Genomic DNA, 57,671 nt, shown 5'->3' on the forward strand with positions numbered 1-57,671 from the left:
GACAGCTGATAGAAACAGAAGCCACTGGAGCACCTCAAAAACACCATCATACACTAAATCAGTAAGTTGGCAGCATCACCGACATCACTGTAGGTATGGGAAAGATCCAACGTTAAAAAGTTTTCACGATATGGCGTCAGACTGTCATATATGGCATACCCATTCTTGTCCGTGGTCAGATAACGGTGACCTTGCACTGCTGCCCCTTCTAACCCAGGCGCTTTAATAATGGCAAGTGTATCTGAGAGGCGGTTGGTTAAATGTATGCCATCAGACCAGGCGACAATTCCCCCCTGGATATTCCCACCAGCCTGCCGGTATTTATTAGACTGGCTATAGCTGGCACCTACCGTCGCAACCGGTGCTCGCCACGTCAGGTTTCCACCTGCGCTTGTTTCATTATTTTGCCGCTGATGCGCAAGATTCGCGCCATAGCTAAATTGATCTCGACCACCCGCAATGCCGCTTAGGCTGGTATTATTCGACTGATAGCCTTCGTTATCAAACGTCGTTGAGTTTGAAACAAAGATATCGCGTTTCGTTGCCGTGACGCCATCGCCCCAGGAGAATGGGATGGAAATATAAATATTAAGACGCTTATCCTCCCGATTATCCTCATCATAACTCTGACTCGCAGACAAGGTATAACTAATACGCCGCCAGTCATTAGAATAACTCAACTGATAATCCTTTCCGCTGCCATTGCGTCCCCAATAATCACGCCATAATCCGCTCAGTGCCAGGTTCCCCCATCCCTCTGGTAACCCCTGGTTTATATTGACAGAAAAACTATTCTTACGACCAAAATCATTTTGGTAATAATCAGTGATGTCATACACATCATTGTTATCCCGATGATAGCTGTTTTTATTATTCGCCCAGACATGATCATTAAATGAACGGTAATCACGTGAAGAATAACGATAGGCTGCTAACGCGAACTGCGTACCTGTTTGTGAAACATATTTATTCCACGCTATCTGATAACTTTGACCATTAAAAACATCACCATTATCCTGTTTACTATGAGACTGAGTGGCATCCACAGAAACAGCACCAATATGTGTATTCCACCCTGTGCCTAATGTAAAGGCCTGGTAATGGTCAGACAGCATAGTGCCACCATATAATGTCAGTAGATTATTTAATCCATACTGATAATTGGCTTGCAAAAAATCCGTCTGCTTTGTCGCGCCTTCTATATGGCTACGCCCTGCCGCAATATCGTATTTTGATACGCCAGACTGTAGCATATTAGGTACAGATGAATAAGGCACAAGATAATGGGAAACTGAACCATCAGCTTCTTTTACACTGACATCCAAATCGGCACCACCTCCAGCAAGCTGTAGATCGGCAATCGCAAATGGGCCAGGCGGAACCTCTTTTTGATAGACAATAAAGCCATTCTGTTCAATGGTTACTAAAGCATGACTTTGTGCAATACCACGAACAATGGGTGTAAAGTTTTGTTTCGAATTGGGCAGCATTTGCATATCGCGCCAGATACGTATCCCGGTGAAACGTACAGAGTCAAACAGATCGGTTCCGGTATACATATCCCCGGCACGTAGCGTTCCTAATATTTCAGGGATGCCACGTTCCATATACAATGTATTATTTTTCCATTCTCCGCTGTCATCATTACTTTTCGTGAAGTTTGCATTCGAATGTAACTGCCAGCCAAACAGATTTAGCCCACTGTTCAGACTTACGTAGCTGTTTTCATCATTACCACCACTTTTATAATTACTGTAATACTGACTGGCATAATAAGACATGTATAGAGCATTAATGCCCCGATCCCAGGTTTCAGGTAACATATAACCCGGCTCGTATTCATTCACGTAGGCATGAGGCACCGTCAAATTTAGAGCAAACTGACTGATATCATAGCTAATATCCCCCCCCTGAACTGCGGCTCGTAGCGATACACAATCAACTTTCTTATCCACTTGAAGACCATCGGACTTAATACCAATCTGATGCAACTGAGCTATAGACAAGCAAGTATCATCAGGGTCATCCTGGATATTTAATTCGTAACGGCCACGCCACTGATTGTTAAGATAAACATCCATATCATAAAGGCCCGGCATCGGTTTATCTCCGTCGATCTGATAACGGGAAACCTTTTCACCTTTTAATCCGCCAAACATAAAGTGTGTGTCAAATGTTTCGGTTTCTCCCCATACCGGGGATATCACCAGCACAGAAAGGATCGCTAACGTAATGGAGTTTATCTTTAACATAACCAATCCTTGGGCTATCTATCCGTTTTTACTTTCTCACTCAAATAATTACCATGATCATCAATAAGTGTGACAGTATAATGATTAACGCCAACAGAAGTGCTTACTAATTTATCTGACCAGGGTGCAAGCACATAAGTTTCTTTATTAATTTTAGTTTTTCCAACAATTTCAGGGATGGTAATCCAGTTTGCTGAATTATTTTTGATGTTTATGCCGTTGTATGATTTACTAATCCGCAGACGAGAAAAGCTATTTTTATCTACAGAAGAAATTCCTTGTGGACGGTAGATAAACTTCACACGGTTTTGCATCGCAAATTTGATTACATTTTTCCCTTCCGTTTCTGCTGAATTTGGCGGGATATCCAACACATTGAGAAAGAACAGACTTTCACGATCACCCGGCAATCTATTTTCAAGTAATTTAATCTTCAGTTGTTGGCCAGAACCCGCAATCACTCGGGCGACTGGCGGTGACAGAACAAATGGCACCTGAATTTTTTCAGGTGGCAAACTGGTATCGCCATCATCAATCCATGACTGCACCAACGCGCTACGCGTACCTTCATTCATTAACTGTACAGTAATTTCTTTTTTCTGGGCTGGATAAATAATCCGTGTGCCGTAAATATAAATACCTGCCCACGCAGGCATTACAGCACCAGCCAATAATAATACCATTATCTTTCTCATGGTTAACTCACCTTATTATCAGAGAAATCGGCGGCGACAAAACGCCGCCGACTAAAAGGGTGTGTTAATCAGTTACTACCGTCAGCGTCAAAGAGGAGCTCACCTCACCCGCAGTTACATTATTTTGTCCAGCCAGATTAGCATAACGCGCTGAGAAGCTAAGCTCATATTTCCCATCATCACTTTTATCCAGGGAAATACCATTATCTGCATTAACCTTATTCCCGTCATAATAGACAGAGAAACCAGCGCCATTGTTTGATGCAGTATTCCGTGTAACAGAGGTATGTGAACTATCAAACTGTGAACGGGAGAAGGTAATACGAGGTGCATTATCACCCGTACACTCAACTTTCAACGGCGTGATAGTGGAGTTAGAATATCCATCATAAACGCCGCCAGCATTCAGTATATTTAAACGGTCCACCCCCACCTGGTTCATATCAATCTTTGCAGTTGCATCACCAACAAATTTACATGTTGTGCCAACAACTTTACCCGTAATAATCAGTTCGCCATAATCTGCATCCGCCGCAAAAACCCCGGCACTCATAAAAATAGCAGACAATACGGAGGCAGCAATAATTGAACGTTTCATAGTATCTTCCTTAATAAATGAATTTCTATTTGTTAAGAGGGATTAACTCTTGAAACTAAATTCTCACACACAAAACGTTATCGCAATGTAAACGTGTTGTTTTGTTGATTTAAAACAATTTACAGAATGCAATATAATTACAACAAATAAGTTGTACTAATTATCATTTTTAGAATTTATTAATAATCGTGATTTATCATTAAATACATTCAAAATATAAATAAAAAAGCCCACATCATTCATGAAAATAATGTGGGCTTTCTCGTATTCACGTTATTTTAGTCGTAGCGGTTTAAGACTATCTGGCGAGCAGAGCCTCCAGGCAGAGTGATAACTTCCGTTACAACGCCTCTGACCGGCATTGAGGCCGTTTCTCCTGCGTTTGTCAGATAGGTGTTATTACCGCAACGCTGTTGCAACTGAGTATCCACAACGTCAGCGTGACAGGTGGGGGTCGTGACGCTTCCGCTAATCGTGAGCGTCGCGGTATCAGAGGCAAAAACAGGAGAACTCATTCCATAAGCCAGAACTATAATTCCCATCAGCAAAGGATTCTTCATGTTTAGCGTTAATCCTGTCGTAAAAGAGAGCGCAGCACAGTTTATCTTCATAGGAAATTATGCTCGCTGGTTCAGCGTAAGACCAATCGAGATAATAAATTAATAAGATAGCTATGATCAATTCAAATGATGTATTTGGCGATTTTTTAAGAAAAGCGCCCAATTAATGAAGGGAAAATAAATAATAGCGTGATGATTATTTCATTAATATATTCACCGCATCAATATATTTCTGATGCGGTGAATAGCCGTCATCCTGACGGTTCAGGCGAAATTAAACCGCGCGGAAAGCTATTTCTCCGGGAATAACCTCACCCTGCCAGTACAGTTGCGCCGCAACGCGCCCTGCCAGTTCGCGGTATATCGCGGTAAACTCACTGTCGGGACGGCTGATTACCGTCGGCGTTCCGCGATCGAGATCTTCACGCAGGCTGATATGCAACGGCATCTGCCCCAGCAGTTGAGTACGGTACTGCTCGGCCAGTTTCTGTGCGCCGCCGGTGCCAAAAATTGGCTCATGGTGACCGCAGTTGCTACAGATATGCATACTCATGTTTTCAACAATCCCGAGCACCGGTACTTCGACCTTCTCGAACATCACAATGCCTTTTTTGGCATCAATAAGCGCGATGTCCTGCGGCGTGGTAACGACAACCGCGCCTGTCACCGGAATGTTCTGCGCCAGCGTCAATTGAATGTCACCGGTTCCCGGCGGCATATCCAGTACCAGATAATCCAGATCCGGCCACAACGTTTCCTGCAACATCTGCATCAGCGCTTTGCTGGCCATCGGGCCGCGCCATACCATCGCATTGTCATCCGTCACCAGATAGCCGATGGAGTTGGTCGCCAGACCGTGAGACATAATCGGCGCCATATGGGTGCCGTCCGGCGAAGTTGGGCGCTGATTCTCAGCCCCCAGCATGGTCGGGATAGACGGGCCGTAGATATCAGCATCCAGAATACCGACTTTCGCCCCTTCCGCCGCCAGCGCTAACGCCAGGTTAACAGCGGTAGACGATTTTCCCACGCCGCCTTTACCGGAACTGACGGCGATAATGTTCTTCACGCCGTTAATGCCAGGCTGATTTTTAACGCGCTTCAGCGTCGCGATGTTATGCGACAGCTTCCAGTCAATGGCTTTCGCGCCCGTAATCCGCAGTAAATCGGCGCTGCATTGCTCTTTTAACACCTCAAACGCGCTGTGCCAGACAAACGGCATGACCAGCTCAACGTGCAGCGTGTCATCCAGCCAGGCGACATGGTGCAACGCTTTCAACGTCGTCAGGTTATGCTTCAGGGTTGGGTGCTGAAAATTCGCCAGCGTCCCGGCGACCATCGCGCGCAGGGTCTCTGGTGATTTAGCCTGGGATTGTGCGTTCATCCCGACTCCTTTTTATCGTTATGAAAAGTACAATTGTAACTTTCTAGTTTACTCCTGCGGTAATAATTATTCATTTATGGATTAATGCCCTTATCACTTGGCGTAGTTATTCCCTTTCAGGTAACATCAGAACCCCCTTTTACTAGAGAAGAAGTAATACCTACTATGACTCAAGTCGCGAAGAAAATTCTGGTAACGTGCGCGCTGCCGTACGCCAACGGCTCCATCCACCTCGGCCATATGCTGGAGCACATCCAGGCTGATGTCTGGGTCCGTTACCAGCGAATGCGCGGCCACCAGGTCAACTTCATCTGCGCGGACGACGCACACGGCACCCCTATCATGCTGAAAGCACAGCAGTTGGGTATTACGCCAGAGCAGATGATTGGTGAAATGAGTCAGGAGCATCAGACTGATTTCGCAGGCTTTAACATCAGCTATGACAACTACCACTCAACGCACAGCGAAGAGAACCGCGAGCTGTCCGAGCTGATTTACACCCGCCTGAAAGAGAACGGTTTCATTAAGAACCGCACCATCTCTCAGCTCTACGATCCAGAAAAAGGCATGTTCCTGCCGGATCGTTTTGTAAAAGGCACCTGCCCGAAATGTAAGTCTCCAGATCAGTACGGCGATAACTGCGAAGTGTGCGGCGCGACCTATAGCCCGACCGAGCTTATCGAGCCGAAATCCGTGGTTTCCGGCGCTACGCCGGTGATGCGCGACTCTGAGCACTTCTTCTTTGACCTGCCCTCTTTCAGCGAAATGTTGCAGGCGTGGACCCGCAGCGGCGCGTTGCAGGAGCAGGTGGCGAACAAAATGCAGGAGTGGTTTGAATCCGGCCTGCAACAGTGGGATATCTCCCGTGACGCGCCATACTTCGGTTTTGAAATCCCGAATGCGCCGGGCAAATTTTTCTACGTCTGGCTAGATGCGCCGATCGGCTACATGGGTTCATTCAAGAATCTGTGCAACAAGCGCGGCGATCTGACCAGCTTTGACGACTACTGGAAGAAAGATTCTGACGCCGAGCTGTACCATTTCATCGGTAAGGATATCGTTTACTTCCACAGCCTGTTCTGGCCGGCCATGCTGGAAGGCAGCGGTTTCCGCAAACCGACCAACCTGTTCGTTCACGGCTATGTAACGGTGAACGGCGCGAAGATGTCTAAATCGCGCGGCACCTTTATTAAGGCCAGCACCTGGCTGAACCATTTTGACGCCGACAGCCTGCGCTATTACTACACGGCGAAGCTCTCTTCCCGCATCGATGACATCGACCTGAATCTGGAAGACTTCGTGCAGCGCGTCAACGCGGATATCGTCAACAAAGTCGTCAACCTGGCTTCCCGTAACGCGGGCTTTATCAACAAGCGTTTCGATGGCGTACTGGCTGCTGAACTGGCCGATCCCGCGCTGTACAAAACCTTCACCGACGCAGCAGCGGTCATCGGCGAAGCGTGGGAAAGCCGCGAATTCGGTAAAGCGATCCGTGAAATTATGGCGCTGGCGGACATGGCTAACCGCTATGTTGATGAACAGGCGCCGTGGGTTGTCGCGAAACAGGAAGGCCGCGATGCCGACCTGCAAGCGATCTGCTCGATGGGCATCAACCTGTTCCGCGTGCTGATGACGTACCTGAAGCCGGTTCTGCCAACGCTGAGCGAACGTGTGGAAGCGTTCCTGAACACCGAGTTGAACTGGGATGCAATCGCGCAACCGCTGCTAGGCCACAAGGTTAACGCCTTCAAAGCGCTGTATAACCGCATCGACATGAAACAGGTTGATGCGCTGGTTGAAGCCTCGAAAGAAGAGGTGAAAGCGGCGGCGGCGCCAGTTACCGGCCCGCTGGCAGACGACCCGATTCAGGAAACCATTACCTTTGACGATTTCGCTAAGGTCGATCTGCGCGTGGCGCTGATTGAAAACGCTGAGTTCGTTGAGGGTTCTGACAAACTGCTGCGTCTGACGCTGGATCTGGGCGGCGAAAAGCGCAACGTCTTCTCCGGCATCCGTTCCGCGTACCCTGACCCGCAGGCGCTGATTGGTCGCCATACGGTGATGGTCGCCAACCTGGCCCCGCGTAAAATGCGCTTCGGCATCTCTGAAGGGATGGTGATGGCCGCCGGTCCTGGCGGGAAAGATATCTTCCTGTTAAGCCCGGATGACGGTGCGAAGCCAGGCCAGCAGGTGAAATAAACAAAAAAGCCGGAGACATTCTCCGGCTTTTTTATTCCAGAACGCCAGCGAACCACGCCGTAGGTCTGGTAAGCGAAGCACCATCAGGCGCAAACGCCGGATGACGGTGCAAACACCTTATCCGGCCTACCGCTTATCTTATTACGCTTTCTTCTCGTGCTGACGCGCCGCCAGCCCGCGCAGGAAATAGCGCAAGAACTGATCGCCGCACTCGCGGAAGTTTTTATGCTCCGGGGCGCGCATCATCGCCGTGATTTCCGGCATCGAGACGCGGAATTTTTGCTCCGTCAGAATCGCAAGGATATCGTCGGTTTTCAGCGAGAACGCGATACGCAGCTTTTTCAGCACAATATTATTGTTAACGCGGCGCTCCGGCTCCAGCGCTGGCGCGGACTCATCTTTACCACGCTTTTCGTAAATCAGCCCATTCAGGAAAGCAGAGAGGATGATATCCGGGCAACGTTGAAAGCCCTCTTCCTCTTCTTTACGCAACCAGACAGCAATCTGTTCCGCAGTGGCTTCGGCATTACCCAGCGCCAGAATGCGCACCAGATCGTTATTGTTTGCTTTCAGGATGTAGCGCACGCTACGCAGAATATCGTTACTCAGCATGGGGCCTTCGGGTGTTAATGAGGCAAAAAATCATTTTAGCAGTCTTTTACAGCCCAATCGCCTCTTTTAAACTTTTCAGGTAGCGACGGCTGACAGGAACCGTTAAACCGTTGCGCAAAATCAGCTCGGCCTGACCATTATCCTCCAGACGAATTTCCTGCAACTGCGCCATATTCACCAGATACTGACGATGGCAGCGCAATAACGGTGTGCGGCTCTCCAGCGTTCGCAGCGTCAATTCGGTAAACCCTTCCTTCCCCTCGCTGCTGGTTACGTACACGCCGCTCATCCGGCTGCTGACAAACGCCACGTCATCCATTTGCAACAGATAAATACGGCTGTGTCCGGTGCAGGGAATGAATTTCAACGCTTGTTGATTTTCCGGCAGCACCGAAACGTCCTGCATGTTTCGTTCCTGTCGCAGACGCGCCAACGTTTTCTCCAGCCGCTTCTCTTCAATGGGCTTAAGCAGATAGTCAAAAGCGTGCTCTTCAAACGCTTTAATGGCGTATTCGTCAAAAGCGGTCAGAAAAACAATGTACGGTCGATGTTCTGGATCGAGCATCCCGACCATTTCCAGCCCGCTGATGCGCGGCATCTGGATGTCGAGAAACAGCACGTCCGGGTGCAGCTTATGCACCGCGCCAATCGCCTCTACCGCATTCGAGCACTCACCCACAATCTCAATATCACTTTGTTCCTGTAACAGAATCCGCAGATTTTCCCGCGCTAACGGCTCATCATCCACAATCAGCACTTTAATCATGCGTTTTCCTCCAGGGGAAGTCGTAAGGTTATCCGGGTAAAGAGATCGGGTTCGCAGGCCACGTTGATGCCGTAATCATCGCCAAAGCGTTCGCGCAGCCGTTTATCCACCAGGTTCATCCCCAGGCCGCTGGCATTGGTCGTGGGCTGGTACAATCCGGCGTTATCCTCAATGTCCAGCATCAGGTGCTGCCCATCCTGTCTGGCCGTAATGGAGACTTCGCCAGTGCCAAGCAGTTGCGACGTGCCGTGCTTAATGGCGTTTTCCACAATCGGTTGCAGAGTGAACGCAGGCAGTTGCTGGTGCGAAAGTTCCTCCGGCACGTTTAAATTCACCTGCAACCGCGCCTGGAAGCGCGCCTTCTCAATTTGCAAATAGGCATTCACATGCTCAATTTCATCGGCAAGGGTCACAATCTCCGAGGGGCGCTTTAAGTTCTTGCGAAAGAAGGTCGAGAGATACTGCACCAGTTGGCTGGCCTGTTCGCTGTCGCGGCGCACCACCGCTTTAATGGTGTTAAGCGCGTTAAACAGGAAATGAGGATTCACCTGCGCATGCAAAAGTTTAATTTCCGACTGTGTGAGCAGCGCTTTCTGGCGTTCATACTGCCCGGCCAGAATCTGCGCCGACAGCAGTTGCGCAATCCCCTCGCCCAGCGTTCGGTTGATGGAGCTAAAGAGCCGGTTTTTGGCTTCATACAGTTTGATGGTGCCCATCACGCGTTGGTTTTCGCCGCGCAGCGGAATCACCAGCGTTGAGCCTAATTTGCACTGCGGATGCAACGAGCAGCGGTAAGGCACTTCGTTACCATCGGCATACACCACCTCACCGGTCTCAATCGCTTTCAGCGTGTAGCTTGATGAAATAGGTTTCCCCGGCAGGTGGTGATCGTCGCCAATGCCGGTAAACGCCAGCAGTTTATCGCGATCGGTGATCGCTACTGCGCCGATGTCCAGTTCCTGATACAACACCTGGGCCACCTTCATGCTGTTCACTTCGTTAAAGCCCTGACGAAGGATACCCTCCGTGGAGGCCGCTACTTTCAGCGCGGTGGCGGAAAACGCCGAAGTGTATTTTTCAAACATCGCACGTTTGTCGAGCAAAATGCGCATAAACAGCGCCGCTCCGACGGTGTTAGTCACCATCATGGGCGCGGCAATACTGCTTACCAGATGCAACGCATCTTCAAAAGGTCGGGCGATCAACAAAATGATCAGCATTTGCACCAGTTCAGCGACGAAGGTAATCGCCCCGGCCGTTAACGGGCTGAAGACTTTATCGGTGCGCCCGCGACGGATCAGCACGCTATGCACCAGACCGCCTAACAACCCTTCGACAATGGTGGAGATCATGCAGCTCAGCGCCGTCATCCCGCCCATCGAATAACGGTGTAAACCGCCGGTGAGTCCGACCAGGCCGCCGACCACAGGCCCGCCCAGCAAGCCGCCCATCACGGCACCAATCGCACGGGTATTGGCAATGGAATCTTCGATGTGCAACCCAAACCAGGTGCCCATAATGCAGAAAATAGAGAAGACGATATAACAGAGAAATTTATGCGGCAGGCGAACGGTAACCTGCATTAACGGGATGAATAAACGTGTTTTACTCATTAACCACGCAATGACCAGAAACACGCACATCTGCTGAAGCAGCAGCAACACCAGATTAAACTCGTACATACCCGCAAACCACACATCTCTTAAAAACGCGTAACATACATTGGCTGCGCTTATCTTTCTTTGAACTGTTGCAAAAAAACATGAATTCGTGAGAACGATCACTCAAAAGCGCACGTCAGGCCACAATCTCACCCGCGACCTGATTAAAAAACAGACAAAACTACCTGGTTCGTAAAAGAGCGTCTAAAGTAAAACTGGGACCTCGCGAGCAAGGGTGAAACGATGGCGCTTTACACAATAGGTGAAGTGGCTTTGCTTTGTGATATCAACCCTGTCACGTTACGCGCGTGGCAGAGGCGTTACGGATTATTAAAGCCCCAGCGAACAGACGGGGGGCACCGCCTGTTTAATGACGCCGATATCGACAGGATTCGGGAGATTAAACGCTGGATTGATAACGGCGTGCAGGTCAGTAAGGTCAAGGTGCTGCTCAGCAACGATAACATCGATGTGCAAAACGGCTGGCGCGAACAGCAGGAGACGCTGCTGCACTATTTGCAAAGCAACAATCTGCATAGCCTCAGGCTATGGATTAAAGAACGTGGGCAGGATTACCCCGCCCAGACGCTCACCACGCACCTGTTTACTCCTCTGCGACGACGCTTACAGTGCCAGCAACCCACTCTCCAGGCGCTGCTCGGCATCCTTGACGGCATCTTGATCAATTACATTGCGATTTGTCTTGCCTCCGCGCGCAAAAAACAGGGGAAAGACGCGCTGGTGGTCGGCTGGAATATTCACGATACCACCCGGCTGTGGCTGGAAGGCTGGGTCGCCAGCCAGCAAGGATGGCGCGTCGATGTGCTGGCTCACTCGCTGAACCAGCTTCGCCCGGAGCTGTTTGACGGCAGGACGCTGCTTATCTGGTGCGGCGAGACGCAGACGCCCGCGCAGCAGCAGCAACTCAATGCCTGGCGCGCGCAGGGGCACGATATTTACCCGCTGGGCCTGTAGCCTTACCGGATGGCAGCACCAATGCGTGATCAGACATTCTGCGCATTTAATGATTCATTAACAAACGTGCTTTACGGTACAATCCTTTTGTTAACATAAGGAGTGCACAATGCGCGCAGCTAAAATCGGTGTGATTACCCTCTTCCTGCTGATGGCTATCGGCGGTATCGGCGGCGTGATGCTCGCTGGCTATACGTTTATTTTACGTGCCGGTTAAGGCGCAGCACCAGACGCTCGAACAGGCGATCGACAATGATCGCCGCCAGCGCGACCAGTAAAGCCCCCTGAATCACATAGGCGGTGTTAAAGCCGCTCAGCCCGATGATAATCGGCGTGCCGAGCGTGCTGGCGCCCACCGTCGAGGCGATCGTCGCAGTCCCAATATTGATGATCACCGAGGTGCGAATCCCCGCCAGAATCACCGGCGCGGCCAGCGGCAGTTCGACTTTCCACAGTTGCTGTCCCCGGCTCATCCCCATCCCGCGCGCCACGCTCATGACGCTGGCGGGAATCGCCCCCAGCCCGGCGAGCGTAGCCTGCAATATCGGCAAAACCCCGTAGAGGATCAGCGCGATAATGGCTGGCTCCTGACCAAACCCCATCACCGGAACGGCTATCGCCAGCACCGCGACCGGCGGAAAGGTCTGCCCGACGGCGGCGATGGTTTCCACCAGCGGGCGAAACTCTGCCCCCCATGAGCGGGTGACCGCAATCCCCGCCCCGACGCCAACCGCCACAGCAATCAGGCTTGATACGCCCACCAGCCAGAAATGGGCCAGCGCCAGCGCCATAAAGCTTTCTTGCTGGTAAACCGGTCGTGGCAACTGCGGAAACAGCGCGCCAAACACCGCCTGGCTGTACGGCAGCCCCGCAAGCAGCGCCAGAAAAGCGACAATAAGCCAGAGCAGCGGATCAGACAGTCGTTTCACCGGGCAACGCCTCCGAAAGCAGATCGCGAAAATGGAGCGTCCCGCAGGGAGCGCCCTGCTGATCCACCACCGGCAATACGTCGCACCCTCGCGCCACAAAGACAGACAGCGCATCGCGCAGCGTCATCTCTTCCGCCAGCGCGTCACCGCCCACTTGCTCATGACGACGCACATAATCCCCCACGCTGCGCAGCGACAGCAGCCGCACGCCTAGTTCGCTGCGCCCAAAAAACGCCTGTACAAAATCATTCGCCGGCGCGGTCAGCATTTCCAGCGGCGTGCCCTGCTGTACCACTTCGCCGCCATCCATCAGCACCAGATGCTCCGCCAGACGCAGCGCCTCGTCGATATCGTGCGTCACCAGCACGATGGTGCGGCCAAGCAGCCGGTGAATACGGGTCATCTCCTGCTGAAGCGCCCCGCGCGTTACCGGGTCCAGCGCGCCAAACGGCTCATCCATCAGCAATACCTGCGGATCGGCAGCCAGCGCACGGGCCACCCCAACGCGCTGCTGTTGCCCGCCAGAGAGCTGGTGCGGATAACGGTGACGCAAATTCACGTCCAGCCCCAGCAGCGCCATCAGTTCTTCCGTGCGGTCATCAATACGCGAGCGCGACCACTTTTGCAGTTGCGGTACGGTGGCAATGTTTTGCGCCACCGTCCAGTGCGGGAAAAGGCCGATCGACTGGATGGCGTACCCCATGCGACGACGCAGTTCCAGCACCGGCAAGCTGCGGATCTCTTCCCCGGCAAAACGGATCACCCCGCTGTCATGCTCCACCAGGCGGTTAATCATCTTCAGCGTGGTGGATTTTCCCGACCCCGATGTGCCAATCAACACTGAAAAGCTGCCTTCGCGAAAATGCAGATTGAGGTCGTTGACGGCCTTCTGCGCACCGAAGGTTTTGCTGACATGGCTAAATTCAATCATCATTCGTTACCTTCAGGAGTGCGATCCATAAATCAAACAGCGCGTCGATCAGCACGGCCAGCGCAATGACCGGGATCACCCCCAGCAGAACCAGATCAACGGCGCTGCTGAGCAGTCCCTGAAAGACCAGGGCGCCAAACCCTCCCGCCCCAATCAGGGCGGCGATGACCGCCATCCCCACCGTTTGCACCATGACCACGCGCAGGCTGCGTAAAAAAACCGGCAACGCCAGCGGCAGTTGTACATGGATAAAGCGTTGAGAAGCGCTCATCCCCATCGCCCGCGCGCTTTCCAGCACGTCTCGCGGCACCTGGTTAAGCCCGGCAACCACGCCGCGCACCAGCGGCAGTAACGCATAGAGCACCAGCGCAATCAGGGCGGGCGTTAACCCGGTTCCCGCCACGCCAAGCGTTCCCAGCCAGGGCCACGCCTTCACCAGCCCGGCAAGCGGGGCAATCAGCAGGCCAAACAGCGCAACGGAAGGGATGGTCTGGATAACATTCAGAACGGCAAAGACCGGCCCCTGCCGCGCCGTTGCAAACGAGCACCAGATGCCCAGCGGTACGCCAATCAGCAACGCGGGCAACACGGTTCCCGCCAGCAGCGTCAGGTGCTGAACCAGCGCATTATCAAAAATATCCTGCCGGTTCGCGTACTCTTTGAGTAAAGAGAGATCGTTGAATGCGCCGGTGAGCAGCAGCGCCAGCGGTAAGAGCGCAATTTGCGCATGCAGAAACCAGCGCCAGAGCGGTTGGGCAGTGATACGGCGAATGGCATCGCTACAGGCCAGCAGGGTAAGCCCAAGACCCAGCCACAGGCCGCTCCCCAGGCTGGTGCGCGCCAGCGGGCTGCCGGCCTGCGCCAGATGCGTTGCCGCTTTTCCCACGCTCCAGAGCATGGCGATCACCAGCGCCTGCGCCAGCACAAGCGTCAGCACGCTGCCCTTTTTCCCAGGGACAAAACACAACACCAGCAATGCGCACCCGGCGCCCGCCAGCAGAGAAACCGAACCCGGCCAGATATCCCAGATCTGACGTCCCTCCCCTGACACCAGGCGATTGGGGGCGTAGTTGACGAAAGGCAGCGCGGCGGCAACCCCCGTCAGGATCACCAACAGCAGCAACACACGGTTAAGACTGACTTTTGACACCTTACTGACCTGATACAAAATGTGTTACTTCACCCAGCCTTTTTGCTTCAGGTAATCTGCCGCGACTTTTTTCGCATCCAGCCCTTCAACGGCGATACTGGCATTCAACTGTTGCAACGTTTTTTCATCCAGGCTGGCAAAGACCGGCTGCAACCATTCCGCCATCTGCGGATATTCTTTTAGCACCGACTCACGAACCACCGGAGCAGGCGCATAAATAGGCTGGACGCCTTGCGGATCGCTCAGTGTTTGCAGCCCCAGCGCCGCAACCGGGCCGTCGGTGCCATAGGCCATTGCCGCGTTTACGCCGGACGTTTGCTGGGCGGCCGCTTTAATGGTCACCGCCGTATCGCCGCCAGCCAGCGACAGCAACTGGTTCTGATTCAGTTTAAAATCGTAGGCTTTTTCAAAGGCAGGCAGCGCATCGGCGCGTTCGATAAACTCGGCGGAGGCGGCCAGCTTGAACGTTCCGCCCTCTTTCAGATAGCGTCCGAGATCCGCAAGCGAAACCAGTTTATTCTTTTCCGCAACATCCTGGCGCACCGCAATCGTCCAGGTATTGTTTGCAGGCGCTGGCGTTAACCAGACCAACTTGTTCTGCTCAGCATCCAGTTTTTTGACTTTTTCAAACCCCGCCTGTGCGTTTTTCCATGCCGGATCGTTTTCGTCTTTAAAGAAGAATGCGCCGTTTCCGGTATATTCCGGGTAAATATCCAGCTCGCCAGAGGTAATCGCACCGCGTACTACCGGGGTTGTACCCAGTTGCACTTTATTCACCGTTTTAACGCCGTGGCTTTCCAGCACCTGTAAAATCAGGTTGCCAAGCAAGGCGCCTTCCGTATCGATTTTTGATCCGACCGTTACGGGTGATGCGGCCTGCAACGGCAGACTGACCGCCGCTAACAGCAGCAGCGCCCCCGCCCCTGTTTTTGAAATTGTCATGCTGCTTTCCTCATTCTTTTACATCCCTTTTCAGAGACTTGAGGAAAAAGCATAGTTGAAAAATAGCAGAGCGACAAAAGGCAGAGGCAATTCGCAGGCCGGATAAGCGCAAGCGCCATCCGGCAATCAGGCGCACCGGTGCCGGATAGCGACGCTAACGCGTCTTATCCGGCCTACGGAGCTGACAGGTATGGCGCGTGGCTACAGCAGTTCAAACTCGCCCTGCTTCACACGGGCGGAATCGACGCCAATAAAGACGTTAAACTTGCCAGGCTCCGCGTCATACTTCATACGCTGGTTCCAGAATTTCAGCGCCTCAATATCAATCGGGAAGCTAACGGTCTGCGTTTCTCCTGGCTTCAGCGTTACCTTCTCAAAACCTTTCAGCTGTTTTACCGGACGACTCATCGATGCCGTGACATCCTGCAAATACATCTGGATTACCGTCGCCCCCTCGCGCTTGCCGGTATTCGTCACCCGCACGCTGGCCGTTACCGCGCCATCGCGCTTCATGGTGGGCGCAGAGAGCGTCACATCGGAAACGGTAAACGTGGTGTAGCTCAGACCATAACCAAACGGATACAGCGGGCCATTCGCCTCGTCAAAGTAGCGGGAGGTGTACTTGTTCGGCTTGTCGGCGTTATACGGACGACCGGTGTTGAGATGGCTGTAGTAAACCGGGATCTGCCCGACAGAGCGCGGGAAGGACATCGGCAGTTTACCCGACGGGTTATAGTCGCCGAACAGAACGTCAGCAATGGCGTTACCGCCTTCCGTACCGGCAAACCAGGTTTCCAGAATGGCGTCAGCCTGCTGATCTTCTTTCACCAGCGCCAGCGGACGACCGTTCATCAGTACCAGCACCAACGGTTTACCCGTCGCCTTCAACGCCGCGATCAGATCGCGCTGGCTTTGCGGGATCTGAATGTCGGTGCGGCTGGAAGCCTCATGCGCCATACCCTGCGCTTCCCCGACAACGGCCACAACCACATCGGACTGTTTCGCGGCATTAACGGCCTCGTCAATCATCGCTTCTGGCGAACGAGGGTCTACTTTCACCGCCTCCTCATACTGATTGAGGAAATCAACAATGCCTTTGTCATTAGTGACATTCGCCCCTTTGGCGTATATCACTTTGCCTTTGTCGCCCAGCGCGTTTTTAATCCCCGTCAGCACCGTAACGGACTGGCTGGCGACGCCAGCGGCAGACCAGCTTCCCATCACATCACGCTGACTGTCGGCCAGCGGCCCCACCACCGCAATGGTGCCGGATTTATTCAACGGCAGCGTTTCCAGACGGTTCTTCAGCAGCACCAGACTTTCGCGCGCAACGTCGCGCGCGTCTTTGCGATGCAGGCGGCTCTCAGCGTTCGTGTCCTGCGGATCGGACTCTTTTGCGCCCAGGTGGCTGTACGGATCGTTAAACAACCCCATGTCATATTTCACGTTCAGCACATGGCGCGCGGCATCGTCCAGTTCCGCCATCGTTACTTTGCCTGATTTGACCAGCCCCGGCAGGTATTTGCTGTAATACTCATCGCTCATACTCATGTTGATGCCGGACTTGAGCGCCACGCGCACCGCGTCTTCCGGGTCGGATGCCGTGCCGTGTTTAATCAGCTCTTTGATCGCGCCGTGATCGGAAACGGTGATGCCTTTAAAGCCCCACTCGTCGCGCAGCACCTCTTTCAACAGCCATGAATCTGACGTCGCAGGCGTGCCGTTCAGTGAGTTGAGCGCCACCATCACCGCGCCGCTGCCCGCGTCCAGCCCGGCTTTATACGGCGGCATATAGTCGTTGAACAGGCGCTGCGGGCTCATATCGACGGTGTTGTATTCCTTCCCGCCCTCAACCGCGCCATAGGCGGCGAAATGTTTCACGCTGGTCATCACCGAATAGCGATCCGCCGGGCTTTTGCCCTGCATCGCCTCGACCATCGTTTTGCCCATGATCGCCGTCAGATACGTATCTTCACCAAAGCCTTCCGATGCGCGTCCCCAGCGCGGATCGCGGGACACATCCACCATCGGCGCCCAGGTCATGTTCAGGCCATCGTCAGCCGCCTCATACGCCGAGACGCGACCCACGGTTTTTACCGCCTCCAGATTAAACGAGGAGGCCAGGCCAAGGCTGATAGGGAAAACGGTACGCTGCCCGTGCAGCACGTCATAGGCGAAAAAGAGAGGGATTTTCAGGCGGCTCAGTTCCATCACCTGATCCTGCATTTTTCGGATATCCTGGCGGGTGACGGTGTTAAAAATCGCCCCGACCTGCCCGTTTTTGATCATCTCCCGGATGGCTTCTTTCGGGTTGTCGGGCCCAACGCTTATCAAACGCAGCTGACCGATTTTTTCATCGACGGTCATTTTCGTGAGCAATTCAGTGACAAACGCATCCCGAGCTTCAGGCGTCAGCGGATGGTTGCCAGACAACGCTTCCGCCAGCGCTGGCTGCAACGCAAGGCTTACCGCAACACCTACAGAACATAGCCATTTCATCTTGATTCTCTCTTTTTCTTTAGCCCGACGTGGCAGCAAAAATATAACAAAAACCGCAGTTTGCCATAAGCCTAATCGGGAGAGGAGAAGAAAGCTAAGGTTATTCTCTGATTTTTTTAACGTCCCCTGCGCAGGGAGGAGGATCAGGAATACGCTAAGCCTGCACCGAGACAAGTTGCATGAGAAAGCGTATTGTCATACAAAGCGCTATGCTTAGTTCCGATAGTTTGTCCCACCACAAGGAGTGGAGAATGTCTTCCATTACAACGACAGATAATAAAGCCTTTCTTAACGAGCTCACCCGTCTGGTGGGTCATTCGCACCTGCTCACCGATCCTGCAAAAACCGCCCGCTACCGCAAGGGGTTCCGTTCTGGTCAGGGCGAAGCGCTGGCCGTGGTCTTCCCCGGCTCGCTGCTGGAATTGTGGCGCGTACTGAACGCCTGCGTAAACGCCGATAAAATCATTCTGATGCAGGCCGCCAATACCGGCCTGACTGAAGGTTCCACGCCGAACGGCAACGATTACGATCGCGAAATTGTCATCATCAGCACGCTACGCCTCGACAAGCTGCACGTCCTCAGTAAAGGCGAACAGGTGCTGGCATACCCAGGAACCACGCTGTACTCACTGGAAAAAGCGCTTAAACCTTTTGGTCGCGAACCGCACTCGGTTATCGGTTCCTCCTGTATCGGCGCGTCAGTTATTGGCGGCATCTGCAATAACTCCGGCGGGTCGCTGGTACAACGTGGCCCGGCGTATACCGAAATGTCTCTGTTCGCGCGCATTGATGAGCAGGGCAAATTACAGCTGGTGAACCACCTGGGCATCGAACTGGGCCAGACCCCGGAACAGATCCTCAGCACACTCGATGATGAACGCATCAAAGATGAAGATGTGCGCCACGATGGCCGCCACGCCCACGATTACGATTACGTGACTCGCGTCAGGGACATTGAGGCCGATACCCCTGCCCGCTATAACGCTGACCCGGATCGCCTGTTCGAATCCTCCGGCTGCGCGGGTAAGCTGGCGGTGTTCGCCGTGCGGCTGGACACTTTCGAGGCGGAAAAAAACCAGCAGGTCTTTTACATCGGCACCAATCAGCCCGACGTGCTAACCGAGATTCGTCGTCATATCCTGGCGAAATTCGACAACCTGCCGGTTGCCGGTGAATATATGCACCGCGATATTTACGACATCGCGGAGAAATATGGCAAAGATACGTTCCTGATGATCGACAAGCTCGGCACCGACAAAATGCCGTTCTTCTTTACGCTCAAAGGCCGTACCGACGCGATGCTGGAAAAGGTAAAAATCTTCCGCCCGCATTTCACCGACCGCGCGATGCAGAAGTTCGGCCATTTATTCCCTAACCATCTGCCGCCGCGCATGAAAAGCTGGCGCGACAAATATGAGCATCATCTGCTGTTAAAAATGGCGGGAGACGGAGTGGCGGAAGCGCAAAGCTGGCTGACCGAGTTTTTCAAAACCGCCGAGGGCGATTTCTTTGCCTGTACCCCGGAGGAAGGCAGCAAAGCGTTCCTGCACCGTTTTGCCGCGGCAGGCGCGGCGATCCGTTATCAGGCGGTGCATGCCGATGAGGTGGAGGATATTCTCGCACTGGATATCGCCTTACGGCGTAACGACACCGAATGGTATGAGCATCTGCCGCCGGAAATTGACAGCCAGCTGGTGCATAAACTCTATTACGGTCATTTCATGTGCTATGTCTTCCATCAGGATTACATCGTGAAGAAAGGCGTCGATGCCCATGCGCTGAAAGAGCAAATGCTGGAACTGCTGCGCCAGCGCGGCGCGCAATATCCGGCAGAGCATAACGTTGGTCATTTGTACAAAGCGCCGGAGACGCTGGCGCGTTTTTATCGTGAAAATGACCCCACCAACAGCATGAATCCGGGTATTGGTAAAACAAGTAAGCTGAAATTCTGGAAAGAAGCGGCGTCCGACGAGACGCATTGATTTCTCGTATTTACAGCTATGGAGCTGTTTTAAATATCGTGCCGGATGGCGGCGCAAGCGCCTTATCCGGCCTACAAACTGTAGGCCGGATTCAGGCACATATCAAAAAATTCAATCGTTTTGCGCGGTCTGCTCGCCTGCTGCGGCCATCTGCGCGGCTTTCTGCTTTTTATAACTCAACGCGGCGGCCGGAACGGGCATCGCTTTGCCGGTTTCAATCCAGGTGCGTAAACGGCTGGCATCGGCAAAATGGGTATATTTGCCAAAGGCATCCATCACCACTAACGCCACCGGTTTGTTGTTGATCATCGTGCGCATCACCAGGCAGTGACCGGCAGCGTTGGTAAACCCAGTCTTGGTCAACTGAATATTCCAGTTATCGCGGTACACCAGGTGATTCGTATTGCGAAACGGCAAGGTGTACGCCGGGTTTGCAAAGGTCGCCATATCCTCACGCGTGGTGCTTAACTGACCAATCAGCGGGTACTGCTTGCTGGCAATCAACAGTTTCGTCAGGTCACGGGCGGTCGATACGTTATGAATCGACAGTCCCGTCGGCTCCACAAAACGGGTGTGGGTCATGCCCAACGCTTTGGCTTTAGCATTCATCGCTTTAATAAAAGCGTTATAGCCACCCGGATAATGATGCGCCAGGCTTGCCGCCGCCCGGTTTTCCGAAGACATCAGCGCCAGCAGCAACATATTTTTACGGCTGATTTCACTGTTCAGACGCACGCGTGAGTAAACGCCTTTCATTTCCGGCGTCTGGCTGATATCGACTTTCAGTTTTTCATCCAGCGGCAGTCGCGCATCAAGCACCACCATCGCCGTCATTAATTTGGTGATCGACGCAATCGGACGCACAAGATCCGGGTGGTTCGAATAGATCACTTTGTTGGTGTTCAGATCAACAATCATCGCGCTTCCAGAAGCAATTTCCGGTTGAGACGCTACGGCGGCAGCCGCGGTTTTCGCCACAGCGTGTGGCGCAAAAGGGACAGCCAGCATCAGGGCAAGGCTAAATAATGAAACTCGGAATTTCAGCATGATGAGATTTCTGATAATGATTCACGCACGTAGAACGTACACCGCCTGAGCCAGGATTTTACTCAAGCTAGCTCCGGCATCATAGCGACCCGACAGCGTTGTCGCCATAAGAGAATCGTCACGAAATGCTGCATGCTGGCTTTTACACCCGTCTCTTCCCTGTTTCGGGCCGCAGGCGCGCTGCTGTTGTCCATTTATCGCCCTCCTGCGACCCGAATTCTTTTCATATCTCAGAATAACCGGTATCCATATCCCCACAGGATCACCGTCATCGCCAGCAGCACTTCCAGTACCAGCACGCCGATAGCCAGCGTCGAACTGGAAAAGCTCAGACCTTCCTCTTTACTGATGTTCAGGAATGTCGGGATGCCGAGATACAGCAGATAGCCGGTATAAAACAGTGCGACAGTACCGACTAACGCACAGAGCCACACCAGCGGATAAAGCGCCACCAGACCACTTAAAAACAGCGGCGTTGCGACATACCCGGCAAAGACCATACAGTGTCCCAGGGAAGGCCGTTGCGGGTAGTTGCGCGCCATCCACCAGATGACCCGACCCATCACGGCAACCCCGGCCAGCATCATGCCGTAAAACAGAACCGCGAACGCCAGCCCTGTAAACAGAGACAAGCGCAGCACATTGCCATCACCAAAATTCCAGCCAATTTGCGTGGTGCCAATAAAGGCGCAAATCACCGGGATCGCCGCCATCAGCAGCACATGGTGGGTATAGTGATGCGACACCGTTTCGTTTTCGCTTTTGATCACGCGCATTTCACGATCGGGATGGGAAAATAGCCCCCAGACATGGTTCATACCGCCCCCCTGCTTGTCAGCTCTGGATCTCAACACTTCAAGTATAATTCAGCTTTCGATTATTTTATGTACAGCGCATAAAAACCGATGCGCTAACGTCGCGCCTTTTCCGGCCATAAACATTGATAGGGTGTATGCTAAAGGCGGGAGGTCGTTTTCACGTATGGATATCAACAGTCTTATCACGCATTACGGTTACGCCGCGCTGATTATTGGCAGTATGGCGGAAGGCGAGACCATCACCCTGTTAGGCGGCGTGGCAGCCCATCAGGGATTGCTTAAATTCCCTCTGGTGGTGCTCTCTGTCGCACTCGGCGGCATGATTGGCGATCAGGTGCTCTATTTGTTGGGTCGTCGCTATGGCGGCAAAATTTTGCGGCGCTTTTCCCGACACCGCGCCAAAATTCATCTGGCGCAGAAAATGATCCAGCGTCGCCCGTACCTGTTTGTGATCGGTTCCCGATTTATGTACGGCTTTCGCATTATTGGGCCGCTATTGATTGGCGCCAGCCACCTGCCGCCTAAAATCTTTCTGCCGCTGAATATTCTGGGGGCGATGATCTGGGCTTTGCTGTTTACCACCCTGGGCTATATTGGCGGCGAGGTGATCGCGCCGTGGCTGCACAGTTTCGACCAGCATATAAAGCATGTGATTTGGCTGGCGCTGGTGGTTGGGCTGGTTTTTGGCGCTCGCTGGTGGTTAAAACGACGCAATAAGCCTGATGCGCCGTAGCGCTTCAGGCTTATTTGGCCTGCATTAAAGCGCCATCCGGCACGACGCTCAAAGATGATAACCGCCGCCCAGCGCGCTGGTGAGCTGGATGGACGCATCCAGCCATTGCCCTTGCAAAATCAGGCCGTTGCAATGTTCCCGCAGCGCCGGGATCTTCGCCTGGCTGACGCGGGAGCCCGCAATAATTCCGGCATTAAACCGCGCCTGTGCCAGACCAACCACCCGCTGTGCGTCATGCTCAATCTGCCGTTGGTGCTGATTTTTTTCAGCCACCGTTTCAACCTGACTGGCGGCGCGCGCCACATCATTCACCGCATCCACCACCGCTTTGTTGTAATTCGCGACAGAGAGATTACTTTGCGCTTTCGCGATATCAAGACTGGCGTTCAGCCTGCCGCTGTCAAAGATCGGCAGCGTCAGCCCGGCGGTGACGCCCATCTGCTGTGCGGAATGGCGAAACAGATCGCTCAGGTGCAGGGCGTCCTGTTGCAGAAACGCCATCAGGTTGATATCGGGATAAAACGCTGCTTTTGCGGCGTCAACGCTGCCTAAAGAGGACTCAATGTACCAGTGCGCCGCCTGTAAATCGGGTCGGCGAGCCAGAAGTTCATAGCTCAACTGAGCGGGCAACTGGCTTTCAGTCACTGGCAGAGCAACCGTATGCAGGGTCAGCGAGGCCGATTGCGCATTGGTCAGCGCACTCAGACGCGCCTCAATAATCTTCATTTTACCGGCCACATCATTTAGCTGCTGCTGCGTTTTACCGGCATCAATATCGGTTTCCACCCCTTCGACCGAGGAGGTAATACCGTTTTGATACAGCTGGCGATCAACCGTAATAACGTTTTGCTGTTCATGTTCGATTTGCGTCAGCACCGCTTTAAGCGCCGCCTGCGTCTGCCATTCCCAGTATAAACGCGCGACGCCGCTTGCCAGCAGTTGCCGGGTTTGCGCCTGTTCCGCTTCACGCGCTTTCACTACGCCGATTCTCGCGCTGACTTCAGCCCGGTTCTTGCCCCAGAGATCCAGATCCCAACCGGCGGTTAAGCCGAACGTCCCGTTGGTGTACCACGGCCCGGTGGTTCCCGCCGCCGGATCGGTGATGGCAAACGGCCCCATCAGCCCTTCCGCAGACATTTTCTGGCGCTCAACATCCGCAGAGAAATCCAGCCGGGGGCCATCCTGCGCTTCAACCTCCTTCGCCTGCGCCTCGGCGAGTTGTATACGCTGTTCAGCCACCTGCATATCAGGAGAATGCTGTAATGCGTTGTTAATTAAGGCATCAAGCTGGGGATCGTGGTACGCCTTCCACCACTGACTGTCCGGCCAACCGTTTTTTATTGCCGTCGGTAATGGTGAATCAACCTGTGCAGCAGGCGTTTGTCGCGTCAGCGACTGGCGGGTATCGTGCATCGGCGCGCAACCCGCCAGCAGCGTAAAAAGAGACAGGCACACCGTTGTGGCCAGGAGAGAATCGCGGTTCATGGAGACGTTCTGGTAAGAAAAGGTGCGCAGAGATTACGTGGTGTTGCGTCCTGTTTTTTAGTTACGCGTGGCAATACATCTTTGGAAAAGGAAAAATATAATTAGAAAATTATAATTGAAACAAATAATTATAATTAAAGTATTTCATGGAATGATATTTACCCTTTGCGTAGTTCCCTGTCGAACCGCTGACCGCTGCCGGATGGCGACGTACCGTCTTATCCGGCCTACACAGACTGTGTAGGCCGGATAAGCGAAGCGCCATCAGGCACGCGGCCAGATAAGGCGATTTAAATATCAATGGACTGAATGGCGCGAGCAATATCGGGGGAATTATTAAGCGCTCGGATTTCCTGAAATAGCGCGGTGGCTTCCGTATATTCCTTACGCAAATACCCCAGCCACTGCTTAATACGCGCGACATGATACAGCCCGGTATCCCCCTGCTTTTCCAGCCGGGTGTATTTTTGCAGCAGTAAAACCACTTCCGGCCAGGGCATACGCGGTTCGTTATATTTCACCACGCGGCTGAGATTCGGGATGTTTAACGCTCCACGTCCCATCATCACCGCGTCGCAGCCGCTGACCGCCATACACTCTTGCGCGCTCTGCCAGTCCCAGATTTCACCATTGGCGATAACCGGAATAGTGAGTCGCTGGCGGATCTCGCCAATCGCCTGCCAGTCAATATGTTCGGCTTTATAACCCTGCTCTTTGGTGCGCCCATGCACGACAAGCTCTGTCGCCCCTGCCTGCTGGACGGCATCGGCAATTTCAAATTTTCTTTCGCCGCTGTCCCAGCCCAGACGCACCTTCACCGTGACCGGTAAATGCGCAGGCACGGCTTCGCGCATCGCTTTTGCCCCCTGATAGATAAGCTCAGGATCTTTGAGCAACGTCGCCCCGCCTCCGCTGCCGTTCACCATTTTCGACGGACAGCCGCAGTTTAAATCCACGCCGTATGAGCCCAGCTCCACCGCGCGGGCGGCGTTTTCCGCCAGCCACTGCGGGTATTGCCCCAGCAGTTGAATACGCACGACTGTGCCGGACGCCGTGCGGCTGGCATTGTGCAGTTCCGGGCAGATGCGATGAAACACTTTTACCGGCAGAAGCTGATCCACCACGCGTAAAAACTCCGTGATGCACAGATCGTAATCATTAACCTCGGTCAGTAGCTCGCGCACCAGAGAGTCGAGCACGCCTTCCATCGGCGCCAGTAAAACACGCATAGCATTTCGTTACCTGCAAAAAAAGAGGCGCTATGGTAGCGCCTCTGTGGTGCGGTTTAAAGTCTCTCAGCGCGGCTCAAGGCAGTTATCTTCCTTCCAGCCATACAGCCACTCAATGCCGCGATAAAACTCCTGCTGGGATTTGCCTTTCCACAGCAGATTACGCACCTGTCGCTCCACGCCTGCGGCATGGTAGACGCGCCCCATCTCGCGGGTTGACCAGACAATTCGCGCCGTGCGGGGAATACGCACCGACTCATACAACGCAAAGGCCTGCTGCGCATCACCATGACAACGCTCCAGCGCTTTACCCAGCGTAACGGCATCTTCCAGCGCCATGCAGGCGCCCTGCGCCATATATTGCGCAACCGGGTGCGCGGCGTCGCCCACCAGCGTGATGCGGTCGGTCCCCCATTTCTCTACCGGTTCCCGGTCAGCGGTCGCCCAGCGGCGCCAGGAGGTGGGTTTGTCGAGCATTTGACGCGGACGCGGGTGAATCCCGGCAAAATAAGAGAGCACCTCTTCTTTGCTTCCGTCTTTCACGCCCCACTCCTCCTGCTGACGGCTATGGAACGTCACCACCAGATTGTACTGTTTCCCGCCGCGCAACGGATAATGCACCAGATGGCAGTGCGGCCCGGCCCACAGTACCGGCGCGTTGATGCGCAAATCTTCCGGCATGTCGTCGCACTCCACCACGGCCCGGTACACCACATGCCCGGTCACGCGCGGCGTATCGCCAAGTAGACTCTGGCGCACGACCGATTTCACGCCATCGCAGCCCAGCAGAATATCTGCCGTCCAGCTATTCCCCTGCTCGTCAAACACCGTTACATCATCCGGCGTCTGGCGGATATCGACAATATTCGTTGAAGTCCGGTACTCCACGCCCGGATGGGTCAGCGCCGCTTCCCAGACGGTGGCATGAATATCCACCCGGTGAATCACGGCATACGGGCCGCCAAAATGGTCGCGAAAGGCCTGGCCGGTTTCAATGCGCACGACCTCTTCGGCATTCACGGCGTCCATCATCGTAATATGATCGGTAAAGACCGCGCGCTGGCGAGCCACTTCGCCAACGCCGAGGCTGTCCAGCGCGGAAAACGCATTCGGCCCGAGCTGAATCCCCGCCCCAATCTCACCAATTTCATGAGCCTTTTCCAGCAGCATCACTTTAATGCCCTGGCGCGCCAGCGACAGCGCGGTCGCTGCGCCGCCAATACCGCCACCCACGATAATTGCGCTTGTCACTTTAGCCATTGTCGTTCTCCTTATCAGGCTGAAATTTTGTCTTGTTGATTTTCGGGGGCAGCGGCGATAAAGGCCGGAAGCCGGGTGCAGGCGTCATAAACCGCCTTGCAGCGCGGATAACCGCTCAGGTCGCATCCCATTCGCAGCGCATTGGCCCATTGTGGAATCAGGCAGCAATCCGCCAGCGTGGGCGCATCCCCCACGCAAAACTGCCCGGACTGCCCCTGGCGCAACAGCTGTTCCACCGCGCTAAGCCCTTGTTGCACCCAGTGGGCGTACCAGCGTTTCTTGTCTTCTTCGCCGATCTTCAGCTCGTCAGTCAGGTAGCGCAATACGCGCAGGTTATTCACCGGGTGAATATCACAGGCAATGGCATAGACAATTTCCAGCGACTGGCTGCGCGCCGGATCGACCAGCGGCAGCAACGGCGTCTGCGGGAAGTGGCGATCCAGCCAGTCGATGATTGCCAGCGATTGCCCGAGAGATTCACCGTCATCAGTCACCAGCGTCGGCACCAGCCCGATCGGGTTCATCCGTCGGTAACTCAGCGCATTCTGCTGGCCGATACGAATGTTGACGCCCACCGTCTCATAATCGATGCCTTTTAATGCCAGCGCGATACGCACGCGATAAGACGCCGAGCTATTAAAAAAACTGTACAGCTTCATCATTCACCTCAGACAATCTTCACGGCGATCGGCGTTAACCCTTCCACATTGCCGGTAATCACATCCCCTTTCACCACTGCCCCGACCCCTTCCGGCGTACCGGTGAAAATCAGGTCGCCCGGTTGCAGTTCAAAAAAGCCGGACAGGTAGCTGATGGTTTCATTGACGGACCAGATCAGATGGCGAATATCGCTGCGCTGATGATCTTCCCCGTTTACCTGTAACCAAATCGGCGCGTTGTTGACGTCTGCCACATCGGTTGCTTTATGCAGCGGCGCAATCGGCGCGGACAAATCAAACGCTTTGCCAATTTCCCACGGGCGCCCCATCTGACGCATTTCCATCTGACGGTCGCGGCGGGTCATATCCAGCCCGGTGGCATAGCCCCAGACATACTCATGCGCCTGCTCAAGCGGAATATCGCTGCCCTGTTTGCCTATCGCCACCACCAGTTCAATTTCATAGTGATAGTTATCGGTCTGCGACGGATAGGCCAGCGCCAGCGTTTCGCCAGCCGCAACCGGTACGACCGCATCGGCCGGTTTGCAGAAGAAGAACGGCGGCTCACGATCGGGATCGAACCCCATCTCACGGGCATGGGCGGCGTAGTTACGGCCAACGCAGTAGACGCGGCGAACCGGGAATTGCTCATCGCTGCCAACAACCGGCACCGCAACTGGCACCTGAGGTTCGAATACATATTTGCTCATCTTTTCTCTCCCAATTTAATAACGCGCTTCGCGGAACAAGCCGAGGGCTTCCTGAACCGGTTTGTCCGAAAAACTGAATAAAACGGTATCTTCCGTGGTCTGGAACGACACCCCGTGCCATGTCGGCACCACAAAGATATCTTTCGCCGTGAAGTGGAACGTCTCATTGCCAATGGTGACCTGCCCGGAACCTTCCACAACGTGATAAATGGTGCTGTCGGTCGTGCGCGCCACGCGCGACGCAAACCCTTTCGGCAACAGTTGCAAAAACGCGCCCATCGAAGGCATCGGATAGCCCCCGGTGACCGGGTTGACGTAGCGCATCTTGTAGCCATCCCACTCGTCAGGTTCCCCCATCCGGGTCAGGCCATGCAGCGCTTCACGGCTACGGTCGTAGCGGTAGTTGAAAATCGGCGAGGAATTGCCGACCTGGTGGCGTAGCGGCAGCATGTTGGCGGCGTAGCGCGGCAGGTAATCGCCTTCTTTGCGCGTCACCGGCTGCTGTTCTTCCGGGTAATCTTCCGCAAACCCGCAGCCCAGCGTATTCACCAGCGGCAGATCCAGACCGTCCAGCCATACCACCGGCTCGTCGCCAGGGTTGCCGTGATCGTGCCAGCGCCACTGCGGCGTCAGAATAAAGTCGCCCGGGTGCATCTGCGTCCGCTCGCCGTCAACGGCGGTGAACGCGCCTTGCCCTTCCACAATAAAACGCAGCGCCGACTGGTTGTGGCGATGACTCGGCGCCACCTCGCCCGGTAAAATCAATTGCAGCCCTGCGTACAGCGTCGCGGTAATTGACGACTGTCCGCGCAGCGCCGGGTTTTCCAGCACCAGCACCCGGCGGACAGCCTCTTTCGCGCCAATCAGGTTGCCGCTTTCCAGCAACAGCGGGCGGATCTCCTGATAGTTCCAGTACGCAGGCACGCAATTGGCGTTCGGCGTTTGCGGCACCAGGTGGTGCAGCGACTCCCAGAGCGGCGTCAGGTTTTGCCCGGAAATGTGCTGATAAAACTGCTGACGGTTGTGTTTAACATCCTGATTCACTTCAGACATGGAGGTTCTCCTTATTCGTTCACGACGCCTGCCCGGGGCAGCACGTCAGGTTCAGAGGCTGAGTGGCGGACAACCGCCGTCAACATGGCGAGCATCACCGCGCTAATGGCAGCCGGAATCGCGATGACGAAAAACAGCGTATCGAAAGAGAAATTCATCGCCATCATCATGCCGCCGGAGAGCGAGCCGACAATGGCGCCGCAGCGCCCGACGGCATTGGACCAGCTCACGCCGGTTGCACGGCTTTGAGTCGGGTACAGCGTCGCAGTTAAGGCATTCAGCCCCACCTGCGATCCGCTGATGCCAATGCCCGTACCAAAAATCGCCAGCGCCATCAGCCACAGTCCGTTTTCACTCAGGCCAATCATCACGATGCAGACCGCGCCCAGCGCGTAGCTCACGGCCAGCACCCGGAACGGATTGTGTTTGTCCATCAGTACGCCGAGTAACAGCGCGCCGAGCGTACCGCCGACCTGGAATGCGGCAGTGACCCAGGAGGCATGCTGCAAATCGATTCCCCGGTGATTCAGGAGCGTCGGCATCCAGCTGGAGAGCAGGTAGATAATGAGCAGGCTCATGAAGAACACGACCCATAACATCAGGGTAATGGGAAGCTGACGCCCAACAAAAAGCTGGCGGATACTGCCTTTTGAAATGGCGGCGGCTTCATGAAGATAGAAATGCGTATTGTCGTAGCGTTCACCGGTGATGGCGGCAACCGTTCTGGCAATCGCCGCCTGCGGGCGCTGACGACGCACCTGCCAGCGTGGCGACTCGGGCAGAACAAACAGCAAGGCGAAGAACAGCATTAAGGGCAATACGCCGCCGAGCACCAGAATGCCGTGCCAGCCAATCAGCGGCACCAGTTGCGCGCTGACGATGCCGCCCATCGCCGAACCGAGGGTAAACCCGCAGAACATCAGCGTTACCAGCGCGCCGCGACGGCGGGCGGGAAGGTATTCCGACGTCATCGTGATGGTATTCGGCATCGCGCCGCCCAGTCCCAGCCCGGTTAAAAAGCGCAGTATCACCAGCGTTTGCAAATCCGGCGAGAAGGCGGAAAGCAGGCTCAAGGCGCCAAACAGCGCCACGCACAGTTCAATCACCCGTTTACGGCCAAAACGGTCTGACAGCGGGCCGCACAATAGCGCCCCTGCCGTCAGCCCCAGCAGACCCGCGCCGAACAGCGGGGCCAGATCGCTGACGCTCAATTGCCAGTGCGTACGGATATCCGGCGCAATAAAGCCAATTGCGGCCGTATCAAAACCGTCGAGCATTACCACCAGAAAGCAGCAGATGATAACGCGCCACTGCATTTTGCCGACGGGGGCGGCGTCAATCAGTGCTTGTAGATCACGTCGTTGAGTCATAGTGAATGCCTCGGTGCAGGTAAGGTAGATGTCATTTTTGTTTTTTGTATGTTGCAAGTTTGTAATCATGGCGATGAAATGTACAATGGCATTTCGGGCAGAGGCATAACCTGGGGGTTATATCAAATGGCGAATTGGGCGCAAAAATTGAAGCTGCACCACCTGCAAATGCTGGTCGCGCTGGGGGAACAAGGGAATCTGACCCACGTTGCGCGAATGATGAACATCACCCAGACCGCGCTGTCGAAGTGGCTGTCACAGCTTGAAGATGAGATCGGAATCACGCTTTTTGAACGCCACAGCAAGGGGTTACGCCCTTCAGAAGGGGGCAAGCTGTTGCTCCAGCATGCGCAGCGGCTCATCAACGATATGGAACGTTCGCAGTATGAGATCGCGCGCTTTAAGCAAGGTGGGCTGGTGGGAAGCCTGAAAATCGGCTGTTCACCGGTCGCGACAGATTGCGTGTCGCAGGCGATCCTCTGCCTGCTCAATGAGATGCCGACGCTGCACCTGAACATTGAAGAGAAAGTCATGACCCCGCTTTTACACGATCTGCTCGCCGGGTCGCTGGACGTGGTGGTAGGTCGCGTGGGCGGTCGGGCGCTCCAGCTGCCGTTAAACTATCAGGTGCTCTACACCGAACCGGTCTGCTTTGTCGCCCGCCCCCATCATCCCCTGGCCTCACACGCCACGCTTTCCTGGAACGACCTCGCCCACTGGCGCTGGATTGTCTGGCCGACCGGTACGCCGATTCGCATCAGCATTGATAACGCCCTGGTGGACAACGGCGTGATGCTGCCGGAAAACACCATCGAATCCGCCTCGATGAACGTCAGCACCAATTTGCTGCAAAGCAGCGATATGATCTCTATTCTTTCTCTACGCCTGGCGCAACGCTATGCCAGCCAGGGCCAGTTGGCTATCTTAAACCTGCCGAAAATAGAACAGAAAGGAAGCGTGGGCATGTTCTGGCGCAAGAACGAGACCCCTTCTCTCGCGTTGAGTCGTTTTCTGCATTTTCTGGCGCAGGTTTAGCGCGGGCAACGGGGCGTTGCCCGATGTTCCCGTTGTCTATTTCCACTATGCTCAGAATTCATGATGTGATCGGTAGCACGTTTTAAAGTTTAATTGTATGATGAATCTGTTTCATCAAGGGCTTTTACCATGAGTAAATCACTGAATATCATCTGGCAGTATTTACGCGCATTTGTACTGATATATGCCTGTTTGTATGCGGGTATTTTCATTGCATCGCTGCTTCCTATTACGATTCCCGGCAGCATCATCGGCATGTTGATTCTGTTTGTTTTACTGGCGCTACAAATTCTGCCAGCGAAGTGGGTAAACCCGGGATGCTATGTCCTGATCCGTTACATGGCGCTGCTGTTTGTGCCGATTGGCGTCGGCGTCATGCAGTACTTCGATTTGCTGCGCGCGCAGTTTGGCCCGGTGGTGGTCTCCTGTGCGATCAGTACGCTGGTTGTTTTCCTGGTCGTGAGCTGGAGTTCGCATATCGTACACGGTGAACGAAAAGTGTTAGGGCAGAAAGGATCGAAAAAATGATGTCGTATATCTGGTGGTCGTTACCCCTGACGCTGGCGGTCTTTTTCGCCGCCCGCAAACTGGCTGCGCGCTTTAAGATGCCGTTGCTTAACCCGTTGCTGGTTGCCATGGTGGTCATCATCCCGTTTCTGATGCTGACCGGCATTCCTTACGATCACTATTTCAAAGGCAGCGAGGTGCTCAACGACCTGCTGCAACCCGCCGTCGTGGCGCTGGCGTACCCTTTATATGAACAACTGCACCAAATCCGCGCCCGCTGGAAATCCATCATCACGATCTGCTTCGTCGGCAGCGTGGTCGCTATGGTGACCGGAACCACTGTCGCCTTACTGATGGGCGCCACGCCGGAAATCGCCGCATCGGTATTACCGAAATCGGTCACAACCCCAATCGCAATGGCGGTGGGCGGCAGCATCGGCGGCATCCCCGCCATTAGCGCCGTCTGCGTTATTTTCGTCGGGATACTGGGCGCCGTATTTGGTCATACCCTGCTCAACCTCATGCGTATCCGTACCAAAGCCGCACGCGGTCTGGCAATGGGAACCGCCTCGCACGCCCTGGGCACTGCGCGCTGCGCCGAGCTGGATTACCAGGAAGGGGCGTTCAGTTCGCTGGCGCTGGTGATCTGCGGGATCATCACCTCGCTGCTGGCGCCGTTTCTCTTCCCGATTATTCTGGCGGTAGCGGGTTAAAATTTGCGATGCGTCGCGCATTTTTAATTTAAGTTTCACAAGTTGCAATAACAATGAGATTTGGATCACATATAAAGCCGTAACAGCTCCGTAAACTACGATTCCATTACATTGTTATGAGGCAACGCCATGCATCCACGTTTTCAAACTGCTTTTGGCCAACTTGCGGATAGTCTGCAATCAGCGCTGGCGCCGATTCTGGCGGATGAGCATTTTCCCGCCATGCTGACTGCGGAGCAGGTCTCGACGCTTAAGCGTGAATCGGGGCTGGACGAAGACGCGCTGGCTTTCGCGCTCCTGCCGCTGGCTGCCGCCTGCGCACGCACCGACCTTTCCCACTTCAACGTTGGCGCTATCGCGCGCGGCATCAGTGGGGCCTGGTATTTCGGTGGGAATATGGAGTTCCTGGGCGCGACGATGCAGCAAACCGTTCATGCCGAGCAAAGCGCGATCGGCCATGCCTGGCTGCGCGGTGAAAAAGGGCTCGCCGCCATCACGGTTAACTACACCCCTTGCGGTCATTGCCGTCAGTTTATGAACGAACTGAACAGCGGCCTGGATCTGCGTATCCACCTGCCGGGGCGCGTACCGCATACCTTACGCGACTATCTGCCTGACGCTTTCGGCCCGAAAGACCTGGAGATCAAAACGCTGCTGATGGACGAGCAGGATCACGGTTTCGCGCTGGAGGGCGACGCGCTGACTCAGGCAGCGATTACCGCCGCCAATAAATGTCATATGCCTTACAGCCACTCCCCAAGCGGCGTGGCGCTGGAATGCAAAGACGGGCGTATTTTCACCGGCAGCTATGCCGAGAACGCCGCCTTTAACCCTACGCTGCCGCCTTTGCAGGGCGCACTGAATCTGCTGAACCTGAACGGGTATGACTATCCAGATATTCAGCGCGCAATTCTGGCGGAGAAAGCCGACGCGCCGTTAATCCAATGGGACGCCACTGCCGCCACGCTGAAAGCATTAGGCTGCAATAATATCGACCGCGTACTACTGGGTTAAGCCCTGGAACACGCAATGTGCGTAGGCCCGATAAGCGCAGCGCCATCGGGCAACATGCAAATGGCAAGAATGTCTAAAATCCCCCCAATCAGACTGCTGTTTCTTGCGCTTCGACAGCGGGTACAGTAGCCTGATTGAAATTTCATCCCTTTATCGAGTTCTCTGCATGTTAAAGCGCGTGTTTTACAGCCTGTTAGTCCTGATCGGCTTGCTGCTGTTGACTGTGCTTGGTCTCGACAGATGGATGAGCTGGAAAACCGCGCCCTATATTTACGACGAATTACAGGATCTCCCCTACCGCCAGGTGGGAGTGGTATTAGGCACCGCAAAATACTATCGCACCGGCGTCATTAATCAGTATTACCGCTACCGCATTCAGGGCGCGTTAAACGCCTACAACAGCGGCAAGGTCAATTATCTGCTGCTCAGCGGCGATAACGCGCTGCAAAGCTATAACGAACCGATGACGATGCGTAAGGATCTGATCGCCGGGGGCGTTGATCCTGCCGACATCGTGCTCGATTATGCCGGTTTTCGCACGCTGGACTCCATTGTGCGCACGCGCAAAGTGTTTGATACCAACGACTTCATCATCATTACCCAGCGTTTCCACTGTGAACGCGCGCTGTTTATTGCGCTGCATATGGGAATTCAGGCTCAGTGCTATGCGGTGCCGTCGCCAAAAGATATGTTAACGGTACGCGTACGTGAATTTGGCGCCCGATTCGGCGCGCTGGCGGATCTCTATATTTTCAAACGGGAACCTCGCTTCTTAGGCCCGTTAGTTCCCATTCCAACAATGCATCAGGTGCCGGATGACGCCCAGGGCTACCCGGCAGTAACGCCTGAGCAATTGCTGGAACTGCAAAAGAAACAAGGAAAATAAGCGTGGAAGGGAAAACGATCTTTGTGGTCATCGCCGTCCTGATGGTGATGCTGTTTAGCTTACGGGAAGCCTACAAAGGCTGGCGCTCTGGCGCCGTGGATAAAATCGTCAGGAACGCCCGCGAACCCGTATACGCCTACCGTGCAGAAACCCCTCTCCTTTACTGGAGCTACATCGGGTTATATCTGTGCATGTCGGTTTGTACGCTCGCCGCAGGCATTTATTTTCTGTTCTTTAGATAACGCGCAGAAATAAAAAAGCCCGAAACAGTTGCCTGCTTCGGGCTTTTTCATGCCGGTAATTACTTCTTACGGGCGTATTTCAGCGAGTCCAGCGCCACCGCGAAGATAATGATGCCGCCTTTAATGATGTACTGCCAGTAAGGGTTCACGCCGATATAGGTCAGGCCGTAGTTGATGACGGTAAAGATAATCACACCGGTCACAACGCCGAATACCGTCCCGACGCCGCCGCTAAACGACACGCCGCCGACCACGCAGGCGGCAATCGCATCCAGCTCATACATAAAGCCGAGGTTGTTGGTCGCAGAACCGATACGCCCCGCTTCCAGCAAACCGCCGAATGCGTAGAACACACCGGACAACGCATAGATCATCAGCAGGTTCAGCCCCACGTTAACGCCGGACACTTTTGCCGCTTCCGGGTTGCCGCCGATAGCGAAAATGTTCTTACCGAAACGGGTTTTATTCCACAGGATCCAGACAAACGCCACCGCAATCAGCGCATAGAAGGTAATGTAGGAGAGCCGGAAACTGCCCAGCGCAATAAAGCCCTGCGCAAACGTCGAGAACCCGCTATCAAACCCCGAAATCGGCGACGCCCCGACGAAGTCGTAATACAGGGAGTTGATGCCATAAACGATAATCATCGTGCCCAGGGTCGTGATGAACGGCGTCACATTGAGGTACGCAATGATAATGCCGTTAAGCAGACCAATGACGGCCCCAATTGCGCAGACAATCAGGATCACCAGCGGAATCGGCATGGTGGCCATTTCCGGGAAGACCTTATTGGCGTTTTCCACGGACTGCAACAGCGTTGCGGCGACCACGGCCGCCAGGCCAACCTGACGTCCCGCAGACAGGTCAGTCCCCTGGGTGACAATCAACCCTGCCACACCCAGCGCGATGATAATACGCACGGAGGACTGCGTCAGAATGTTACTTAAGTTCAGCAGACTTAAAAATGTAGGGTCCTGGAAAATAATAATGGCCAGCAAGACTAAAAGAACAACGTAAATTCCGCCTTCTTTCAGATAAGTAAGAAAACTTTTCTTATTTAACGCACTCATGAGGAGCCCCTGATCTTAAAGGTGCAAAGACGCAAGACGCAGAATTTCGTTTTGCGTTGTTGTTTTTGTGTCAACAATCCCGGCAACAAGGCCATTGCTCATTACCAGAATACGATCTGTAATCCCTAACAATTCCGGCATTTCGGAAGAAATGATAATAATCCCCTTCTCTTTTTTCGCCAGTTCCGCAATCAGTTGATAGATTTCAAATTTTGCGCCGACATCAATACCGCGCGTTGGCTCATCCAGCATTAATATTTCTGGCTGCGTTAACAGCCACCGGCCGATAATGACCTTCTGCTGGTTGCCCCCCGAAAGAGAGCCAATTTGCGTGCGATGACCTGGCGTTTTCACGCGCATTGAGTCAATAACCCACTGGGTATCGCTCTTCATGCGGGAATTATCCAGTAAACCGACTTTATTTCTGTAATTGCGGATGTTGGAAATTAAAGAGTTAAAACCAATATCCAGATACGCGTAGATCCCGGTTGAACGACGTTCTTCCGTTACCAGCGCGAAACCGTGATTAATGGCTTCGTTCGCGTTGTGGTTATTAATCTTTTTGCCGTGCAGCGTAATCGTACCCGATGATTTTTCCCGGATACCAAAAAGCGTTTCAACAATATCGGTACGCTTTGCCCCTACCAGACCCGCAATCCCGAGAATTTCCCCTTTATGCAGATCAAAAGAGACGTCGCGGATCGACGGCTGGCGCAGAGACGTCAGGTTACGCACTTCCAGAATGACCTCTCCCGGCTTATTTTGCTTGTCCGGGAAACGCTGGTTCAGGGAACGACCCACCATCATGGCGATGATCTTGTCCATATCCAGCCCTTCCAGCGGCTGCGTCGCAATCCACTGGCCGTCGCGCAAGACGGTGACTTCATCGCACAGCTGGAAAATCTCTTCCATTTTATGCGAGATATACACAATACCGCAGCCGCGCTCTTTCAGTTTGCGAATAATAGTGAACAGATGGTTAACCTCTTTCTCCGTTAATGAAGAGGTCGGCTCATCCATGATCACAATCTTGGCATTGTAGGAAAACGCCTTCGCAATTTCGATCATCTGCATTTGTGAAACGGATAATGTCCCGACACGCGCACGCGGATCGATATCAATATCCAGCTCATCAAATATCGCTTTGGTATCCCGGTACATTTTATCCTGATCGACAAACATACCTTTGGTTGGGTAACGCCCTAACCACATGTTATCCATGACGGAGCGCTGTAACACCAGGTTTAGCTCCTGGTGAACCATCGAAATACCATTCTCCAGAGCTTCTTTGGCAGAATGAAAATCGATCTCTTTCCCCTGAAATAAAATGCTACCGGAATCTTTTTGATAGATCCCAAAAAGGCATTTTAATAATGTTGATTTTCCTGCGCCATTCTCCCCCATTAAGGCGTGAATCGAGTGCGGGCGGACTTTTAAATTAACATTATCAAGTGCCTTTACGCCGGGAAAAGACTTGTTGATGCCGCTCATTTCCAACAAGTATTCGCCTGACGACGGAGTAGTAGTGCTGACCATAATTATACCTTGTTGGCCTCGCAGAGTGCGTTAATAAAGGGCGCAATGTTATTGCGCCCAAAGAAAACGATATACGAATTACTTGTTGGTAAACTCAGCCAGATTGTCTTTATCAACACCTACGTACGGAACGCGAACAATTTTGTTCTCGATTTTCCAGTCGGTGCCGTCAGCCGCGCCTTTACCATCGGCCAGGTTTTTCGCCAGATCAAAGGTGGCTTTCGCCTGGTTGTTGGCATCGTTCAGCACGGTACCTGCCAGCGCGCCGGATTTCACCAGCGCCAGCGCTTCAGGTAACGCATCCACGCCGAATACCGGAACGCTGGTTTTATTGTGCGCTTTCAGCGCTTCTACCGCGCCCATCGCCATTGCGTCGTTATTCGCGATAACCACTTCAATCTTGTTGGCGTTCGGGCCGGACAGCCATGCGTCCATCTTGTCTTTCGCCATTGCGGTATCCCACATTGCGGTATCCATTTGCAGCTGCTCAGTTTTGATGCCTTTGTCGTTCAGCTCTTTGATAACATAAGTGGTACGCGCTTCAGCATCCGGGTGGCCCGGCTCGCCTTTCAGCAGTACGAACTGGATTTGGCCATCTTTGTTCAGATCCCAACCCTGATTAGCCTGCCAGTGTTTAGCGATCAGATCGCCCTGGATGATACCGGATTCTTTGGAGTCAGTGCCGACGTAATAGGCTTTGTCATAGCTATCCAGCGCTTTGCGGGAAGGTTCTTTGTTGAAGAACACAATCGGGACATTCTGACCACGCGCTTTCTCAATTACCGTACCTGCCGCAGCCGGGTCAACCAGGTTGATCGCCAGCGCTTTTACCCCTTTTGCCAACAGCACGTCGATCTGGTCGTTTTGCTTGGACTGATCGTTCTGCGAGTCATTCATCAGCAACTGCACATCAGGCGCCGCCTGGGCGTCTCTTTCGATAGCCTTACGCACGACGGACATAAAGTTATCGTCATATTTATAAATCGTCACACCAATGCGAGTATCAGCAGCGTGCGCAGCCGCGCCAAATAACATGCTTGCCATCACAGCAGACAGAGTTAACGCCTTCTTATTCATGGTATCTCCGGTTTTATTATGCAGGGTAGTACTTGAGAAAAATGCTCGGCAGGGCAGAACGTTAATGAAGTGTTACTGAACGCCGAAGCTCACTGTTAAAAAATCTTTCTTCCGTGCCCGGTAACGCTCCAAAAATATGCTTTAATTGCTGTTTAATGCCCTGACGATGCGTTAAAAGTGATTATTCACCGTTACATAGTATTTACAGTGCTTCAAACGGTGCCATCATAGCTATCGTATTGTTAAGATACTGTGAATTTACTCACATATTGAAAGCGGTTACATCCCCTGACGTTGCTGGTTAGTGATCGGGGCCGCATTCTGTCTTAGCGCAACCGAATGACGACGCACCAGCGTTGGCATAAAACAGTGCGTCGCCGTTGAATCCAGCGTGCCGGCCGCGCCCTGCAACGCCAGTTCCGTTGCCATTTTCGCCATCGAAGCAATGGGATAACGCACCGTGGTCAGCTGCGGGTCGGTGTAACGGGCAATAGGAATATCATCAAAACCGATGATGGAAAGATGTAACGGGATGGCAATGCCATTGTCTTTTAACGCCGTGAGCGCGCCAGCGGCCATGCTGTCGTTATAGGCGAATACGGCGGTCAGTTGCAGGTTTCGCCCCAGCAGTTCCACCATCGCCGCTTCACCGCCCTGCATGTCCGGGGAACCCGTGCCAATCCAGCTTTCTGGCGGTGTAATCCCCTGCTCCTGCAACGCGCTCAGCCACCCTTCTTTACGCATCGTGTCATCTTCAATGCGGTGGCTGGAAGCCAGATAACCAATCCGTTGATGACCATTATTGAGCAGCATGCGGGTCGCCATTTTTGCGCCGCTGATATTGTCCAGGCACACGCAACGGTGGGCATAACCCGGCACAATACGATTGATCAGCACCATGCCTGGGATCTGGTCCATAAACGCTCCCAGCTCCTGGTCACTTAATGCTTTCGAGTGAACAATCAATGCGTTACAGCGCTGTCGAATCAGAACCTCGATGGCATGACGCTCTTTTTCAGCCTCATGATAACTGTTGCCGATCAGCACATATTTGTTGTGCTGTTGGGCAACCACATCCACCGCTTTGACCAGTGCGCCAAAAAACGCATCTGACACGTCCATCACCACCACGCCGATGGTGTCGCTTATCTGCGTCGCCAGCGCTTGCGCATTAGCATTAGGACGGTAACCCAGCAGCGTGACCGCCTTCATTACCGCTTCGCGCGTATCGGGACTGACCAGCGCACTGTTATTCAGCACGCGAGAAACGGTCGCTACGGAAACGCCAGCCTGACGTGCCACATCACGAATGGTTACCATATTCACTACCCTGTTTGAGATTGCCGTTGCTCACAGACACCCTGTGTTTAGCAGGTGGGTATTTTGTCAGCGCTTCGTTCAGGACTACGTGAGTAAGGTCACAGGGCTGGAAACGGTTACATGCGTTTTGTTAATGAATGTGATCCAGATCGTTATCTGGATGTTCCCGATAATGACGTCCCGGAAGCACGGAGGGTTAATTGCCGCCAGAGCCATTCCACCGGCCCTTGCCGATAGAAACGCAGCCAAATCCAGGAGAAAAGCAGGTTCGCCAGCCAGACAGGAATGACGAATATCAGCAGCGTCAGTCGGTCGAATTTCATAAATAAACCGAACTGGTAGAACAGCGTGGTGCAGATCAGCGTCTGCAACAGATAGTTGCTCAACGCCATCCGCCCTACGCAGGCAATGGCAATGACCAGTTTAAAACGGCTGAGCTGCGGCCAGAACCCCAGCATCAACGCGGTGTAACCTATAGTCTGAAACGGCGCGCTCAATTCACGCGGCGCCTGTAGCAGAAAAGCGCACCAGCGATACGCCCAGTCCAGCCGCCACTGTACAATAATGGCCGGAAGGTTAATCAGCACGCCGATGACGACAAGCAATACGCCCGTACGCCGGTAGTGTTGCAGACTGTACTGGCCCTTCAGCCAGCCGCTGCGCATCAGCGCCGCGCCCAGCAGCATCATTCCCGCCAGCTGCCAGCCATACTGCGCCCCCAGCGCCAGCAGACTGTTCGACAGCAGATCGACCCGGTTGCTGACCGCCTCCATGCCGCCGTTAATCTTCCAGTATTTTTCATACAACAGGGCAGAGGCATCCGGCGTCCAGGCGCGGCTGGTTTCACTCGCCGAGATGGACCCTAACAGCAGCAACACGCCAATCCCCGCCAGATAGAGCAAAATACCGGTATTAAATAAACTTTTTACCGACGGCGCGTCGCGCACCAGCCGCCAGCAAATCAGGCCGACAAGGCCATACGCCAGCAGAATGTCGCCATCCCAGAACAGCAAACCGTGGATAAACCCCAGCAGGACGAGCAGCGTCAGACGCGACTGAATCCAGCGTTTGCCGCGCGGCAGCAGCATTTGCAGACCCGCGCCGAATAACAGCGCAAAAAGCGTAAGGAATTTTACCTGCGCGAACAGGTCGAGGATCGCCCACGTCCATGCGTCAGACGCGGTGATCTTGCCATACCAGGCGGGATTAAGGTAAGCCGCCTTTGGCAAGCCAAAGGCGCTGATATTAAGAAGCAGGATACCGAGGATGGCGACGCCACGAATAAAATCCAGCGTGACATTACGCTCCATACTCCCTGCCCTGATCAGTTGTGGTGACGCACGGCGCGCAGGAACTCCTGGCGCGTGTTCTGGCTGGATTTAAACAATCCGCCGAGGGAAGTCGTGGTGGTAGCGCTGGTCGCATCTCGAATGCCGCGCGCTTTCACGCAGTAATGCACAGCGTCGATTGAGACCGCGACGTTATTGGTGCCAAGCAGCGTTTGCAGCGCGGTCAGAATCTGTTGGGTCAAACGCTCCTGAACCTGCGGGCGCTGCGCAAAAAACTGCACAATACGGTTAATCTTCGACAGGCCAATCACCGAATCTTTCGGGATATAGGCCACCGTCGCTTTCCCGTCGATCGTGACGAAATGGTGTTCGCAGGTGCTGGTAAGCGTGATATCGCGCACCGTCACCATTTCATCCACTTTCATCTTGTTTTCAATCACGGTGATCTTCGGGAAATTGGCGTAATCAAGGCCGGAGAAAATCTCATCGACATACATTTTGGCGATGCGATGCGGCGTTTCCATCAGACTGTCATCGCTCAAGTCGAGATTCAGCAACTGCATAATCTCGGTCATATGCCCCGAAATAAGACGTTTGCGCGTTTCGTTATCCATCTCATGCACGGGCGGGCGCAGCGGCGTTTCCAGACCACGCGCAACCAGCGCTTCATGAACCAGGGCCGCTTCTTTACTGAGTGATGACATTTATTCTTCTCCTGCAGGTGTGGCGCCTCTGCCCTGCGTGGGGCAAAGTTTTTAGGCTGTTGGCAGCCCGTTTATTGTGCGTGAGGCGGCGCACATAATCCAGTATTCACAACGATAATTATTGAAATCGCCGCTGCCTTTCATGTCCCGGATTCCCCACGGCGGTTCCGCGCGCTAAATCTGACGGGCCATGACGCCAGGTGTTAATGTAAAGTTGTGTAGATGATGAAGCATGTTAGATAAATGCGGAAGTGAAAGTTACTCACAGCGCAATGAATAATCTGTATTATGGGGAAATTGCACGACTCATTCAGGTTCAACACAAAAGGAGCCACGCATGGATATGCTCGAAGAGCACCGTTGTTTTGAAGGCTGGCAGCAACGCTGGCGACACGACTCCACCACGCTGAATTGCGCCATGACATTCAGCATCTTTCTCCCGCCGCCCCGCAGTACAACGCCGCCTCCGGTGCTGTACTGGTTGTCAGGGTTAACCTGTAATGATGAGAACTTCACCACCAAAGCCGGTGCGCAACGTATTGCCGCCGAACTGGGCATTGTGCTGGTGATGCCGGACACCAGTCCGCGCGGCGAACAGGTCGCCGATGACGAAGGTTATGATTTAGGTAAAGGCGCGGGATTCTATCTCAACGCGACGCAGCAGCCCTGGGCCGCGCATTTCCGCATGTACGACTACCTGCGCGATGAACTCCCGGCGCTGATCCAGTCGCAGTTTAACGTGGGTGAACGTTGCGCGATCAGCGGACATTCAATGGGCGGACACGGCGCATTGATCATGGCGCTGAAGAATCCGGGGAAATACACCAGCGTTTCCGCCTTTGCGCCCATCGTGAATCCGTGCCGCGTACCGTGGGGAGAAAAAGCGTTTACGGCCTATCTGGGGGAAGAGAGATCGGCCTGGGTTGAGTGGGACAGTTGCGCGCTGATGCTCGCCAGCCAGCCGGAACACGCCATTCCAACGCTGATTGATCAAGGCGATAACGATCAGTTCCTCGCCGATCAGTTACAACCGGCGGTACTGGCCGAAGCCGCGCGCCAGAAGGACTGGCCGATGACGTTACGTATTCAACCGGGCTACGACCACAGTTATTACTTTATCGCCTCGTTTATTGAGGATCATCTGCGCTTCCATGCACAGCATCTGCTGAGCTGATCACCAGTACACGGCTTTTTCCAGCGCCGCAATATCGTTATTGTCATCGGCTTGCGGCGCAGACGATTTCCGGTTTAAATCAGCAACCTGCTGGCGAATCTGAAGTCGCCCGGCACTCTCGCTCTCGCTAAAATTGCGCATTTCTGATTCAAACAAAATCGCATCCAGATTGTGCAGTTTATCAAGCGCGCGCAGGAGAGAAATCAGCGTATCAAGGTTCAGGCCAGCGCCTTTCTCAATACGCTTGATCGTCGCGATGCCTACCTGCGCGCGATCGGCAAGCTGCTGTTGCGTCATAGACAGGGAAATCCGCGTTTCCTTGATACGCGCGCAGAGCGACCAGACGATCTCGTCATTATTCATTGTTTGGTATTTCAATGTACTAGCACCTTTTTCTTGGCTGAATTTTTCCGAGGCATCCGTGGTAAGTCTCGCGATATTTTGCGCTCATGTCTTTGCCGGTTTCATACATGGCGGCAATAATTTCATCCAGAGAAATACAGGGCTCGCTGATGCGGCTCATCGCCATCGTCGCCGCATTAATGGCTTTTACGGCAGAGATGGCGTTTCTTTCTATACAGGGAATTTGCACCTGCCCGCCAACCGGATCGCAGGTCAACCCCAGATGGTGCTCCATCGCAATTTCCGCAGCGCTTAATACCTGCCCGACGGATGCGCCCATCAGCTCCGCCAGCCCTGCCGCCGCCATCGAACATGCGACGCCGATTTCCCCCTGGCATCCCACTTCCGATCCTAAAATCGACGCATTCTGTTTAAACAACAGCGCGACGGCACCTGCCGTAAGAAAAAAACGGGTGATAGCGCCCGCGTCCAGCGGACAAACAAACTTATCGTACCAGCTCAGCACCGCCGGAATAATGCCGCTTGCGCCATTCGTCGGCGCCGTGACAATCTGCCCGCCTGCCGCATTCTCTTCACTCACGGCAATAGCAAACACGTTAACCCAGTTCAGTGTTGTCAGAAAATCCGCTGCCAAAGGCTTCATACACAACGATTTATGCAATGCGCAGGCCCGACGCGGGATCTGATAAGGGCCGGGAAGCAGCCCTTCGGTATGCAGGCCACGGTGGACGGCCTGCTTCATAACCTCCCAGACCTGCGTTAAATAGTGCTGTAATGAGGGCTGAGAATGGCTGTTCAGCTCATTTTTCATCATCAGCGCCGCAACGGAAAGCCCGTTGCGTTGGCACAGCGCCTGCAACTGCGCGGCGTTGCGAAAGGCAAAGGGAGAGGCGCGTGTCTGATCTGTCGCCACGGGCGCAGACTCACCGTATTTTCGTACCTGCCCGGCGCCGGTCGAAAACCACGTCTCCTCGTATAACGTAAAGTAATCATCTTTGGCGCGAAAGGTCATCGCATAAGGATGTCCAGGATGCGCATGGTGATTCGCAATAATTTTCACCGCCACTGTCACCGTACTGTTCGCCGGGGCTGGCACGTCAAGCATACCGTCATTTTCCGCACGCCTGATGGCGGTCAGTTGCATACGTAAATCCACCTTCTCCGGCTGATTTCCCAGCAACCCCAGATAAAGCGCGGCATCAACATTGTGGCATTTACGGCTTAACGATAATGCGCCAAACAATTCAATTTCAATATTCCTGAGTAACGGCAGCGTATCCTGCCGTTTTAGCTGCGAAATGAAATTGCAAGCCGCACGCATTGGCCCCACGGTTCTTGAACTGGATGGACCTATCACAATTTTGAATATATCAACGCAACTTTCCATTTTTATATATGTATTCCTAAAAAAAGCGCAGGGTGGGATGGCGATAATATACCGTAATCAACATATTAAAAATGATACTTTTCATGCTTATTCATTATCAGGTATTAAAAACAATACCATTTTATCTTTTCTTTAACATTCATATCTGTGATAGCACGACGCACAAGAAACAAACGCCGCCCATTATAATAAAGCGCAATGTAAAGGAGCAACATGATGGCAATAACTTACTTCGTCACATCAACAAACACAGAGCAACTTCAGGCGTGGTTATATAATGATTTTCTTCGTTCTCACGCAATACAATGTCATTATTTATTAGAGCGTCGGCATCTGGCATTAATCAATAAGGATTATTTAAAACTTACGCTACCCGATGAAATGCTGACGCAGGTTATTTATCAGAAATTACGCGCTGCATCACTGCAATTGCAGTTTGATTTTTTTGTCAAATCTCAGAGCATCCCCACAAAGGGACTGATTGCATTTGATATGGACTCAACGTTTATTGAAGAGGAAGGCGTGGATGAAATCGCTCATACGCTTGGCATCTCTGCGCAAATCGCGGAGATGACCCAACAGGCGATGGAAGGGAAAGTAGATTTCGACACCAGTTTTACCCGCCGTATTCGCATGTTAAAAGGCACGCACTGTGATGTCCTCAATGCCGTTTGCGATCGAATGACGATTTCCCCCGGCCTTGCCGCTATGTTGCCGGTACTGAAAAACAAAGGGTTTAAAACGGCCATTATTTCCGGTGGTCTGGATATTTTCACTCAACGACTGAAAGAAAAGTATCAGCTCGACTACGCCTTTTCCAACACGGTTGAAATAAAAGATAACGTCCTGACGGACAATATTACCCTCCCGATCATGAATGCCGGAAAAAAACGGCAAACGCTCTCTGCGCTGGCAACACAACTCAACCTCGCTGTACACAACATTATTGCCTGCGGCGACGGCGCAAACGATCTGCCGATGCTAACGTACGCGGGAACCGGTATCGCGTGGCGGGCAAAACCCGTTGTCAGAGAAACAATCCATCACCAGATTAATTTTCATGGATTCGAATCACTTCTGTTCTTTATTGAAGATGAATTATAACCACATTTCCGTCGCCGGAAGGGAAACTCACGATGAACATAAAAGCATTTATTTTCAGTCAGGCCGATCGGCCTGTTATGAACGCGAAAAAAGAGATTGATCATACTTATAAAAAATTTCGCACAGAGATCATCACCTCGGTATTTATCTCTTATGCCGTATTCTATCTGACCCGTAAAAACTTTTCTGCTGCGATGCCAGCCATGCTGGCGGATACGTCGCTAACCGCAGAAGATTTCGCCATCATGTCCTCCATTTTTTACATTCTTTATGGTTCCATGAAGTTTGTTGGCGGCATGCTGGTTGATAAAATTAACCCTAAAGCCATGACCGGCCCGGTGCTGATTGGCGTCGGCATCGTCAATATTCTCTTTGGCTTTTCCGATAGCGTCGCGGCGTTCTACGTATTGTACAGCCTCAATGCGATTCTCCAGGGCACCAGCTTCCCGCCAATGGCGAAAATTATGGCCTCCTGGTTCTCAAAAAACGAACGCGGGCGCTGGTGGGCAATCGTTGAAGCAGCGCATAACATTGGCGGCAGCCTTGCCCCGCTGCTCACCAGCTTCGCCATTGCCTTTAGCGGCAGCTGGAAAATGGGCTTCTATGTCCCTGGAGTCATTTCCCTTCTGATGGGGGTTGTCGCGCTGTTTACGATTCAGGATCGTCCCGGCACCCTCGGGCTACCCAATGTCGGCGAATGGCGTAACGATCCTACCGAGCTTGCACAGGTAAAAGCCAGCCCGGTCAATCTGAGCTTCTGGCAGGTGTTCGTTAAATACATTCTGACCAACCCACTGGTATGGATCATCATCGTGGGCGATATGTCCGTGTATATTGCGCGCACTATTCTCAATGACTGGCCGCAAATCTATTACTCGCAGGTACACGGCTGGAGCCTGATTAAAGCAAACTCCATTATCTCGTGGTTCGAAGCTGGCGGGCTGGCAGGGGGACTGCTGGCCGGATATTTGTCAGACTTTATGTTTAAAAGCAACCGCTGGATGACGGGGTTAATTTTCGCCTTAATGCTCTGCGTATGCATCGTGCTTATTCCACTGGTGCAGGATACCTCTTACACCATCACCGCCGTACTTTTCACCATCATGGGATTTGCACTGTACGGGCCGCATATGCTTTTTGCCGTCGGCTGCCTGGACGTTACTCACAAAGATGCTGCGGGTTCTATTACCGGTTTCCGGGGATTATTCAGTTATGTTGGCGCGGCAATGGCCGGCGTACCGGTCATTCTGGTGAAAAATAGCTGGGAATGGTCTGGCGTCTATATTTACGCCTTCATCGCTATTTTATTAACCACGCTCTCCCTGGCGCTACTTTCTCGCCTCCATCGTCTGTAAGAAACGATAATCTATTGCCATAACGTAACAACGGAGGGTATCTGCCCTCCTTTTCATCCTTCATTTCTCCATTTTTTCTTCAATATTTCCTCACATTTACGATCCGTCATCTTATTGATTTGAAATCCCTTTCCGTGAAAAACAAATAAACACAAATGATTTCAATTATCATTTGTGTTTACAAATATTCATTCTTTTGTACAATTCGTCCCGCTTATTCACCGCAAAGAGTACTTAAAAGACAAATACATACCGTTGTCATGGCCTTTTTTCATGGCTCGCAGTTTTACTCATTTAATGGAATGACAAAAATGACCATACCTCACGTTAAGGCTATCGCTGCCGCAGTATGCGCAGCGTGTCTCCCATCGCTCGTCTATGCTGCCGATCAGGACACCGTCGTTGTAACCGCCACGGGATTTGAGCAGAAAATCCAGAACGCCCCCGCGTCTATCTCCGTTATCACCAAACAGCAGATCGAAGACAAAGCCTATCGCGATGTCACCGATGCGCTGAAAGATGTGCCCGGAGTCGTTGTTACCGGCGGCGGCAGCAGTAGCGATATCAGCATCCGCGGGATGGCTTCGCAATACACGCTGTTCCTGGTCAACGGTAAGCGCATCAGCACACGCGGCACGCGTCCGAACAGCGATAACTCCGGGATCGAGCAAGGCTGGCTGCCGCCGCTGGAATCGATCGAGCGTATTGAAGTTATTCGCGGGCCAATGTCATCGCTTTACGGTTCAGATGCGATGGGCGGCGTCATTAACGTGATCACCAAAAAAGTGTCCAACACGAAAGGCTGGACCGGCTCCCTGCATGGCGACGCCACCTTCCAGGAAGACAGGGACTCCGGTGATTTGTACCAGACCAACGCTTATGCGTCCGGCCCGCTGATTGACGGATTGCTGGGAGCGAAAGTGACCGGGCTGCTCTCTCGCCGTGCGGAAGACAAAATCGTCAATGGCTACAACGAGCAGCGCCTGCGCAACGGGGCTTTAACGCTTAACTTTACGCCGGATGATAAAAACGATTTTGACTTCGACATCGCGCGTGAATTGCAGGATCGCGACAGTACGCCAGGCAAGTCAATGGCAGAAGAAAGCTGCCGCAACGGTAGCTGTAAGCCAAACAGCAAAAGCGAAAACCGCTATGAGCACACCACCTATTCCTTAACCCACAGCGGTTATTACGACGACTTCAACACCACCAGCTACATTCAGCAGGAAGAGACCAACAACCCTGGTCGCCAGATGAAGTCTTACAACACCATCTTTAATAACCAGAACCAGATCTTCCTCGGCGCGCATACCCTGACATTAGGTGGGCAGTATCGTTACGAGAAACTGAGCGATAACGGCAACCAGTTAAAAGCCTATGAAGACGTGAACAAGCTGACCCGCTGGAGCTGGGCGCTGTTTGCTGAAGATGAGTGGGCGATGACCGACAGCTTTACGCTGACCGGCGGTATCCGTATGGATAAAGATGAAAACTATGGCGACAACTGGACGCCGCGTGGCTATGGCGTATGGCATCTTACCGATCAGTGGACCTTAAAAGGCGGCGTCTCTGCGGGCTACCGCGCACCGGATCTGCGCCAGTCCTCCCCGACCTGGGGACAGATTACCGGCGGCGGTCGTCTGAACGGTATTATTGTCGGTAACGCAGACCTGAAACCAGAAAAGAGCCTGAGCGAAGAGTTGGGCCTGCTGTGGGATAACGGAGATAACCTTAACGCTGGCGTGACGCTGTTCAATACCGACTTCAAAGATAAGATAACTGAAGTGCGCCGCTGCAACAGCAGTTCAGATCCGGCCTGTACTATTGGTGGTGAGAAATACGACTTTGTCAGCGATCGCGTCAACGTTGATAAAGCCAATATGCGCGGCGTGGAGTCCACCTTTGGCTGGAAGATCACCCGCGATCTCAACTGGACGGCGAACTACACCTATACCGAATCTGAGCAGAAAAGCGGCCAGTTCTCTGGCAAGCCGTTGAATAAAATGCCGAAGCATATGTTCAACACCACGCTGGACTGGCAGGCAACGCAGGATGTTGGCTTCTGGAGCCGTCTGAACTTCCGCGGCAAGACCTCCGAATACCTGAGCCGTACTTCAATGGCCCAGGGAACGCCGTCTTATACGCAGGTTGATGTTGGTGTGCGTTATTACGCGTACAAAAATCTGCTGTTAACTGCGGGCGTGTATAACGTTCTGGACAAACAGATCGATTACGAGACTTACGATACCATTCTCGACGGTCGTCGTTACACGGTTGGCCTGACTTATAACTTCTAAGTTCAGTACAACAAAAAGCCCCGGCATGATGAATGCCGGGGCTTTTTTATTTTACCTGCCGGATGGCGGCGTAAACGCCTTATCCGGCCTACAAATGTTGCTCCTGTAGGCCTGATAAGCGCAGCGCCATCAGGCACCAGGTTATTTCTTCACACGCTCCGGGAAGTGCATTTCACTGTAGCGAACAAAGTGCGTTCCCTTTGTCAGCTTGTAGCCAAACCAGATAGCCAGGAACAGCGGAATCCCGATATAGGTTGCCGCTACGCCGCCCCAGTCAATGGTGTCTTTCAGGAAGGCTTCATAGTTCTGACCCAGCGTGATGGTCAGACACAGCACAAACGCAAAGATCGGCCCCAGCGGGAAGAATCCAGAACGGTACGGCAGATCTTTCACATCGTTACCCTGCAACACATAGCCACGGCGGAAACGATAATGGCTGATGGCAATCCCCAGCCAGGCGATAAAGCCCGTCATCCCGGAGGTATTCAGCAGCCACAGGTATACCGTCTGGTTGCCAAACATCGACGTCAGGAAGCAAAGCCCCGCGATTACCGTCGTCGCATACAGCGCGTTACGCGGAACGCCGCCGCGTGACAGCTGCGCGAAAATACGCGGCGCTTTACCGTCACAGGCCAGGGTATAGAGCATACGGGTAGACGCGTACATCCCGGAGTTACCCGCCGACAGCACCGCCGTCAGGATAACCGCGTTCATTACCGCCGCAGCGGAAAGCAGACCCGCATGCTGGAACACCAGAGTGAACGGGCTGACGCTGATGTCTTTCACATCGTTACGCAGCAGGCTCGGGTCGGTATACGGGATAATCAGGCTGATAATCAGGATCGCGAACACATAGAACAGCAGGATACGCCAGAATACCTGACGCACCGCGCGCGGAATGTTTTTCTCTGGATCTTCAGACTCACCCGCCGCGATACCAATCAGTTCCGTCCCCTGGAAGGAGAAGCCGACAATCATCGCCACGCCAATCATCGCCGCAAAACCCCCGGCAAACGGCGCATCGCCGGTCGTCCAGTTGCTCCAGCCCACTGGCTGCGCCCCTTTGAAGATGCCGACGATCATCATGACGCCCACGATGATAAAGATAATGACGGTCGCCACTTTGATCAGCGAGAACCAGTATTCTGCTTCGCCAAAGCCTCTGACCGAGATGTAGTTCAGCAGGAAGATCACGCCGAGGAACAGCGCACTCCAGATCCAACCCGGCGTATCCGGGAACCACCAGTTCATCACCAGCTGTGCGGCCACGAGGTCTACGGCGATGGTCACCGCCCAGTTGTACCAGTAGTTCCAGCCGAGCGCGAAGCCAAAGCCTTCTTCAACATAGTTCTGACCGTAAGTCGCAAATGAACCAGATACCGGCATATACGCCGCCAGTTCGCCGAGACTGGTCATCAGGAAGTAGACCATCAGACCGATCAGGATATAAGAAAACAGCGCGCCGCCTGGACCCGCCGCAGAAATGGTTGCACCAGATGCAACGAAAAGACCCGTACCGATGGAACCGCCAATGGCGATCATTGTCAGGTGACGCGCCTTTAATTCGCGACGTAACGCGGGCGCTTCTGTGGTTTTAGTTTCGGAAACCATGTGAAAATGCTATCCATCCAAAAAATGAGGCGCGATTGTAGCAGACGAAACGCCATCCTTCCGGCACAAATGCGCAGTTATAAGAGACCTTCATGACTGGCCGCGGATTATAAGTAAAGTGTAGATCGGATAGACGTTAAGACATTCGCCTGATGGCGCTACGCTTATCAGGCCTACAGGATCGACATTTGTAGGCCGGATAAAGCGTTGAGTTTGTAGGCCGGATAAGGCGTTTACGCCGCCATCCGGCAAAGGACGCTTATTCGCAGTAGCGCAGAAAACGCTGTAAGGCATTGGAAAGGTGTTTCTGACGATGGTGGATTCGCCACAGGGTTCGCACCAGGCGCGGCAAAGGCACCGCGATTTCACTCAACGTTCCCGCCTGAAGCTGTTCCTCAATAACCCGCCGCGACAGGCAACTGATGCCCAGACCATGACGCACGGCGTGTTTGATCGCTTCGGAGTTACCCAGCTCCATCGCCATTTCGAATTTTGGCAAGTGCGAAAGCAACAGGTAGTCAACAATCTCACGCGTACCGGAACCGCGCTCGCGCAGTATCCAGGGCGCGGCGGCAAGCTGTTCAAGCGTTACCGGCCCTTGCGCCAACGGCGAGGACGGTGCGGCAAACACCACCAGCTCATCGTCCAGCCACGGCTCAGAAATAATCTCAGTATTGTGGCACGGGCCTTCAATCAGGCCGATATCCACCCGAAAATCGAGCACCGCCGTAATGACATCCTGGCTGTTGCCCACGCTAAGTTCCAGCGGCAGATCGGGAAAGTCCTTCCTGTAACGGGCAATGACCGCAGGCAGGATGTAATTACCGATGGTGCTACTGGCATAAACGCGGATTGCGCCGTTGTCTTCCCGAAACAGTTGCTCAATTTCGACAGCCTGCTCCAGCAGCGCCAGCGCGCGCGGGTACAGCAAGCGCCCGTGTTCATTGACCACCAGCCGTTTTCCGACGCGGTCAAATAGCTGTACGCCAAGCTGACCTTCCAGATCGGTCAATGCCGCGCTTACGGCCGACTGCGACAGCGACAGCATGACAGATGCCTGGGTCGTCGAGCCGCTTTTTAGCACCTCAGTAAAAACTTCTAGTTGTCGTAGCGTGATATGCATTGTTGTTTTCCACTGGCAGGCCGTCGCTTACCACTTATAAAGATTAATTATAAATATATAATCAATTTTATTTTTAAACCAGTTCGCCATAACATTTTACCCATATAGAGGAGAAGGTTATGACAGAACTCACCTTACAGAATCACCATCGTACAGTGTGGCATTTTATACCGGGGCTTGCCCTGAGCGCAGTTATCACAGGGGCCGCCCTGTGGGGTGGATCTATTCCTGCCGTCGCGGGAGCCGGGTTCAGCGCCCTCACCTTAGCCATCTTACTGGGAATGGTCATCGGCAATACGGTGTATCCGCAAATCTGGAAAAGCTGTGACGGCGGCGTGCTGTTCGCTAAACAACATCTATTACGCCTGGGGATCATTCTCTACGGGTTTCGCCTCACCTTCTCACAGATTGCAGACGTGGGCGTCAGCGGAATTGTGATTGATGTACTGACGCTCTCCAGCACTTTTTTACTCGCCTGTTTCCTCGGGCAGAAAGTGTTTGGTCTGGACAAGCACACCAGTTGGCTGATTGGCGCCGGAAGCAGCATTTGCGGAGCGGCGGCAGTGCTGGCAACGGAGCCTGTCGTCAAAGCGGAGGCCAGTAAAGTTACGGTGGCCGTCGCGACGGTGGTGATTTTCGGTACGCTGGCAATCTTCCTCTACCCGGCAATGTATCCGCTGCTGGCGCACTGGTTCAGCCCGGAAACCTACGGCATCTATATTGGTTCGACTATGCATGAAGTAGCCCAGGTCGTTGCCGCCGGGCACGCCATTAACCCGGACGCGGAAAACGCCGCGGTGATTGCCAAAATGCTGCGCGTAATGATGCTGGCGCCGTTTCTGATTCTGCTGGCCGCCCGCGTGAAACAACTTTCTCCAGCGACGGGCGCGGAGAAAAGCAAAATCACCATCCCGTGGTTTGCGGTGCTGTTCATCGTAGTGGCAATCGTTAACTCGTTCCATCTGCTGCCGCAGGCGGTGGTAAACATGTTGATTACGCTGGATACGGTTCTGCTGGCGATGGCAATGGCCGCGCTGGGCCTTACAACGCACGTCAGCGCGCTGAAGAAAGCCGGGGCGAAACCGTTACTGATGGCGCTGGTGCTGTTTGTCTGGCTGATTGTTGGCGGCGGCGTGATTAACGTACTGATTCACCATCTTATCGCATAAAGCACTACATTTTGCCCCTGTTAACCCGCTATCATTGGAGAGTATTTTTTTCGAATACACGACATTATTCAAACCTGAAGAATAATGTGTATAGCGGGTTTAACAGGAGTCTTCCATGAAATATATCGGAGCGCATGTCAGCGCCGCAGGCGGGTTAGCCAACGCTGCAATTCGCGCCGCAGAAATTGACGCAACCGCATTTGCGCTGTTCACGAAAAATCAGCGTCAATGGCGCGCCGCGCCGCTCACTGCCCAAATCATTGATGACTTTAAGGCCGCCTGCGAGAAATACCACTATTCGCCTGCGCAGATCCTTCCCCACGACAGCTATCTGATCAACCTCGGGCACCCTGTCAGCGAAGCGCTGGAAAAATCGCGCGATGCGTTTATTGATGAAATGCAGCGTTGTGAGCAACTGGGGCTATCGCTGCTCAATTTCCACCCGGGTAGCCATTTACAGCAAATCCCGGAAGAGGAATGTCTGGCGCGAATTGCAGAGTCGATCAACATTGCCCTTGAGAAAACCCAAGGGGTCACGGCAGTCATTGAAAACACTGCGGGTCAGGGGAGCAATCTGGGATTCAGGTTTGAGCATCTCGCCGCCATCATCGACGGCGTGGAAGATAAATCCCGTGTGGGCGTCTGTATTGATACCTGTCACGCGTTCGCGGCCGGTTACGATCTGCGTACCACCGACGAATGTAAAAAAACATTCGCCGATTTTGAGCGTGTTGTGGGCTTTACATACCTGCGCGGCATGCACCTGAACGACGCGAAAAGCGCCTTTGGCAGCCGCGTTGACCGTCACCACAGTTTGGGCGAAGGCAACATTGGTCATGATGCATTTCGCTGGATCATGCAGGACGATCGTTTTGACGGTATTCCGCTGATTCTGGAAACCATCAACCCGGATATCTGGGCAGAAGAGATCGCCTGGCTGAAAGCGCAGCAAACGGCAAAGGTGGTTGCGTAATGATGAACGACAGGGAAAAGCAGATCCTCAAGATCCTGCGCCGCAATCCGCTCATTCAGCAAAATGAAATCGCTGATATTTTGCAGATCAGTCGCTCACGCGTGGCGGCCCATATTATGGATTTGATGCGCAAAGGGATGATAAAAGGCAAAGGCTATATCCTCACCGAGCAGGAGTATTGCGTGGTGGTCGGGGCGATCAATATGGATATTCGCGGCGTGGCGGATATCCATTATCCGCAGGCGGCTTCCAACCCTGGCAGCATTCACTGTTCTGCTGGCGGCGTGGGGCGCAATATTGCGCATAATCTGGCGCTGCTGGGTCGCGATGTGCATTTGCTCTCTGCGGTCGGTAGCGATTTTTATGGTGAAACGCTGCTGGAGCAGACTCGTCAGGCTGGCGTGAACATCTCCAGCTGTATCCGCCTGCATGGGCATAACACTTCAACCTATCTGTCCATCGCCAACCAGCAGGAAGAGACAGTGCTGGCGATTAACGACACCCACATTCTGCAACAGCTGACGCCGCAGTTGCTGAATAGCTCGCGGGATCTTATTCGTCACGCTGGCGTGGTGCTGGCGGACTGCAACCTGACGCCGGAAGCCATCGAATGGGTCTTTACCATTGCGGATGAAATCCCGGTCTTTATTGATACCGTTTCAGAGTTCAAAGCGGAAAAAATCAGGACCTGGTATTCACGCATTCATACGTTAAAACCCACGCAAAAAGAGCTGGAGATTCTGTGGGGAAAAGCGGTGCGTTCCGATGCCGACCGTGTACAGGCCGTCAATGACCTGCATCAGCAAGGCGTACAGCGAATCTTCGTTTGCCTGGAAGATGAAGCGGTCTTTTGTAGCGAGAAAAACGGCGAGCAGTTTTTACTCACCCCGCCATCTCACACCCGCGTGGACAGCTTCGGCGCGGATGATGGCTTTATGGCCGGGTTGCTCTACAGCTTTCTGGAGGGTAGTGATTTTCGCGATAGCGCAAATTTCGCGATGGCCTGCGCGGCGTTATCGCGCGCCAGCATCAGTATTAACAACCCCACCCTCTCCGCCGATAACGCGCTTTATCTGCTGAAAACAACCCTGGCATAATGCCTGATGGCGCTGCGCTTATCAGGCCTACGGTGTGCATTACTGTGGATCGGATATGCCTGATGGCGCTGCGCTTATCAGGCCTACGAGGTGCGTTACTGTGGGTCGGATATTCCTGATGGCGCTTCGCTTATCAGGCCTACGGAGTGCGTTACTGTGGGTCGGATATGCCTGATGGCGCTACGCTTATCAGGCCTACGGAGTGCATTACTGTAGGCCTGATAAGGCAAAGCCGCCATCCGGCAAAATCGTCTACTACAACTACGCCAGCCCGATAAAGAACCCCGCGATAGTGGCGCTCATCAGGTTAGAGAGTGTTGCCGCCGCCAGCGCACGCATTCCAAGCTGGGCGATTTCCGGCGCACGCTGCGGCGCAATCGCAGAAAACGCGCCCACCACCACACCAATCGAACCAAAGTTGGCAAAGCCACACAACGCGAAAGAGATGATCGCTATCGTCTTCACATCCAGCGTACCGGCAGCTTGCAGATACGGTGAGAAATTGAGATAAGCGACAAACTCGTTAATCGCCAGTTTTTGCCCAATCAGGCTACCGGCAAGCGTCGCATCGCTCCAGTCCACGCCCATAATCCAGGCCAGCGGCGCTAAAACCCAGCCGAAGATCCCTTCAAGGGTGGCGTGACCAAAGCCGAACCAGCCGCCAACGCCGCCGATGATGCCGTTAATCAGCGCGATAATGGCGACAAACGCCATCACCACCGTCGCCACACCGGCGGCGATTTTCAGCCCGGTCATCGCGCCGCTGGCCGCCGCTTCGATGATGCTTTTTGGCGGCGTTTCGGTAAATGACAGGTTTTCAAACGTCACCTTCGATTCTTCCGTTGCCGGGCTCAGCATACGGGCAAACAGAATGCCGCCAGGGATCGCCATTAAGGACGCCGCCAGCAGATAATCAATCGGCACCCCCATTCCGGCATAGCCAATCATCATCGAACCGGCGATTGAGGCCATGCCGCTACAAATGGCGGTAAACAGTTCATTACGATTTAGACGGTCGATAAACGGTTTTACGATCGCCGGGATCTCGTTTTGCCCGAGAAAAATGGTGGTAACGGCAACGAACGACTCGATCTTACTGATATTCAGCGCTTTCTGGAAAATACCGCCGAGAATACGGATCAGCAGTCCCATCACGCCAATGTAGTAAAGCAAGCTGATCAGCGCAGTCACAAAGATGATGGCCGGCAACACGCGAAAGGCGAAGATAAACCCGGCGCCGTCAAACAGCACATCCATTTTTTGCCCTACTAATGAGCCAAAGATAAATGCGCTACCTGCGTCGCTGTAGGACATCACCTTGTGGACACCGAGCGCGGCCTGCTCCACCAGCCATTTCCCCGGCGGGAAATAAAGCATGATCCCACCGATGGCAATTTGCAGCACCAGCGCTGCGCCAACGGTACGCAGGCTGATACGTTTTTTATTCACTGACAGCAGAAATGCGATTGCCAGTAGTACCACCATACCCACAACACTTCTCATTATATCCATAATGATTTTCCCTTCATGCCAGGAAACCCGGCGTGAAAGCCAGGTTTTGATATCGCGGGCGACCGCTCTCTGCCCGTGCGTTTTTATCAGGCGAGGCGTTGATATTCCTTCGCTATTTCACAGGCCAGTACAGCGTTGTTGAACACCAGTTGGATATTGGATTTCAGGCTATCGCCGCCGGTCAGTTCCGCCACGCGCGCCAGCAAGAATGGCGTACTTTCTTTCCCCACGACGCCCTGCTCTTCCGCTTCTTTCACGGCCTGATCGATCGCCGCGTTGATTTTCTCTTCCGCCATCGCAAACTGTTCCGGGATCGGGTTTGCCACAACCAGACCACCGTTCAGGCCGGTTTGCCATTTCACCGTCATTGCGCGGGCGATGTCTTGCGCGCTGTCCAAGCGGATACTGACGTCAAACGGACTGGTACGGCAGAAAAATGCCGGTAATGCCTGGGTCTGATAGCCAATTAACGGCACGCCAAAAGTCTCTAAATATTCGGTGGTTAATCCCAGGTCGAGAATTGATTTCGCCCCCGCACAAACTACCGTGACATTGGTATGCGCCAGCTCCTGTAAGTCAGCAGAAATATCAAACGTATGTTCTGCGCCACGATG

Annotated in this window: 51 protein-coding genes and 1 pseudogene (1 of these 52 running past the window's edge); 18 read left to right on the forward strand and 34 right to left on the reverse strand. The window is 53.5% G+C overall.

Translation table 11 applies throughout. The features are described from left to right. Positions 1-65: 65 nt before the first annotated feature. From OGV50_RS02095 to apbC, 5 genes and pseudogenes are all read right to left on the reverse strand, one after another. Positions 66-2,252: pseudogene (locus OGV50_RS02095) on the reverse strand (fimbrial biogenesis outer membrane usher protein); the annotation flags it as partial. 14 nt (positions 2,253-2,266) lie between these two features. Next, positions 2,267-2,947, reverse strand: a complete 681-nt coding sequence (locus OGV50_RS02100; RefSeq protein ID WP_110494039.1) for a fimbrial assembly chaperone — start codon at positions 2,945-2,947, stop codon at positions 2,267-2,269. Positions 2,948-3,011: 64 nt separating this feature from the next. Continuing rightward, positions 3,012-3,545 (reverse strand): fimbrial protein YehD, encoded by a 534-nt coding sequence (yehD, locus tag OGV50_RS02105; protein WP_112001920.1) that lies wholly within the window; start codon positions 3,543-3,545, stop codon positions 3,012-3,014. 278 nt (positions 3,546-3,823) lie between these two features. Then, positions 3,824-4,105 carry a YehE family protein gene (locus OGV50_RS02110; protein WP_112001919.1) on the reverse strand — a complete coding sequence of 94 codons (282 nt, stop codon included), beginning with the start codon at positions 4,103-4,105 and terminating at the stop codon, positions 3,824-3,826. Between the two features lie 274 nt (positions 4,106-4,379). Then, the gene (gene apbC / locus OGV50_RS02115) at positions 4,380-5,489 is read right to left on the reverse strand and encodes an iron-sulfur cluster carrier protein ApbC (protein ID WP_012131650.1); all 1,110 of its coding nucleotides are present in this window, start codon (positions 5,487-5,489) and stop codon (positions 4,380-4,382) included. Between the two features lie 165 nt (positions 5,490-5,654). Between apbC and metG the strand changes: the two genes are divergently transcribed. After that, on the forward strand, positions 5,655-7,688 hold the full coding sequence (gene metG, locus OGV50_RS02120) for a methionine--tRNA ligase (RefSeq protein ID WP_101744021.1): 2,034 nt from the start codon (positions 5,655-5,657) through the stop codon (positions 7,686-7,688). A gap of 141 nt (positions 7,689-7,829) precedes the next feature. Here metG and OGV50_RS02125 read toward each other — a convergent pair whose 3' ends face one another. The 3 genes from OGV50_RS02125 to OGV50_RS02135 are packed head-to-tail and all read right to left on the reverse strand — an operon-like array spanning position 7,830 to position 10,748. Next, positions 7,830-8,300 (reverse strand): YehS family protein, encoded by a 471-nt coding sequence (locus OGV50_RS02125; protein WP_012131648.1) that lies wholly within the window; start codon positions 8,298-8,300, stop codon positions 7,830-7,832. 46 nt (positions 8,301-8,346) lie between these two features. Then, positions 8,347-9,066, reverse strand: coding sequence for a two-component system response regulator BtsR (btsR, locus tag OGV50_RS02130; RefSeq protein WP_012131647.1), 720 nt, complete (start codon positions 9,064-9,066; stop codon positions 8,347-8,349). After that, positions 9,063-10,748 carry a sensor histidine kinase gene (locus tag OGV50_RS02135; protein WP_012131646.1) on the reverse strand — a complete coding sequence of 562 codons (1,686 nt, stop codon included), beginning with the start codon at positions 10,746-10,748 and terminating at the stop codon, positions 9,063-9,065. Before OGV50_RS02135 ends, btsR begins: the two co-directional genes overlap by 4 nt. A gap of 222 nt (positions 10,749-10,970) precedes the next feature. On the opposite strand from OGV50_RS02135, the gene mlrA reads away from it, so the two are divergent. Together mlrA and OGV50_RS02145 are read left to right on the forward strand one after the other, a co-directional pair. Then, on the forward strand, positions 10,971-11,702 hold the full coding sequence (mlrA, locus tag OGV50_RS02140) for an HTH-type transcriptional regulator MlrA (protein ID WP_012131645.1): 732 nt from the start codon (positions 10,971-10,973) through the stop codon (positions 11,700-11,702). A 109-nt stretch (positions 11,703-11,811) separates the two neighbouring features. Next, positions 11,812-11,919 carry a protein YohO gene (locus tag OGV50_RS02145; RefSeq protein ID WP_047462533.1) on the forward strand — a complete coding sequence of 36 codons (108 nt, stop codon included), beginning with the start codon at positions 11,812-11,814 and terminating at the stop codon, positions 11,917-11,919. Here OGV50_RS02145 and OGV50_RS02150 read toward each other — a convergent pair. From OGV50_RS02150 to bglX, 5 genes are all read right to left on the reverse strand, one after another. Beyond that, entirely contained in the window at positions 11,900-12,631 is a 732-nt protein-coding gene (locus OGV50_RS02150; RefSeq protein WP_049011719.1) for an ABC transporter permease, read from the reverse strand. The genes OGV50_RS02145 and OGV50_RS02150 overlap by 20 nt on opposite strands. Beyond that, entirely contained in the window at positions 12,615-13,562 is a 948-nt protein-coding gene (locus OGV50_RS02155; RefSeq protein ID WP_110494897.1) for an ABC transporter ATP-binding protein, read from the reverse strand. Before OGV50_RS02155 ends, OGV50_RS02150 begins: the two co-directional genes overlap by 17 nt. Then, complete coding sequence (locus tag OGV50_RS02160; protein ID WP_200090823.1) at positions 13,555-14,712, reverse strand: ABC transporter permease; 1,158 nt, start codon at positions 14,710-14,712, stop codon at positions 13,555-13,557. The genes OGV50_RS02155 and OGV50_RS02160 overlap by 8 nt, the downstream gene beginning before the upstream one ends. A 24-nt stretch (positions 14,713-14,736) precedes the next feature. Then, on the reverse strand, positions 14,737-15,654 hold the full coding sequence (gene osmF / locus OGV50_RS02165; protein WP_012131641.1) for a glycine betaine ABC transporter substrate-binding protein OsmF: 918 nt from the start codon (positions 15,652-15,654) through the stop codon (positions 14,737-14,739). 201 nt (positions 15,655-15,855) lie between these two features. Beyond that, positions 15,856-18,153: a beta-glucosidase BglX gene (gene bglX, locus OGV50_RS02170; RefSeq protein ID WP_047462528.1), complete on the reverse strand. Its 2,298-nt coding sequence runs from the start codon at positions 18,151-18,153 to the stop codon at positions 15,856-15,858. A gap of 251 nt (positions 18,154-18,404) precedes the next feature. On the opposite strand from bglX, the gene dld reads away from it, so the two are divergent. Next, positions 18,405-20,135, forward strand: coding sequence for a D-lactate dehydrogenase (gene dld / locus OGV50_RS02175; RefSeq protein WP_024130181.1), 1,731 nt, complete (start codon positions 18,405-18,407; stop codon positions 20,133-20,135). Between the two features lie 111 nt (positions 20,136-20,246). Here the strand turns inward: dld and pbpG are convergent, their stop codons facing one another. Together pbpG and OGV50_RS02185 are read right to left on the reverse strand one after the other, a co-directional pair. Continuing rightward, positions 20,247-21,182, reverse strand: coding sequence for a D-alanyl-D-alanine endopeptidase (gene pbpG / locus OGV50_RS02180; protein ID WP_012131638.1), 936 nt, complete (start codon positions 21,180-21,182; stop codon positions 20,247-20,249). 230 nt (positions 21,183-21,412) lie between these two features. After that, entirely contained in the window at positions 21,413-22,000 is a 588-nt protein-coding gene (locus tag OGV50_RS02185) for a Yip1 family protein (protein WP_012131637.1), read from the reverse strand. A gap of 163 nt (positions 22,001-22,163) precedes the next feature. Here OGV50_RS02185 and OGV50_RS02190 point away from each other — a divergent pair, with 163 nt between their 5' ends. Then, positions 22,164-22,733 carry a DedA family protein gene (locus OGV50_RS02190; RefSeq protein WP_049011492.1) on the forward strand — a complete coding sequence of 190 codons (570 nt, stop codon included), beginning with the start codon at positions 22,164-22,166 and terminating at the stop codon, positions 22,731-22,733. 48 nt (positions 22,734-22,781) lie between these two features. Here the strand turns inward: OGV50_RS02190 and mdtQ are convergent, their stop codons facing one another. From mdtQ to mhbT, 7 genes are all read right to left on the reverse strand, one after another. Beyond that, positions 22,782-24,218 carry a multidrug resistance outer membrane protein MdtQ gene (gene mdtQ / locus OGV50_RS02195; protein WP_200090825.1) on the reverse strand — a complete coding sequence of 479 codons (1,437 nt, stop codon included), beginning with the start codon at positions 24,216-24,218 and terminating at the stop codon, positions 22,782-22,784. 290 nt (positions 24,219-24,508) lie between these two features. Next, positions 24,509-25,447 (reverse strand): tRNA dihydrouridine(16) synthase DusC, encoded by a 939-nt coding sequence (dusC, locus tag OGV50_RS02200; RefSeq protein ID WP_012131633.1) that lies wholly within the window; start codon positions 25,445-25,447, stop codon positions 24,509-24,511. Between the two features lie 66 nt (positions 25,448-25,513). Beyond that, positions 25,514-26,707, reverse strand: coding sequence for a 3-hydroxybenzoate 6-monooxygenase (locus tag OGV50_RS02205; RefSeq protein WP_012131632.1), 1,194 nt, complete (start codon positions 26,705-26,707; stop codon positions 25,514-25,516). A 14-nt stretch (positions 26,708-26,721) separates the two neighbouring features. Continuing rightward, positions 26,722-27,366, reverse strand: coding sequence for a maleylacetoacetate isomerase (gene maiA, locus OGV50_RS02210; RefSeq protein WP_200090826.1), 645 nt, complete (start codon positions 27,364-27,366; stop codon positions 26,722-26,724). An 8-nt stretch (positions 27,367-27,374) separates the two neighbouring features. Then, a complete protein-coding gene (locus OGV50_RS02215) occupies positions 27,375-28,076 on the reverse strand; it encodes a fumarylacetoacetate hydrolase family protein (RefSeq protein WP_200090827.1) in 702 nt (233 codons plus the stop codon). 15 nt (positions 28,077-28,091) lie between these two features. Beyond that, the gene (gtdA, locus tag OGV50_RS02220; RefSeq protein ID WP_200090828.1) at positions 28,092-29,129 is read right to left on the reverse strand and encodes a gentisate 1,2-dioxygenase; all 1,038 of its coding nucleotides are present in this window, start codon (positions 29,127-29,129) and stop codon (positions 28,092-28,094) included. An 11-nt stretch (positions 29,130-29,140) separates the two neighbouring features. Next, positions 29,141-30,499: a 3-hydroxybenzoate transporter MhbT gene (gene mhbT, locus OGV50_RS02225; protein ID WP_286488266.1), complete on the reverse strand. Its 1,359-nt coding sequence runs from the start codon at positions 30,497-30,499 to the stop codon at positions 29,141-29,143. A gap of 126 nt (positions 30,500-30,625) precedes the next feature. Between mhbT and OGV50_RS02230 the strand changes: the two genes are divergently transcribed. From OGV50_RS02230 to OGV50_RS02255, 6 genes are all read left to right on the forward strand, one after another. Beyond that, positions 30,626-31,534, forward strand: coding sequence for a LysR substrate-binding domain-containing protein (locus OGV50_RS02230; RefSeq protein WP_286488267.1), 909 nt, complete (start codon positions 30,626-30,628; stop codon positions 31,532-31,534). Between the two features lie 129 nt (positions 31,535-31,663). Beyond that, positions 31,664-32,062 (forward strand): CidA/LrgA family protein, encoded by a 399-nt coding sequence (locus OGV50_RS02235; protein ID WP_012131626.1) that lies wholly within the window; start codon positions 31,664-31,666, stop codon positions 32,060-32,062. Continuing rightward, entirely contained in the window at positions 32,059-32,754 is a 696-nt protein-coding gene (locus tag OGV50_RS02240) for a CidB/LrgB family autolysis modulator (protein ID WP_012131625.1), read from the forward strand. The genes OGV50_RS02235 and OGV50_RS02240 overlap by 4 nt, the downstream gene beginning before the upstream one ends. Positions 32,755-32,883: 129 nt before the next feature. After that, positions 32,884-33,768 carry a cytidine deaminase gene (gene cdd, locus OGV50_RS02245; RefSeq protein ID WP_200090830.1) on the forward strand — a complete coding sequence of 295 codons (885 nt, stop codon included), beginning with the start codon at positions 32,884-32,886 and terminating at the stop codon, positions 33,766-33,768. A gap of 166 nt (positions 33,769-33,934) precedes the next feature. Next, the gene (sanA, locus tag OGV50_RS02250; protein ID WP_012131623.1) at positions 33,935-34,654 is read left to right on the forward strand and encodes an outer membrane permeability protein SanA; all 720 of its coding nucleotides are present in this window, start codon (positions 33,935-33,937) and stop codon (positions 34,652-34,654) included. A gap of 2 nt (positions 34,655-34,656) precedes the next feature. Next, positions 34,657-34,896: a DUF2542 family protein gene (locus OGV50_RS02255; protein ID WP_012131622.1), complete on the forward strand. Its 240-nt coding sequence runs from the start codon at positions 34,657-34,659 to the stop codon at positions 34,894-34,896. Positions 34,897-34,955: 59 nt separating this feature from the next. Here the strand turns inward: OGV50_RS02255 and mglC are convergent, their stop codons facing one another. The 6 genes from mglC to folE all read right to left on the reverse strand — a co-directional run bounded on the left by mglC (position 34,956) and on the right by folE (position 41,892). Further along, positions 34,956-35,966: a galactose/methyl galactoside ABC transporter permease MglC gene (gene mglC, locus OGV50_RS02260; RefSeq protein ID WP_012131621.1), complete on the reverse strand. Its 1,011-nt coding sequence runs from the start codon at positions 35,964-35,966 to the stop codon at positions 34,956-34,958. Positions 35,967-35,981: 15 nt separating this feature from the next. Next, entirely contained in the window at positions 35,982-37,502 is a 1,521-nt protein-coding gene (gene mglA, locus OGV50_RS02265) for a galactose/methyl galactoside ABC transporter ATP-binding protein MglA (RefSeq protein WP_047462502.1), read from the reverse strand. A 78-nt stretch (positions 37,503-37,580) separates the two neighbouring features. Then, positions 37,581-38,579, reverse strand: coding sequence for a galactose/glucose ABC transporter substrate-binding protein MglB (gene mglB, locus OGV50_RS02270; protein ID WP_012131619.1), 999 nt, complete (start codon positions 38,577-38,579; stop codon positions 37,581-37,583). Positions 38,580-38,858: 279 nt separating this feature from the next. Further along, a complete protein-coding gene (gene galS / locus OGV50_RS02275; protein WP_012131618.1) occupies positions 38,859-39,899 on the reverse strand; it encodes an HTH-type transcriptional regulator GalS in 1,041 nt (346 codons plus the stop codon). Between the two features lie 152 nt (positions 39,900-40,051). Continuing rightward, positions 40,052-41,209, reverse strand: a complete 1,158-nt coding sequence (gene yeiB / locus OGV50_RS02280; RefSeq protein ID WP_286488268.1) for a DUF418 domain-containing protein YeiB — start codon at positions 41,207-41,209, stop codon at positions 40,052-40,054. Positions 41,210-41,223: 14 nt separating this feature from the next. After that, a complete protein-coding gene (gene folE, locus OGV50_RS02285; protein ID WP_012131616.1) occupies positions 41,224-41,892 on the reverse strand; it encodes a GTP cyclohydrolase I FolE in 669 nt (222 codons plus the stop codon). 337 nt (positions 41,893-42,229) lie between these two features. On the opposite strand from folE, the gene fghA reads away from it, so the two are divergent. Further along, the gene (gene fghA, locus OGV50_RS02290; RefSeq protein ID WP_047462493.1) at positions 42,230-43,066 is read left to right on the forward strand and encodes an S-formylglutathione hydrolase; all 837 of its coding nucleotides are present in this window, start codon (positions 42,230-42,232) and stop codon (positions 43,064-43,066) included. Here fghA and OGV50_RS02295 read toward each other — a convergent pair whose 3' ends face one another. Further along, on the reverse strand, positions 43,067-43,444 hold the full coding sequence (locus tag OGV50_RS02295; RefSeq protein ID WP_024130176.1) for a helix-turn-helix transcriptional regulator: 378 nt from the start codon (positions 43,442-43,444) through the stop codon (positions 43,067-43,069). A 4-nt stretch (positions 43,445-43,448) separates the two neighbouring features. After that, positions 43,449-44,816 carry an L-serine ammonia-lyase gene (locus OGV50_RS02300; protein WP_286488269.1) on the reverse strand — a complete coding sequence of 456 codons (1,368 nt, stop codon included), beginning with the start codon at positions 44,814-44,816 and terminating at the stop codon, positions 43,449-43,451. Between the two features lie 216 nt (positions 44,817-45,032). Between OGV50_RS02300 and serB the strand changes: the two genes are divergently transcribed. The 3 genes from serB to OGV50_RS02315 all read left to right on the forward strand — a co-directional run bounded on the left by serB (position 45,033) and on the right by OGV50_RS02315 (position 49,572). After that, the gene (gene serB, locus OGV50_RS02305) at positions 45,033-45,920 is read left to right on the forward strand and encodes a phosphoserine phosphatase SerB (RefSeq protein WP_286488275.1); all 888 of its coding nucleotides are present in this window, start codon (positions 45,033-45,035) and stop codon (positions 45,918-45,920) included. A 32-nt stretch (positions 45,921-45,952) separates the two neighbouring features. Next, positions 45,953-47,275 carry an MFS transporter gene (locus OGV50_RS02310; RefSeq protein ID WP_012131609.1) on the forward strand — a complete coding sequence of 441 codons (1,323 nt, stop codon included), beginning with the start codon at positions 45,953-45,955 and terminating at the stop codon, positions 47,273-47,275. Positions 47,276-47,586: 311 nt separating this feature from the next. Then, positions 47,587-49,572 carry a ligand-gated channel protein gene (locus tag OGV50_RS02315; RefSeq protein ID WP_024130173.1) on the forward strand — a complete coding sequence of 662 codons (1,986 nt, stop codon included), beginning with the start codon at positions 47,587-47,589 and terminating at the stop codon, positions 49,570-49,572. Between the two features lie 141 nt (positions 49,573-49,713). Here OGV50_RS02315 and lysP read toward each other — a convergent pair whose 3' ends face one another. Both lysP and yieE read right to left on the reverse strand, forming a co-directional pair. Further along, complete coding sequence (gene lysP, locus OGV50_RS02320) at positions 49,714-51,183, reverse strand: lysine-specific permease (RefSeq protein WP_012131607.1); 1,470 nt, start codon at positions 51,181-51,183, stop codon at positions 49,714-49,716. Between the two features lie 259 nt (positions 51,184-51,442). Beyond that, entirely contained in the window at positions 51,443-52,306 is an 864-nt protein-coding gene (yieE, locus tag OGV50_RS02325; protein ID WP_012131605.1) for a DNA-binding transcriptional regulator YeiE, read from the reverse strand. Positions 52,307-52,425: 119 nt separating this feature from the next. Between yieE and OGV50_RS02330 the strand changes: the two genes are divergently transcribed. The 3 genes from OGV50_RS02330 to OGV50_RS02340 all read left to right on the forward strand — a co-directional run bounded on the left by OGV50_RS02330 (position 52,426) and on the right by OGV50_RS02340 (position 55,545). Further along, a complete protein-coding gene (locus OGV50_RS02330) occupies positions 52,426-53,475 on the forward strand; it encodes a YeiH family protein (protein ID WP_012131604.1) in 1,050 nt (349 codons plus the stop codon). A 115-nt stretch (positions 53,476-53,590) separates the two neighbouring features. Further along, entirely contained in the window at positions 53,591-54,448 is an 858-nt protein-coding gene (gene nfo / locus OGV50_RS02335) for a deoxyribonuclease IV (protein WP_286488270.1), read from the forward strand. Positions 54,449-54,450: 2 nt separating this feature from the next. Next, a complete protein-coding gene (locus tag OGV50_RS02340) occupies positions 54,451-55,545 on the forward strand; it encodes a sugar kinase (RefSeq protein ID WP_024130172.1) in 1,095 nt (364 codons plus the stop codon). A 261-nt stretch (positions 55,546-55,806) separates the two neighbouring features. Here OGV50_RS02340 and OGV50_RS02345 read toward each other — a convergent pair whose 3' ends face one another. Continuing rightward, a complete protein-coding gene (locus OGV50_RS02345; RefSeq protein WP_286488271.1) occupies positions 55,807-57,057 on the reverse strand; it encodes a NupC/NupG family nucleoside CNT transporter in 1,251 nt (416 codons plus the stop codon). 86 nt (positions 57,058-57,143) lie between these two features. Beyond that, a protein-coding gene (locus OGV50_RS02350; RefSeq protein WP_286488272.1) for a pseudouridine-5'-phosphate glycosidase crosses the window boundary here: on the reverse strand, positions 57,144-57,671 show its 3' portion. 408 nt of this gene lie beyond the right edge of the window; 528 of the gene's 936 nt are visible here — the last part of the coding sequence; the start codon falls outside the window, past its right edge; the stop codon is at positions 57,144-57,146.

Origin of the sequence: Citrobacter sp. CK180 (assembly GCF_030333655.1) — a bacterium.
In the GTDB taxonomy this organism is placed as follows: Bacteria; Pseudomonadota; Gammaproteobacteria; order Enterobacterales; family Enterobacteriaceae; genus Citrobacter_B; species Citrobacter_B koseri.

Coding starts and splice junctions, on each gene's coding strand:
- OGV50_RS02100 (WP_110494039.1), bottom strand. CDS start 2,947: ATGAGAAAGATAATGGTATTATTATTGGCTGGTGCTGTAATGCCTGCG.
- yehD (WP_112001920.1), bottom strand. CDS start 3,545: ATGAAACGTTCAATTATTGCTGCCTCCGTATTGTCTGCTATTTTTATG.
- OGV50_RS02110 (WP_112001919.1), bottom strand. CDS start 4,105: ATGAAGAATCCTTTGCTGATGGGAATTATAGTTCTGGCTTATGGAATG.
- apbC (WP_012131650.1), bottom strand. CDS start 5,489: ATGAACGCACAATCCCAGGCTAAATCACCAGAGACCCTGCGCGCGATG.
- metG (WP_101744021.1), top strand. CDS start 5,655: ATGACTCAAGTCGCGAAGAAAATTCTGGTAACGTGCGCGCTGCCGTAC.
- OGV50_RS02125 (WP_012131648.1), bottom strand. CDS start 8,300: ATGCTGAGTAACGATATTCTGCGTAGCGTGCGCTACATCCTGAAAGCA.
- btsR (WP_012131647.1), bottom strand. CDS start 9,066: ATGATTAAAGTGCTGATTGTGGATGATGAGCCGTTAGCGCGGGAAAAT.
- OGV50_RS02135 (WP_012131646.1), bottom strand. CDS start 10,748: ATGTACGAGTTTAATCTGGTGTTGCTGCTGCTTCAGCAGATGTGCGTG.
- mlrA (WP_012131645.1), top strand. CDS start 10,971: ATGGCGCTTTACACAATAGGTGAAGTGGCTTTGCTTTGTGATATCAAC.
- OGV50_RS02145 (WP_047462533.1), top strand. CDS start 11,812: ATGCGCGCAGCTAAAATCGGTGTGATTACCCTCTTCCTGCTGATGGCT.
- OGV50_RS02155 (WP_110494897.1), bottom strand. CDS start 13,562: ATGATTGAATTTAGCCATGTCAGCAAAACCTTCGGTGCGCAGAAGGCC.
- osmF (WP_012131641.1), bottom strand. CDS start 15,654: ATGACAATTTCAAAAACAGGGGCGGGGGCGCTGCTGCTGTTAGCGGCG.
- bglX (WP_047462528.1), bottom strand. CDS start 18,153: ATGAAATGGCTATGTTCTGTAGGTGTTGCGGTAAGCCTTGCGTTGCAG.
- dld (WP_024130181.1), top strand. CDS start 18,405: ATGTCTTCCATTACAACGACAGATAATAAAGCCTTTCTTAACGAGCTC.
- pbpG (WP_012131638.1), bottom strand. CDS start 21,182: ATGCTGAAATTCCGAGTTTCATTATTTAGCCTTGCCCTGATGCTGGCT.
- OGV50_RS02185 (WP_012131637.1), bottom strand. CDS start 22,000: ATGAACCATGTCTGGGGGCTATTTTCCCATCCCGATCGTGAAATGCGC.
- OGV50_RS02190 (WP_049011492.1), top strand. CDS start 22,164: ATGGATATCAACAGTCTTATCACGCATTACGGTTACGCCGCGCTGATT.
- mdtQ (WP_200090825.1), bottom strand. CDS start 24,218: ATGAACCGCGATTCTCTCCTGGCCACAACGGTGTGCCTGTCTCTTTTT.
- dusC (WP_012131633.1), bottom strand. CDS start 25,447: ATGCGTGTTTTACTGGCGCCGATGGAAGGCGTGCTCGACTCTCTGGTG.
- OGV50_RS02205 (WP_012131632.1), bottom strand. CDS start 26,707: ATGGCTAAAGTGACAAGCGCAATTATCGTGGGTGGCGGTATTGGCGGC.
- maiA (WP_200090826.1), bottom strand. CDS start 27,366: ATGAAGCTGTACAGTTTTTTTAATAGCTCGGCGTCTTATCGCGTGCGT.
- OGV50_RS02215 (WP_200090827.1), bottom strand. CDS start 28,076: ATGAGCAAATATGTATTCGAACCTCAGGTGCCAGTTGCGGTGCCGGTT.
- gtdA (WP_200090828.1), bottom strand. CDS start 29,129: ATGTCTGAAGTGAATCAGGATGTTAAACACAACCGTCAGCAGTTTTAT.
- mhbT (WP_286488266.1), bottom strand. CDS start 30,499: ATGACTCAACGACGTGATCTACAAGCACTGATTGACGCCGCCCCCGTC.
- OGV50_RS02230 (WP_286488267.1), top strand. CDS start 30,626: ATGGCGAATTGGGCGCAAAAATTGAAGCTGCACCACCTGCAAATGCTG.
- OGV50_RS02235 (WP_012131626.1), top strand. CDS start 31,664: ATGAGTAAATCACTGAATATCATCTGGCAGTATTTACGCGCATTTGTA.
- OGV50_RS02240 (WP_012131625.1), top strand. CDS start 32,059: ATGATGTCGTATATCTGGTGGTCGTTACCCCTGACGCTGGCGGTCTTT.
- cdd (WP_200090830.1), top strand. CDS start 32,884: ATGCATCCACGTTTTCAAACTGCTTTTGGCCAACTTGCGGATAGTCTG.
- sanA (WP_012131623.1), top strand. CDS start 33,935: ATGTTAAAGCGCGTGTTTTACAGCCTGTTAGTCCTGATCGGCTTGCTG.
- mglC (WP_012131621.1), bottom strand. CDS start 35,966: ATGAGTGCGTTAAATAAGAAAAGTTTTCTTACTTATCTGAAAGAAGGC.
- mglA (WP_047462502.1), bottom strand. CDS start 37,502: ATGGTCAGCACTACTACTCCGTCGTCAGGCGAATACTTGTTGGAAATG.
- mglB (WP_012131619.1), bottom strand. CDS start 38,579: ATGAATAAGAAGGCGTTAACTCTGTCTGCTGTGATGGCAAGCATGTTA.
- galS (WP_012131618.1), bottom strand. CDS start 39,899: ATGGTAACCATTCGTGATGTGGCACGTCAGGCTGGCGTTTCCGTAGCG.
- yeiB (WP_286488268.1), bottom strand. CDS start 41,209: ATGGAGCGTAATGTCACGCTGGATTTTATTCGTGGCGTCGCCATCCTC.
- folE (WP_012131616.1), bottom strand. CDS start 41,892: ATGTCATCACTCAGTAAAGAAGCGGCCCTGGTTCATGAAGCGCTGGTT.
- fghA (WP_047462493.1), top strand. CDS start 42,230: ATGGATATGCTCGAAGAGCACCGTTGTTTTGAAGGCTGGCAGCAACGC.
- OGV50_RS02300 (WP_286488269.1), bottom strand. CDS start 44,816: ATGGAAAGTTGCGTTGATATATTCAAAATTGTGATAGGTCCATCCAGT.
- serB (WP_286488275.1), top strand. CDS start 45,033: ATGGCAATAACTTACTTCGTCACATCAACAAACACAGAGCAACTTCAG.
- OGV50_RS02310 (WP_012131609.1), top strand. CDS start 45,953: ATGAACATAAAAGCATTTATTTTCAGTCAGGCCGATCGGCCTGTTATG.
- OGV50_RS02315 (WP_024130173.1), top strand. CDS start 47,587: ATGACCATACCTCACGTTAAGGCTATCGCTGCCGCAGTATGCGCAGCG.
- lysP (WP_012131607.1), bottom strand. CDS start 51,183: ATGGTTTCCGAAACTAAAACCACAGAAGCGCCCGCGTTACGTCGCGAA.
- yieE (WP_012131605.1), bottom strand. CDS start 52,306: ATGCATATCACGCTACGACAACTAGAAGTTTTTACTGAGGTGCTAAAA.
- OGV50_RS02330 (WP_012131604.1), top strand. CDS start 52,426: ATGACAGAACTCACCTTACAGAATCACCATCGTACAGTGTGGCATTTT.
- nfo (WP_286488270.1), top strand. CDS start 53,591: ATGAAATATATCGGAGCGCATGTCAGCGCCGCAGGCGGGTTAGCCAAC.
- OGV50_RS02340 (WP_024130172.1), top strand. CDS start 54,451: ATGAACGACAGGGAAAAGCAGATCCTCAAGATCCTGCGCCGCAATCCG.
- OGV50_RS02345 (WP_286488271.1), bottom strand. CDS start 57,057: ATGGATATAATGAGAAGTGTTGTGGGTATGGTGGTACTACTGGCAATC.